General features: G+C 72.1%; 53 protein-coding genes, 3 pseudogenes and 1 riboswitch (1 of these 57 only partly in view). Of the genes and pseudogenes, 35 read left to right on the top strand and 21 right to left on the bottom strand.

Annotated elements, in window-relative coordinates:
• A protein-coding gene (locus KDL01_RS05040; RefSeq protein ID WP_212527137.1) for a nucleotide sugar dehydrogenase crosses the window boundary here: on the top strand, nt 1–455 show its end. It extends 838 nt beyond the left edge of the window; only the last 455 of its 1,293 coding nucleotides appear in the window; its start codon lies off the left edge, out of view; the stop codon is at nt 453–455.
• A 142-nt stretch (nt 456–597) separates the two neighbouring features.
• Nucleotides 598–1,266: a TNT domain-containing protein gene (locus tag KDL01_RS05035; RefSeq protein WP_212527136.1), complete on the top strand. Its 669-nt coding sequence runs from the start codon at nt 598–600 to the stop codon at nt 1,264–1,266.
• Between the two features lie 14 nt (nt 1,267–1,280).
• Here KDL01_RS05035 and KDL01_RS05030 read toward each other — a convergent pair whose 3' ends face one another.
• Together KDL01_RS05030 and KDL01_RS05025 are read right to left on the bottom strand one after the other, a co-directional pair.
• On the bottom strand, nt 1,281–2,558 hold the full coding sequence (locus KDL01_RS05030; protein WP_212527135.1) for a mannosyltransferase family protein: 1,278 nt from the start codon (nt 2,556–2,558) through the stop codon (nt 1,281–1,283).
• Between the two features lie 268 nt (nt 2,559–2,826).
• Entirely contained in the window at nt 2,827–4,140 is a 1,314-nt protein-coding gene (locus KDL01_RS05025) for a polysaccharide deacetylase family protein (protein WP_212527134.1), read from the bottom strand.
• A 427-nt stretch (nt 4,141–4,567) separates the two neighbouring features.
• Here KDL01_RS05025 and KDL01_RS05020 point away from each other — a divergent pair, with 427 nt between their 5' ends.
• Both KDL01_RS05020 and KDL01_RS05015 read left to right on the top strand, forming a co-directional pair.
• Complete coding sequence (locus tag KDL01_RS05020; protein ID WP_212527133.1) at nt 4,568–5,593, top strand: SIS domain-containing protein; 1,026 nt, start codon at nt 4,568–4,570, stop codon at nt 5,591–5,593.
• A 29-nt stretch (nt 5,594–5,622) separates the two neighbouring features.
• Nucleotides 5,623–5,883, top strand: a complete 261-nt coding sequence (locus tag KDL01_RS05015) for a DUF5522 domain-containing protein (protein ID WP_212527132.1) — start codon at nt 5,623–5,625, stop codon at nt 5,881–5,883.
• Nucleotides 5,884–5,900: 17 nt separating this feature from the next.
• Here the strand turns inward: KDL01_RS05015 and KDL01_RS05010 are convergent, their stop codons facing one another.
• Entirely contained in the window at nt 5,901–6,770 is an 870-nt protein-coding gene (locus KDL01_RS05010; RefSeq protein ID WP_212527131.1) for a sterol desaturase family protein, read from the bottom strand.
• Between the two features lie 105 nt (nt 6,771–6,875).
• On the opposite strand from KDL01_RS05010, the gene KDL01_RS05005 reads away from it, so the two are divergent.
• Nucleotides 6,876–7,634 carry a FadR/GntR family transcriptional regulator gene (locus KDL01_RS05005; RefSeq protein ID WP_212527130.1) on the top strand — a complete coding sequence of 253 codons (759 nt, stop codon included), beginning with the start codon at nt 6,876–6,878 and terminating at the stop codon, nt 7,632–7,634.
• 274 nt (nt 7,635–7,908) lie between these two features.
• Here KDL01_RS05005 and xylA read toward each other — a convergent pair whose 3' ends face one another.
• A complete protein-coding gene (xylA, locus tag KDL01_RS05000) occupies nt 7,909–9,081 on the bottom strand; it encodes a xylose isomerase (RefSeq protein WP_307846097.1) in 1,173 nt (390 codons plus the stop codon).
• A gap of 153 nt (nt 9,082–9,234) precedes the next feature.
• Here xylA and xylB point away from each other — a divergent pair, with 153 nt between their 5' ends.
• The 6 genes from xylB (at nt 9,235) to KDL01_RS04970 (ending at nt 17,373) form a co-directional block, all read left to right on the top strand.
• Entirely contained in the window at nt 9,235–10,653 is a 1,419-nt protein-coding gene (xylB, locus tag KDL01_RS04995) for a xylulokinase (RefSeq protein ID WP_212527128.1), read from the top strand.
• A 225-nt stretch (nt 10,654–10,878) separates the two neighbouring features.
• Complete coding sequence (locus tag KDL01_RS04990; protein ID WP_212527127.1) at nt 10,879–12,093, top strand: ROK family transcriptional regulator; 1,215 nt, start codon at nt 10,879–10,881, stop codon at nt 12,091–12,093.
• Nucleotides 12,094–12,631: 538 nt separating this feature from the next.
• Nucleotides 12,632–13,798, top strand: a complete 1,167-nt coding sequence (locus KDL01_RS04985) for a substrate-binding domain-containing protein (protein ID WP_212527126.1) — start codon at nt 12,632–12,634, stop codon at nt 13,796–13,798.
• Entirely contained in the window at nt 13,795–15,435 is a 1,641-nt protein-coding gene (locus tag KDL01_RS04980; RefSeq protein WP_212527125.1) for a sugar ABC transporter ATP-binding protein, read from the top strand. The genes KDL01_RS04985 and KDL01_RS04980 overlap by 4 nt, the downstream gene beginning before the upstream one ends.
• A complete protein-coding gene (locus KDL01_RS04975) occupies nt 15,432–16,448 on the top strand; it encodes an ABC transporter permease (protein WP_212527124.1) in 1,017 nt (338 codons plus the stop codon). The genes KDL01_RS04980 and KDL01_RS04975 overlap by 4 nt, the downstream gene beginning before the upstream one ends.
• 184 nt (nt 16,449–16,632) lie before the next feature.
• Nucleotides 16,633–17,373: a hypothetical protein gene (locus KDL01_RS04970; RefSeq protein WP_212527123.1), complete on the top strand. Its 741-nt coding sequence runs from the start codon at nt 16,633–16,635 to the stop codon at nt 17,371–17,373.
• A gap of 56 nt (nt 17,374–17,429) precedes the next feature.
• Here the strand turns inward: KDL01_RS04970 and KDL01_RS04965 are convergent, their stop codons facing one another.
• The gene (locus KDL01_RS04965) at nt 17,430–17,837 is read right to left on the bottom strand and encodes a cupin domain-containing protein (protein WP_212527122.1); all 408 of its coding nucleotides are present in this window, start codon (nt 17,835–17,837) and stop codon (nt 17,430–17,432) included.
• 271 nt (nt 17,838–18,108) lie between these two features.
• Here KDL01_RS04965 and KDL01_RS04960 point away from each other — a divergent pair, with 271 nt between their 5' ends.
• The 9 genes and pseudogenes from KDL01_RS04960 (at nt 18,109) to KDL01_RS04920 (ending at nt 26,305) form a co-directional block, all read left to right on the top strand.
• Nucleotides 18,109–18,669, top strand: coding sequence for a carboxymuconolactone decarboxylase family protein (locus KDL01_RS04960; protein ID WP_212527121.1), 561 nt, complete (start codon nt 18,109–18,111; stop codon nt 18,667–18,669).
• A gap of 129 nt (nt 18,670–18,798) precedes the next feature.
• A complete protein-coding gene (locus KDL01_RS04955) occupies nt 18,799–19,758 on the top strand; it encodes a LysR family transcriptional regulator (protein ID WP_212527120.1) in 960 nt (319 codons plus the stop codon).
• A gap of 203 nt (nt 19,759–19,961) precedes the next feature.
• Complete coding sequence (locus KDL01_RS45100) at nt 19,962–20,885, top strand: VOC family protein (RefSeq protein WP_212527119.1); 924 nt, start codon at nt 19,962–19,964, stop codon at nt 20,883–20,885.
• Nucleotides 20,869–22,395 carry an NAD-dependent succinate-semialdehyde dehydrogenase gene (locus KDL01_RS04945; protein ID WP_212527118.1) on the top strand — a complete coding sequence of 509 codons (1,527 nt, stop codon included), beginning with the start codon at nt 20,869–20,871 and terminating at the stop codon, nt 22,393–22,395. The genes KDL01_RS45100 and KDL01_RS04945 overlap by 17 nt, the downstream gene beginning before the upstream one ends.
• Nucleotides 22,395–23,282 carry a fumarylacetoacetate hydrolase family protein gene (locus KDL01_RS04940; RefSeq protein WP_246575955.1) on the top strand — a complete coding sequence of 296 codons (888 nt, stop codon included), beginning with the start codon at nt 22,395–22,397 and terminating at the stop codon, nt 23,280–23,282. Before KDL01_RS04945 ends, KDL01_RS04940 begins: the two co-directional genes overlap by 1 nt.
• Nucleotides 23,279–23,644 (top strand): annotated as a pseudogene (locus KDL01_RS45835) (VOC family protein); the annotation flags it as partial. The gene KDL01_RS04940 and the pseudogene KDL01_RS45835, both read left to right, overlap by 4 nt.
• A 204-nt stretch (nt 23,645–23,848) precedes the next feature.
• Entirely contained in the window at nt 23,849–24,661 is an 813-nt protein-coding gene (locus tag KDL01_RS04930) for an alpha/beta fold hydrolase (RefSeq protein WP_212527116.1), read from the top strand.
• Nucleotides 24,658–25,152 carry a GlcG/HbpS family heme-binding protein gene (locus KDL01_RS04925; RefSeq protein ID WP_212527115.1) on the top strand — a complete coding sequence of 165 codons (495 nt, stop codon included), beginning with the start codon at nt 24,658–24,660 and terminating at the stop codon, nt 25,150–25,152. The genes KDL01_RS04930 and KDL01_RS04925 overlap by 4 nt, the downstream gene beginning before the upstream one ends.
• On the top strand, nt 25,145–26,305 hold the full coding sequence (locus KDL01_RS04920; protein WP_212527114.1) for a uroporphyrinogen decarboxylase/cobalamine-independent methonine synthase family protein: 1,161 nt from the start codon (nt 25,145–25,147) through the stop codon (nt 26,303–26,305). Before KDL01_RS04925 ends, KDL01_RS04920 begins: the two co-directional genes overlap by 8 nt.
• A 324-nt stretch (nt 26,306–26,629) precedes the next feature.
• Here KDL01_RS04920 and KDL01_RS04915 read toward each other — a convergent pair whose 3' ends face one another.
• Together KDL01_RS04915 and KDL01_RS04910 are read right to left on the bottom strand one after the other, a co-directional pair.
• Nucleotides 26,630–27,148 carry a GNAT family N-acetyltransferase gene (locus KDL01_RS04915; protein ID WP_212527113.1) on the bottom strand — a complete coding sequence of 173 codons (519 nt, stop codon included), beginning with the start codon at nt 27,146–27,148 and terminating at the stop codon, nt 26,630–26,632.
• Nucleotides 27,149–27,448: 300 nt separating this feature from the next.
• Entirely contained in the window at nt 27,449–28,354 is a 906-nt protein-coding gene (locus KDL01_RS04910) for an SDR family oxidoreductase (protein WP_212527112.1), read from the bottom strand.
• 87 nt (nt 28,355–28,441) lie between these two features.
• Between KDL01_RS04910 and KDL01_RS04905 the strand changes: the two genes are divergently transcribed.
• Entirely contained in the window at nt 28,442–29,005 is a 564-nt protein-coding gene (locus KDL01_RS04905) for a TetR/AcrR family transcriptional regulator (RefSeq protein WP_212527111.1), read from the top strand.
• Nucleotides 29,006–29,065: 60 nt separating this feature from the next.
• Here KDL01_RS04905 and KDL01_RS04900 read toward each other — a convergent pair whose 3' ends face one another.
• A complete protein-coding gene (locus KDL01_RS04900) occupies nt 29,066–29,722 on the bottom strand; it encodes a DUF4232 domain-containing protein (RefSeq protein WP_212527110.1) in 657 nt (218 codons plus the stop codon).
• 133 nt (nt 29,723–29,855) lie between these two features.
• On the bottom strand, nt 29,856–30,794 hold the full coding sequence (locus KDL01_RS04895) for a hypothetical protein (protein WP_212527109.1): 939 nt from the start codon (nt 30,792–30,794) through the stop codon (nt 29,856–29,858).
• A 105-nt stretch (nt 30,795–30,899) separates the two neighbouring features.
• Between KDL01_RS04895 and KDL01_RS04890 the strand changes: the two genes are divergently transcribed.
• Entirely contained in the window at nt 30,900–31,118 is a 219-nt protein-coding gene (locus KDL01_RS04890; RefSeq protein ID WP_212527108.1) for a hypothetical protein, read from the top strand.
• 197 nt (nt 31,119–31,315) lie between these two features.
• Nucleotides 31,316–32,437, top strand: coding sequence for a DUF4037 domain-containing protein (locus KDL01_RS04885; protein ID WP_212527107.1), 1,122 nt, complete (start codon nt 31,316–31,318; stop codon nt 32,435–32,437).
• A 9-nt stretch (nt 32,438–32,446) separates the two neighbouring features.
• Here the strand turns inward: KDL01_RS04885 and KDL01_RS04880 are convergent, their stop codons facing one another.
• The 7 genes from KDL01_RS04880 to KDL01_RS43045 form a co-directional block, all read right to left on the bottom strand.
• Nucleotides 32,447–33,001, bottom strand: a complete 555-nt coding sequence (locus tag KDL01_RS04880; RefSeq protein WP_212527106.1) for a hypothetical protein — start codon at nt 32,999–33,001, stop codon at nt 32,447–32,449.
• A 186-nt stretch (nt 33,002–33,187) separates the two neighbouring features.
• The gene (locus KDL01_RS04875; RefSeq protein WP_212527105.1) at nt 33,188–34,243 is read right to left on the bottom strand and encodes an Ldh family oxidoreductase; all 1,056 of its coding nucleotides are present in this window, start codon (nt 34,241–34,243) and stop codon (nt 33,188–33,190) included.
• A gap of 28 nt (nt 34,244–34,271) precedes the next feature.
• The gene (locus KDL01_RS04870) at nt 34,272–35,969 is read right to left on the bottom strand and encodes a thiamine pyrophosphate-dependent enzyme (RefSeq protein WP_212527104.1); all 1,698 of its coding nucleotides are present in this window, start codon (nt 35,967–35,969) and stop codon (nt 34,272–34,274) included.
• A 34-nt stretch (nt 35,970–36,003) separates the two neighbouring features.
• Nucleotides 36,004–36,873, bottom strand: a complete 870-nt coding sequence (locus tag KDL01_RS04865) for an amidohydrolase family protein (protein ID WP_212527103.1) — start codon at nt 36,871–36,873, stop codon at nt 36,004–36,006.
• A gap of 73 nt (nt 36,874–36,946) precedes the next feature.
• Nucleotides 36,947–38,158 (bottom strand): L-2-hydroxyglutarate dehydrogenase, encoded by a 1,212-nt coding sequence (gene lhgD / locus KDL01_RS04860; protein ID WP_212527102.1) that lies wholly within the window; start codon nt 38,156–38,158, stop codon nt 36,947–36,949.
• A gap of 4 nt (nt 38,159–38,162) precedes the next feature.
• Nucleotides 38,163–39,608 (bottom strand): aldehyde dehydrogenase family protein, encoded by a 1,446-nt coding sequence (locus tag KDL01_RS04855; RefSeq protein WP_212527101.1) that lies wholly within the window; start codon nt 39,606–39,608, stop codon nt 38,163–38,165.
• 190 nt (nt 39,609–39,798) lie between these two features.
• The gene (locus KDL01_RS43045) at nt 39,799–41,034 is read right to left on the bottom strand and encodes an ROK family transcriptional regulator (protein ID WP_212527100.1); all 1,236 of its coding nucleotides are present in this window, start codon (nt 41,032–41,034) and stop codon (nt 39,799–39,801) included.
• Nucleotides 41,035–41,262: 228 nt separating this feature from the next.
• On the opposite strand from KDL01_RS43045, the gene KDL01_RS04845 reads away from it, so the two are divergent.
• The 7 genes from KDL01_RS04845 (at nt 41,263) to KDL01_RS04815 (ending at nt 49,137) form a co-directional block, all read left to right on the top strand.
• Nucleotides 41,263–42,858 (top strand): MFS transporter, encoded by a 1,596-nt coding sequence (locus KDL01_RS04845; protein WP_246575954.1) that lies wholly within the window; start codon nt 41,263–41,265, stop codon nt 42,856–42,858.
• Nucleotides 42,859–42,989: 131 nt separating this feature from the next.
• Nucleotides 42,990–44,777, top strand: a complete 1,788-nt coding sequence (locus KDL01_RS04840; RefSeq protein WP_212527099.1) for a tannase/feruloyl esterase family alpha/beta hydrolase — start codon at nt 42,990–42,992, stop codon at nt 44,775–44,777.
• A 135-nt stretch (nt 44,778–44,912) separates the two neighbouring features.
• Nucleotides 44,913–45,650 (top strand): GntR family transcriptional regulator, encoded by a 738-nt coding sequence (locus tag KDL01_RS04835; protein WP_212527098.1) that lies wholly within the window; start codon nt 44,913–44,915, stop codon nt 45,648–45,650.
• Nucleotides 45,651–45,671: 21 nt separating this feature from the next.
• The gene (locus KDL01_RS04830; RefSeq protein ID WP_212527097.1) at nt 45,672–46,406 is read left to right on the top strand and encodes a PIG-L deacetylase family protein; all 735 of its coding nucleotides are present in this window, start codon (nt 45,672–45,674) and stop codon (nt 46,404–46,406) included.
• A complete protein-coding gene (locus tag KDL01_RS04825; protein WP_212527096.1) occupies nt 46,403–47,113 on the top strand; it encodes a 4-carboxy-4-hydroxy-2-oxoadipate aldolase/oxaloacetate decarboxylase in 711 nt (236 codons plus the stop codon). The genes KDL01_RS04830 and KDL01_RS04825 overlap by 4 nt, the downstream gene beginning before the upstream one ends.
• Nucleotides 47,106–48,155, top strand: coding sequence for a 4-oxalomesaconate tautomerase (locus KDL01_RS04820; protein ID WP_212527095.1), 1,050 nt, complete (start codon nt 47,106–47,108; stop codon nt 48,153–48,155). The genes KDL01_RS04825 and KDL01_RS04820 overlap by 8 nt, the downstream gene beginning before the upstream one ends.
• A gap of 19 nt (nt 48,156–48,174) precedes the next feature.
• The gene (locus tag KDL01_RS04815; RefSeq protein ID WP_212527094.1) at nt 48,175–49,137 is read left to right on the top strand and encodes a VOC family protein; all 963 of its coding nucleotides are present in this window, start codon (nt 48,175–48,177) and stop codon (nt 49,135–49,137) included.
• Nucleotides 49,138–49,233: 96 nt separating this feature from the next.
• On the opposite strand, the gene KDL01_RS04810 is transcribed toward KDL01_RS04815, so the two are convergent.
• Nucleotides 49,234–50,139 carry a transketolase family protein gene (locus tag KDL01_RS04810; RefSeq protein ID WP_212527093.1) on the bottom strand — a complete coding sequence of 302 codons (906 nt, stop codon included), beginning with the start codon at nt 50,137–50,139 and terminating at the stop codon, nt 49,234–49,236.
• A gap of 60 nt (nt 50,140–50,199) precedes the next feature.
• A complete protein-coding gene (locus tag KDL01_RS04805) occupies nt 50,200–50,850 on the bottom strand; it encodes a thiamine pyrophosphate-binding protein (RefSeq protein ID WP_368861514.1) in 651 nt (216 codons plus the stop codon).
• A gap of 206 nt (nt 50,851–51,056) precedes the next feature.
• On the opposite strand from KDL01_RS04805, the gene soxR reads away from it, so the two are divergent.
• The gene (gene soxR, locus KDL01_RS04800; RefSeq protein WP_212527091.1) at nt 51,057–51,536 is read left to right on the top strand and encodes a redox-sensitive transcriptional activator SoxR; all 480 of its coding nucleotides are present in this window, start codon (nt 51,057–51,059) and stop codon (nt 51,534–51,536) included.
• 338 nt (nt 51,537–51,874) lie between these two features.
• Nucleotides 51,875–52,034, top strand: a riboswitch (cyclic di-AMP (ydaO/yuaA leader).
• Nucleotides 52,035–52,044: 10 nt separating this feature from the next.
• Nucleotides 52,045–52,986 (top strand): LysM peptidoglycan-binding domain-containing protein, encoded by a 942-nt coding sequence (locus KDL01_RS04795; protein WP_212527090.1) that lies wholly within the window; start codon nt 52,045–52,047, stop codon nt 52,984–52,986.
• A gap of 131 nt (nt 52,987–53,117) precedes the next feature.
• Here the strand turns inward: KDL01_RS04795 and KDL01_RS45830 are convergent.
• A pseudogene (locus KDL01_RS45830) lies at nt 53,118–53,755 on the bottom strand (GlxA family transcriptional regulator); the annotation flags it as partial.
• On the opposite strand from KDL01_RS45830, the gene KDL01_RS04780 reads away from it, so the two are divergent.
• Entirely contained in the window at nt 53,697–53,978 is a 282-nt protein-coding gene (locus KDL01_RS04780) for a cupin domain-containing protein (RefSeq protein WP_307846095.1), read from the top strand. The pseudogene KDL01_RS45830 and the gene KDL01_RS04780 overlap by 59 nt on opposite strands.
• On the opposite strand, the gene KDL01_RS04775 is transcribed toward KDL01_RS04780, so the two are convergent.
• Nucleotides 53,963–54,628 carry an NADPH-dependent F420 reductase gene (locus tag KDL01_RS04775; RefSeq protein ID WP_212527086.1) on the bottom strand — a complete coding sequence of 222 codons (666 nt, stop codon included), beginning with the start codon at nt 54,626–54,628 and terminating at the stop codon, nt 53,963–53,965. The genes KDL01_RS04780 and KDL01_RS04775 overlap by 16 nt on opposite strands.
• A gap of 93 nt (nt 54,629–54,721) precedes the next feature.
• Here KDL01_RS04775 and KDL01_RS04770 point away from each other — a divergent pair, with 93 nt between their 5' ends.
• On the top strand, nt 54,722–55,078 hold the full coding sequence (locus KDL01_RS04770; protein ID WP_212527085.1) for a winged helix-turn-helix transcriptional regulator: 357 nt from the start codon (nt 54,722–54,724) through the stop codon (nt 55,076–55,078).
• Here KDL01_RS04770 and KDL01_RS04765 read toward each other — a convergent pair.
• Nucleotides 55,075–55,527, bottom strand: a complete 453-nt coding sequence (locus KDL01_RS04765) for a GNAT family N-acetyltransferase (protein WP_212527084.1) — start codon at nt 55,525–55,527, stop codon at nt 55,075–55,077. The two genes, KDL01_RS04770 and KDL01_RS04765, sit on opposite strands and share 4 nt — an antisense overlap.
• A gap of 320 nt (nt 55,528–55,847) precedes the next feature.
• On the opposite strand from KDL01_RS04765, the pseudogene KDL01_RS04760 reads away from it, so the two are divergent.
• A pseudogene (locus tag KDL01_RS04760) lies at nt 55,848–56,058 on the top strand (non-hydrolyzing UDP-N-acetylglucosamine 2-epimerase); the annotation flags it as partial.

Here is a 56,058-nt window from a genome sequence, read left to right as displayed (position 1 = left end):
TGTACCTGTGGAACGACCAGGAGGCCGAGGTGGTGCGGGTGGCCAGGGCGGCCAACGCCGCGATGCCCGGGTACGCGGTGGACCTGCTCGAGGCCGAGCACGGCCCGCTGGCCGGCGCCCGGGTCGTGGTGCTCGGCGCGGCCTACCGCGGCGGGGTGAAGGAGACCGCGTTCTCCGGCGTCTTCCCGACCGTCGAGGCCCTGGGCGCGCGCGGCGCCGAGGTCGTGGTGGCCGACCCGATGTACACCGACGAGGAGCTGCGCGGGCTCGGCTTCACCCCGTACGTCCCCGGCGCGGCCGTGGACGCCGCGATCGTGCAGACCGACCACGAGGCCTACCGCAAGCTCACCCCGGCCGACCTTCCCGGCATCAAGACCCTGATCGACGGCCGCCGCATCACCGACCCCGCCGCCTGGACGGGCGTACGCCGCCGGCTGATCGGCGCCGGCGGCTGAGCCCCGGTTCCCCGCTCGCGATCTGCCGAACGAGTGACGCGGTGTCGGTTTTCTTTGACGCCGCGTCACTCGCGGTGTTTTTCTGAGGCCCCCGAATTCGATCTTGTGCGGCGTCCCGCGCCGCGCGCACCAGGGAGCCTCCGTGACCAGACACCGCCTGCTGTCCTCCCTCGCGGCCGCGGCCGTCCTCGCCCTGTCCGGCGCCTCGGCGGCCCAGGCCGCCGCCACCGCGCCCGCGGTGCCGGCCGCCGCGGACAGCCCGGCGGAGGAGTGCTCCGCGGCGTCTTTCGAGGGCACCGCGCTTCTCGGGCCCGAGCGGCTGCCGTACGTCGGCCCGGTCGGCGTCCAGCTGAGGGGCTATCAGCGCACCGGCGGTGTGGATCCGCAGCAGTTCCTGGCCGAGTACCGCGACGACGCGAACGCCTGGATCTACCCGCCGGACGACGGCTACGTCACCACGCCCGACGGCCGGCCGATCAAGTGGGTGCAGACGCTCTACCCCGGGCGGCAGGTCGACCGCTACGGCAGCGTCTACGGCTCCTACCTCGCGCCCGCCGGCACCTCCTACGCCAAGCGGGCGCTGCCGCCCTCAAGCCTCGACTCGACGCCGGCGGCCGGGTGCAACTACCACGACTACGAGGTCCTCAAGCCGTTCCCGGTCGACGCCGGGCCCATCGCCGCCTGGTTCGCCCAGCCCGGCCACGGCGAGCAGTACCAGCTCGACCCGGCCCTGATTCCCGGCGGCCCGGCCCAGCTCAACGTGCTGTGGCTGCTGGACAACGGGTACCTGCGCGAGGTGCGGCCCGTCTGACCGGCCGTCGGCGGCTACCCGGCCCAGCGCGACTGGAGGAAGAGGTACGCGATGGTGAACGCGCAGGGTGCCGACAGGGTGAGGTAGAGCGGCCGGAACCAGCTGCGCTGCACGCACCAGATGCCCAGCAGCACCCACAGCGGCCACCAGGTGAGCGTCTCGCGGTTGACCGAGAGGTAGACGTGCGAGCACGCCAGGGTGCCGACGGAGCAGCCGACGTAGACGAACTCGGGCCAGCGGCGCTTCGTCGCGAGCCAGACGGCGAGCGCGATGCCGATGAAGGTGACCACGATCTCGAGCTGGTACTCGAAGGCCGTGGCCGCGGGCACCTTGTGGCCGAAGGCGTAGCGCCAGGTGCTGAGGAAGGTGCGCCACGGCACCGAGAAGTGCCGGTTCCAGCCGGTCTCCTCGGCCCGCTCCCAGGCGTTCCACTGGCCGGTGAAGTGCTTGAGGAAGAGCATGAAGCCGGCCACCGGAAGCACCGGGAGCGCCAGCGGCCATCCGCGCAGCCAGGCCCGCAGCCCGCGCGGGCGGGTCTGCAGGAACGCCACGCCCAGCGCCGCCATCACGAAGAGGCCGTTGATGTGGATGGACGCCGCGGCCGCCGTGAGCACCCCGGCGACAAGCCACTTCTCCCGCCGCGCGGCCAGCCACGCCCACAGCACCAGCGCCAGGAACGGCCCCTCGGTGTAGCCCGCGGCCAGGAACACGGCCGCCGGGGCCCAGACGAACAGCGTGAGACCGTCGCGCACCGCCTGCCGCGCCCGCGCCCGGCCCGGCTCCGACTCGCCGAACACGGCGAGCGCCTCGATCTCGATGATCCGGCCCAGTGCCACGCACGCGATCAGGCCGGTGACCAGGGAGATGATCAGTCCGGAGAAGACCCACGAGCGCAGGAACAGGTGCGTCGCCCACAGCAGGGCCGGATAGCCGGGGAAGAACGCGTACGAGGCGCCGTGCTTGGCGTAGTGGGTGTAGCCGACGGCGGCGATCTTCTGGTAGCGCAGCCAGTCCCAGTGCTGCCAGATCGAGGCGAGGCCGTGCGGGGAGTAGCCCTTGCTGCCGAAGCCGGTCCAGGCCACGATCCAGGTCATCGCGAGCATGGCGAGCCGGGAGAGCAGCCAGATCTTGACCGAGTCCCCGTCCCGCGGCCCCAACCGCCGGGCCGCGCGCGCGAGGGCCGGATACCGGCGCAGCCGAGCCGGTGTCAGCGACGCCGTCCCCGCCGCGGGCGTGTCCGCGGATTCGGGTGAGGCGGGTTCGGGGGGCAGCAGTCGCACGTCTGAATCCACGGCCGCGAAGGTATGCCGGGCAGGTGTCCGACTGCTGAAGGGCGGATGGCCAGAACCGGAAGTCATGCGACAGTACGGAACCAACTTCGCCCGTCCGTGGAGTTCCGGGCTTTTCCCGCGGTTTCGGTGGCGCTGTGTGCGGCCCACCGCACACGCCGGAGTCTCGCGGCGCGCCGACGCCTCGTCAGACTCCCGTCCCGGGCCGCCCCGCGACGCACGCCGCAGGGCCACGGCCGTCGCCGACCGAGGCCCTGCGCCGCGCGCCGTGTCAGACCGCGAGGGCCTTCGAGCGCGCCGCCGCCGTGCTCGCCCCGCCGGACGGGGTCGGCGTGGTGTAGTCGGGTGTGGTGTAGTCGCGCCAGTTGTCCGGCGCCACGCCCGGGTCCAGCGTGCGCATCTTGGAGATCACCTTCGGGTCCTGCGCCTCGAGCCAGGCGACGAGCTGGCGGAACGAGACCAGCCGTACGTCCGGGTAATCGGCGATCTGGCGCAGGGCGTCCTCGACGGCGGGCATGTAGATCCCGCCGTTCCAGGTCTCGAAGTGGTTGCCGATGAAGAACGGCGCCCGGTTCGTCGTGTAGGTCCGGTGGAAGCCGGCCATGTACGACTGGGTGGCCTGCTGCTGGAAGAACGGCCGGCGCGCCGCGTCGCCGGTCGGGTCGGGCCCGATCTGGTTGTACATGATGTTGTAGTCCATCGACAGCACCTCGTACTTGGTGCCGACCAGCGGGATGGACTGGAGCGGGAAGTCCCACAGGCCGTGGCGCTTGGTCGGCCAGATCTGCAGGCCGCCGGGCGAACTCGCGTCGTACGTCCAGCCGAGGTCGCGGGCCGTGGGCAGCAGCTGGTCCTGACCGATCAGGCACGGGGTGCGCCCGCCGGTCAGCTCCTTCGAGTAGTCGAAGGGCAGCGCCGGCAGGTCGGCGAAGCCGGTATTCGTCTTCCACGCGTGCACGAAGCCGACGGCCTGGTCGATCTCGTCGCGCCACTGGTCCGGACCCCACGTGCCGACGCCGCGCGAGTCGCAGAAGTGCCCGTTGAAGTGCGTCCCGATCTCGTGGCCCTCGAGCCACGCGTCGCCCACCTGGCCGATGGTGGCGCGCACGTGGTTGTTGTTGAGGTACCCGATCGCGGAGGCGCCCACGGGCTTGCCCGGCGGAGCGTAGAGCATCTTCTCGCTCTGCGGCAGCGTGTAGATGCCGGACAGGAAGAAGGTCATGGTCGCCTTCGTCTCCTGGGCGACCTGGCGGAAGTGCGAGAACAGGTGGTTGTCGTCCTCGCCGGCTCCGTCCCAGGAGAACACGACGAACTGCGGGGGCCGTTCCCCGGCCTCGAGCTGTTCGGGTATCGGCTGGTTGGGCTGCGGACCGGTGTCGGAGGTGGAGCCGTCGCCGATCAGCCGGGCCGGTCGGGCCTGCGCCTTGCGCGACTGGACGGAGGCGCCGGAGTGGGCGTCGGCGGAGGGGGCCGCGGCGGGTGAGGAGTCGCCGCCGAGCAGGCGGTCCCCCTCGGTGCCGACCACGGTCGACGCGAGCGCGACGGCGCCCCCGGCGAGAACATTTCTTCGGGATAAGACGTTCACGGGCGATTCCAGGCGCGATCGAGACGAGTCGAGTCGGCGGAGTGTCGCCTTCCGGCCCATCGTATGGTGGTATGGCTGGACATCAAGCCAATTACCCGATCCTCGCCGGTGCAGCCCCCGAACGTCGCTCATTTGACGCAGCGTCAGCGTTGATTCGCACGTTCGGATCAACGCCGGCTGGGGCGTATGGACCCCGGACCACCCCCGTTCGGCGTAACCTCGCCCCTCGGGTCCCCCGGACGGGGGACCTCCCACCATCCGATCGGGTCGTCCTATGATCATCCCGGTGCTGCCGGGGCAACCATCTCCATCGTCGCCGCGACCGCGGCGGTGCCCGGAAGACGACAGGAGTACGAAGATGACGCCGGCAGTGATGGCCGCCCCTGGATCGCGTAGCGTTCTCGCCGGACGGCACATACGCGGTGAGATGGCCGAGCAGCCGGACGTGCTCGGCAACCTCGCCCGTCACGTCGCCCACTTCGCCGGGCAGAGCGCCGCCCTGGCCGCCCAGGCCGGCGCCTTCGACGAGGTCGTCTTCCTGGCCGGGGGCAGCTCCGAACACGCCGCCCTGCTCGGCCGGCACGCCGTCGAGGCCCGCTGCGGCATCCCGGCCCGGGTGCTCACCCCGGTCGATCCGCAGCAGGCCGAGCGCCTGACCCGCGAGCCCGGCCGGCGCCGGCTGGCCGTGGTGCTCTCGCCGTCCGGCTCGGACCCCGGCGTGCTCGCCCTCACCGACCGCTACGCCGCGTCCGGCGCCGCCCTGATCGCCGTGACGAACGACGCGCGCTGCCTGCTGGCCCGCTCGGCCGCGCTGTGCGTGGACCTCGCGGCCGGGCTCGAACTCGCCGCCTCGCCGACCAAGTCGACGACGAGCCAGATGCTGGCCGTGCTCGCGATCGCCGAGGGCCTGCCGGCCGGCGAGGGCGTGCGCACCGGCCTGGGCGACGCCCCGTCGGCCAAGGCGCTCGCCCCGCTGGTGGCCGAGCTGCTCGCCGACACGGCCGGCGCCGACGCGGTCGCGGCCCGTCTCGTCGGCGCGCGCCGCGTCGCCGTCGTGGGCTGTGACCACCACTTCCCGGCCGCGCTGGAGACGGCCCGGATGCTGCGCGACACGGCCGGCCTGACGGTGGAGGGCTTCTCCGCCGACGGGCTGCGCACCGGCCCGGTCGGCGGCTTCGACGCCGAGACCACCGCCGTGCTGCTGGCCGGCGAGGCCGACGGGCAGGTCCGTGAGCTGCGGGCACACCTGCGCTCGCGCGGCGTGCCGCTGGTGGGCATCGGCACCGCGGGCGGCACGGACGCACCGGACCTCGCGGTCCCCGCGCTCGGCACGATGGCCGAGTGCATCCTGGCCACCGTCCGCGGCCAGCAGCTCGCGGTCGCCGCCGCCGTGGCGCGCGGACTCGATCCGGATCGGCCGGTGCGCGGGAACAGCTCTGGCAACGGCTGTTAGCGCGGGTGCGAGCCGCTACCCTGATACGCATGTGGAGTGGTGATCTCGAGACCGACGACGCGCCGGTCGACGTGTTGGAAGCGCCGCATCCGGCCCGGCTCGCCCCGGACCATCCCTCCTACGCGCGGATCATGGCCGCGCACCGGGCCGCGCTGCTGAGCGGACGGCCCGGTTACGCGGACCCCGACACCGGGCTGTTCGTCTTCACCTCGGCCCTGCTGGCCTCGAACGGGACCTGCTGCCACCGGGAGTGCCGGCACTGTCCGTTCGTGCGCCGGCCGGGCGGCTAGGCCGGTTCGACGCGCCGTCAGGCAGCGGTGGCGGCCGTGGCGGCCGCCGCCGTGCGGGCGCGCTTGACCGTGGTGTACGCCTTGCCCGGACTGCGGAAGAGCACCGTGTAGCGGTCCTTGAGCGTGTGTACCGCGCGAAGGTCGCGGCCGATCGCGGCGTACTCGTGGAAGGCGACGCGCAGCGGGTTGTTGGTCTCGATGTTCGCCGTCAGCCCGTAGACGACCTGCTCGGTCTCCGGTGTGAAGGTGCCGAACAGCCGGTCCCACACGATGAACACGCCGGCGAAGTTGCGGTCCAGGTAACCCCGGTTGGAGCCGTGGTGGACGCGGTGGTGGCTCGGGGTGTTCATCACCAGCTCGATCGGCCGCCACATCCGGTCGATCCGCTCGGTGTGGATCCAGAACTGGTAGAGCAGGTTCAGGCTCTGCGCCGTGAAGATCATCGCTGGGGAGAAGCCGAGCAGCACCAACGGCAGCCCGAACGGCAGGTTGCCGATGCCGGTCCAGGGCTGGCGCAGCGCGGTGGAGAGGTTGAAGCGCCGGCTGGAGTGGTGGTTGATGTGCGAGGCCCACAGGATCCTGACGCGGTGGTCGGCCCGGTGCTCCCAGTAGTAGCACAGGTCCCAGCCCACGAACACGGCGATCGCGCTGAGCCAGGTGGCGTGCAGGTGCAGCGGCGTCAGGTGCGTGGCGCCCTGGTACGCGGCGAGGTAGATCGCCGACCAGCCCAGGTTGAGCACGACGTAGCCGAGTCCCATGGACAGGCTGGTGGTCGTGTCCCGCACGGTGTAGCCCTGCTCGCGCTCGTCGGGGACGAACCGGTAGGAGACCAGCTCGACGAGGATGAGCAGCACGTACGCGGGTATCGCGTAGGTCGTCAGGTTCACGGGATGGAGGCTAGGACCGCGCGGACCGGCTTGGCAAGAGCTGGTCCAAACAGTTGACCAGTTCGTGTTGACCCGCCCGCGCGCGGCCGGGCATGCTCTATCGGTGTGACCAGCTCCCGCGCCGCCGAGGCGGGCGCCCTGCGCCGTGAACCCTTGTCCGACCAGGTATTCACGCGTCTGCGGGACCTGATCCTCACCGGCGCGATCCCGCCCGGCGGCGCGCTGCCGGCCGAGCGCGAGCTGGCCGCGGACTACGGGGTGAACCGGCACGCGGTGCGCGAGGCGGTCAAGCGGCTCCAGCAGTCCCGGCTGATCGAGGTCTTCCAGGGCGGGCGCACCCGGGCCCTGGACTGGCGGCGCACCGCGGGCCTTGACCTGGTGGTGGACGTGCCGGGGACGCTGGACGCGGTGACGGTGCCCGGTGTGGTGCACGACGCACTGGAGATGCGCGCCTGCATCGGCGCGGACGCCGCCCGGCTGTGCGCGCTGCGGGCCGGGGACGAGGCCAGGGCCGAGATCGTCGCGCAGGCCGAGGCCTTTGCGCGCAGCGGGCCGGACCTGACGGACCTCGGCGTGGCGGACGTCGCGTGGTGGCGGCTGATCGTGGAGGGCAGCGGCAATCTGGCGTACCTGCTGGCCTTCAACAGCCTGGTGCACGGTGCGATCGCGATGGAGCAGGTCCCGGTGGACCTGCGTTCGGCGGAGCTGCTCGACGTGGAGGCGCACCGCGCGCTGGCGGAGCGGATCGAGCGGCGCGACGCGGCACAGGCCGAACGCCTCGCGCGCGAGCTGCTCGGGCGCAGCGTGCCGGGGACGGCGGATCAGGCCACGACGAATGATCAGGCGGCGGTCGCGCCGATCTGAGCGCTGACGGCTGAATACTGACGGCCGAGCACTGACGGCCGAGAGCAGAACGCTGAGGGCGCGCGGGAAAAGCGAGTGCAGGCCCGACGGCCCCCGCCCCGACGAGTCCAGAGGAACTCGCCGGGGCGGGCGTCGGGCGGCGGGTGACGGCCCGTCAGGCGCGTCCGCCCTCAATCGGACGGCGACTGGCGGGCCACCCGCCGCTCACGGTCCGCGTCCCCGGGTGCGGCCGGGGAGGTGCGGGCCGCAGTCGGTGGAGCGGCTCGACGGACGCTCAGATGCCCAGCAGGTGGTCCATCGCGAGCTGGTCGAGCTGCTCGAAGGCCATCCCGCGCTGGGCGGCGGCCTCGACGTCGAAGTCCTCGAACGCGGAGCGGTCGGCCAGCAGGTCGGCCAGCTTCTCGCCCTCGCCCAGGGTGGACTGGGCCAGCTCGTGCAGACGCGAGGCGCGCAGCGCCTCCTGCACGGCCGGGTCCTCGCGGAAGGCCTTCGCCTTCTCCTTCAGCGCCAGGTAGTTGCGCATGCAGCCGGCGGCCGAGGCCCACACACCGGAGTAGTCCTCGGTGCGCGGCGGCTTGAAGTCGAAGTGGCGCGGGCCCTGGTAGTCGGAGTTCTCCAGCAGGTCCACCAGCCAGAACGCCGAGCGCAGGTCGCCGGCGCCGAAGCGCAGGTCCTGGTCGTACTTGATGCCGGTCTGGCCGTTGAGGTCGATGTGGAAGAGCTTGCCGTGCCACAGCGCCTGGGCGATGCCGTGCGGGAAGTTCAGGCCCGCCATCTGCTCGTGGCCGACCTCGGGGTTCAGGCCCACCATGTCGGGACGCTCGAGGCTGTTGATGAACGCCAGGGCGTGGCCGACCGTGGGCAGCAGGATGTCGCCGCGCGGCTCGTTCGGCTTCGGCTCGATGGCGAAGCGCAGGTTGTAGCCCTTCTCCACGACGTACTCGCCGAGGACGTCGAAGGCCTCCTTGAACCGGTCGAGCGCGATCCGCACGTCCTTGGCGCCACCGGACTCCGCGCCCTCACGCCCGCCCCAGGCCACGTAGGTCTCGGCGCCGAGCTCGGCGGCCAGGTCGATGTTGCGCATCGTCTTGCGCAGCGCGTAACGGCGCACGTCCCGGTCGTTGGAGGTGAACCCGCCGTCCTTGAACACCGGGTGGGTGAACAGGTTGGTGGTGGCCATCGGCACCACGAGGCCGGTCTCGGCCAGCGCGGCCTTGAAGCGCTCGATCGTGGCGGTGCGGTCGGCGTCGTTCGAGCCGAACGGGATCAGGTCGTCGTCGTGGAAGGTCACGCCGTACGCGCCGAGCTCGGCCAGCTTGTGCACCGTCTCGACCGGGTCGAGGGCCTGGCGGGTGGCGTCGCCGAAGGGGTCGCGGCCCTGCCAGCCGACGGTCCACAGGCCGAAGGTGAACTTGTCCGCCGGACTAGGGGTCAAAGTGCTGCTCACGAGGGGGCTCCCAAGGGTCATTACCGCGCGTGTAGGCGTCGTCGCCGGTCACGCGCTATTGATAAACGCAGAAAACAAATTAGTATGCCGGTGCGGCTGTTGGGAAGCCCCGCGTGTCGGACGCGGGCCACGGACCGCTCAGAGGGAGGCGAAATGGCCGCGGCGGACGTGGTGATCGGCGTCGACAGCTCGACCCAGGCGACCAAGGCGCTCGCGCTGGACGTGGCGACCGGGCGTGTGCTCGGCCAGGGCCGGGCGGCCCACACGGTCAGTGGCGGGGCGAAGCGGGAGAGCGACCCGGAGCAGTGGTGGGCCGCGCTCACCGAGGCCCTGGGCCAGACCGGCTATGCGGACTCGGCTGCGGCGATCGCGATCGGCGGCCAGCAGCACGGCCTGGTCGCGCTGGATGGGGACGGCCACGCCGTGCACCCGGCGCTGCTGTGGAACGACGTGCGCAGCGCCCCGAACGCCGAGGCGCTGACCGAGCGGCTGGGCGAGCGCGCCTGGGCCGAGCGGGTCGGCTCCGTGCCCGGCGCGTCGTTCACGGTGGCCAAGTGGGACTGGCTGGCCCGCAACGAGCCCGAGGCCGCGGCCCGCGTGCGCCGGGTCATGCTGCCGCACGACTACCTGACCTGGCGGCTGACCGGCGAGCACGTGACCGACCGGGGCGACGTCTCCGGCACCGGCTGGTGGGGCCCGGACGGCTACGACACCGGGATCCTCGACCTGGTGGGCCTTGACCCGGCGTACCTGCCGCGGGTGGCGCAGCCCGGCGAGAGCGTCGGCACCGTCCGCAAGGGCGTCGCGCTGCGCGAGGGCGCCCGCGTGGGCACCGGCACCGGCGACAACATGGCCGCCGCGCTCGGCCTGGGCCTGGAGCCCGGCGTCCCGGTGGTCAGCCTCGGCACCTCCGGCACCGCCTACGCCGTCACCCGCGGCCGCCCGACCGACCCGAGCGGCACCGTGGCCGGCTTCGCCGACTCGCTCGGCGGCTGGCTGCCGCTGGCCTGCACGCTCAACTGCACCCTCGCGGTGGACCGGATCGCCGGCTGGTTCGGCCTCGACCGGGCCGCGGTCGAGCCCGGCGGCGAGGCCGTGGTGCTGCCGTTCCTGGACGGCGAGCGCACCCCCAACCTGCCGTACGCTTCAGGGCTCTTCTACGGCCTGCGGCACGACACGACGCCGGGTCAGATCCTGCAGGCCGCCTACGACGGCGCCGCCTACAGCCTGCTGAGCGCGGTCGACGAGGTGCTCAAGGCGGGCGGCGAGACCTCGGCCGACGGCCCGCTGCTGCTGATCGGCGGCGGGGCCAAGGGCGAGGCCTGGCGCGCCACCGTGCGCCGGCTCTCCGGCCGCCCGGTCCTGGTGCCCGGCGCCGAGGAGGTCGTCGCCCTCGGCGCCGCCGCCCAGGCCGCCGGGCTGCTGACCGGCGAGAGCGCGGACGCGGTCGCCCGCCGCTGGGACACCCGCGGCGGCACGCTCTATGATCCGATCCCGGTCGACCAGGCCGCGCTGGACCGGATCGGCGCGGTGCGCGCCCGTTCCGGCGCGCTGGTGGGCGGTTCGATCTAGGCCGTGTCTTCAAACCATCGTCGGGGCCGCGACGCCTGCCACGCACGCTCGCGGCGTTGCCGGACCGTTTACAGACGACCGAGTATGCGCGCGGCCCGGCGCCTTGCGAGCGCACGCGTCAGACGCCGCGGCCTGACCCGACGCCGGTTTGAAGACACGGCCTAGGCTCCGCGCCCTCGAACCCGTGCCGAAAGCAAGTCAGTCGCCGGAAGGACCGCACCGCTCATGAGCACCACCTCGGCCGAGGGCCCGGCCTCCCAGCAGGGCATGCGCCGGGCCAACCTGGCGTTGGTGCTCGGCGCGGTCTCCCGGCTCGGCTCGACCTCGCGGGCCCAGGTGGCCGAGGCGACCGGGCTGACCCGGGCCTCGGCCGGCAGCCTGGTCAACGAGCTGCTCGAGGCCGGTCTCGTGCGCGAACACGGCGCGAGCCTGGAGGGCCGGGTCGGGCGGCCGAGCACGGTGGTCTCGCTCAACGACCGCGGCCCGGCCGGGCTCGGCCTCGACGTCGGGGTCGAGCACGCCGGGGCGTGCGTGGTGGACCTGCGCGGCGAGGTCAGGATCCACATCCGCCGCCCGGCCAGGCACCGGGGCCAGGACCCGCGGACGGTGGCGGCCAACCTGGCCGAGGTGGCCAAGACCGCGCTGGCCCGAGCCGACGAGCTCGGGCTGACCCTGGTCGGCGCGGGCGTGGCGGTGCCCGGCCTGATCGGCACCAGCGACACCGTGGTGCACGCGCCGAACCTGGGCTGGCACGACGTCGACCTGATCGGCCGGCTCAGGGATCTGCTGCCGGACCGGCTGCGCGCGCTGCCGGTGGAGGTGGAGAACGAGGCCAACCTCGGCGCGCTCGCGGAGCTGTGGCGCGGCTCCGGCGCCCGCGACTTCGTGCACGTCTCGGCCGAGGCCGGTATCGGTGCCGCGGTGGTGGTCGACGGCCAGCTGCTGCGCGGCACCCGCGGATTCGCGGGTGAGCTCGGTCACATGCCGGTCTACCCGGACGGCCGCCCGTGCGCCTGCGGGTCGCACGGCTGCCTCGAGCAGTACGCGGGGGAGCAGGCCGTGCTGCGCGAATGCGGCCTGACCGGCGAGGTCGAGGAGGGCGAGCGGGACCGGATAGAGCTGCTGGCCGACGGCGCCCGCGCGGGCCGCGAGCCGGTGCTGCGCGCGCTGGACCAGGCCGGGCGGGCACTCGGCATCGCGCTGGCCGGCGCGGTGAACCTGGTCGACCCGGAGACGGTCGTGCTCGCCGGCGCCTACGCCGAACTCGCCGACTGGCTGCTGCCGGGGATGCAGACCGAACTCGGCGCCCGGGTGCGGATCCGGCCCTGGCAGCCGGACGGCCTGGTCGTCTCGGCGCTGCGCCGCGAGGGCCCGATGATCGGCGCCGCCTCCGCCGTGGTGCAGCGCGTGATCGCCGATCCCTCGGTGCTGCGCGGATGACGCCGCGCGCCTTCCGCTGATCTCCGCGCGCCCGGCCTGGTGCGGGCCGGGGCGTCGTCGAGGCCTGAAGCGGAGTCGAACCGCGCGCCAGACGTTTTGCAGACGTCCTCCCGATCCGTCGGGATGAGGCTTCAGGCCGTGCTGTCGGGAGACGCGAAAAAGCCGCCCCGCCCGGGCTGCGTACCCGGTGGGCGGCTTGCGGCCGTCGCGACGACGGTCAGGCCTGAGCGAACCCCGGGAGCCCGAGCGGGCACCGACAGCGCAGACCGCGTGCATATGCGGAAATGCGGTTCATGCGCGTGCCTCCTCGCTGCGGTTCCGGCCGTGGACGGGTTCTGATCACAGTGTCCTGGTTCTCCGTCCGGCGCGCAACTCGTTTGTCCGCGAGCGGATCGGACCAGGCCGCAACCTTAGCCTTCGCGTTCGACGCGGCGGCGCCGCGCAACCTTAGTTGTACGTGAAGACCCTTTCGCTCGCTTCACGCTCTGTTCAGACTTTCGGCCAAGTGATGGGGCTTTCGGCCATGGAGGTATGAGCAATGACGCTTATCAGGAAACGATGGATCGCAATCGGCGCCGCGGCGCTCGCCGCGTCCACCGCGCTCGCCGGATGCAGCTCCGCCAAGTCCGGCGGCGGTTCCACAGCGGGCTCGAGTACCGCCTCGTCCCCGGGGCTGGCCAAGGCTGAGCAAATGGTCCAGACGCTCGAGGCCACCACCGCGAGCTATCCGGTGCCCACGGCCAAGATCTCCGGTGTCTCGAAGCTCGCCGGTCGCACCGTCTACTACATCCCGCTGGTCCAGGCGATCCCCGGATTCGTGGTCACCGCCGCGTCGATGAAGACCGCGCTGGCCGCGGCCGGGCTCAACGAGCACGTCTGCGACGGCCAGGGCAACCCGAGCGCGGTCGCCGCGTGCGTGCAGCAGGCCGTGGCCGCCGGCGCTGCGGGCATCGTGCTCGACGCGGTGCCCTACGGCATGGCGCAGAACGCCCTGGACGCGGCCAAGGCCAAGAACGTGCCGATCATCATCGCGGATCAGTACGCCCCCGCCGGGAACACCAACGACGACCACGTCACCTACGTGCAGGGCGTGGTGGATCAGCCCTCGGACATCGCCTGGTGGGCGATCGCCGACTCCAAGGGCTCGGCCAAGATCATCCTGGCCGAGGAGTCCGACTCCACCTCCTCCGAGCAGTACGTCCAGAACTCGCTCGCCATCTACAAGCAGTACTGTCCCGGCTGTGATGTCAAGGTCAAGATGATCTCGGCGACCACCGACTCCCAGCTGGCCACGGACACGAGCTCGAACATCCTCACCGACTCGGGCGTGGACTACTACTACACCGAGTTCGAGGACAGCCTGCAGCCCACCATCCAGGGCGTGCAGCAGTCGGGCAAGTCCTCCTCGATCTCGCTCTCGGTGGCCGGCGGCTCGGTCTTCGGGCTCGGCCTGCTCAAGTCCGGCTCGGACAGCATCAAGGCCGTGGTCGCGGTGGACCAGGCCTACGCCGGATACGCGCTGACCGACGAGATCCTGCGCATGGCCACCGGCACCGCCCCGGCCGACGAGCCCTTCCCGACCCGCCTGTTCACCACCGCCAACATCGGCACCATCCAGGTGACCACCGCCGCGCAGTCCTCCGGCGCGTGGTTCGGCGACTCCTCCTTCGCCGCGAGCTACACCGCGCTGTGGGGCGTCGGGTGAGCAACCGACGCCTCGAGGTGTCCGGCTTGTCCAAGACCTTCGGCCCGGCCCGCGTCCTGCGCGGTGTCGGGCTGGGGGTCGAGCGCGGCGAACTGCACGGCCTGGTCGGCCAGAACGGCTGCGGCAAGTCCACCCTCGTCAAGATCCTGACCGGCGTCTACCGGCCCGACCCCGGCGGCTCCATCACCGTGGACGGACGTCCGCTCGGCCTGCCGGTGCGCCCGGCGGCACAACGCGAGGCCGGGGTCTCGGTGGTGCACCAGAACCTGGGCCTGGTGGACGACCGGACGGTGTGGGAGAACGTGCGCCTGGGCCGCTACCGGGCCGGGCGGGTGACCCGCCGCATCGACCGGGCGCACGAGCGGGCCGAGGCGGCCCGGGTGCTCGCCCGGCTCGGCCACCCGCTGGACGTGGACGCCCCGGTCGGGCGGCTGTCCGCGCAGGACCGGGCGGTGGCCGCGATCGCCCGGGCGGTGCAGGACCACCAGCCCGGCTCGGGCCTGGTGATCTTCGACGAGTCCACCCGGGCGCTCGGCCGCGAGGCCAGGGCCCGGTTCTACGAGCTCGTCAAGTCCCTGATCGCCGAGGGCACCTCGGTGCTGCTGATCTCGCATCAGCTCGAGGAGGTGGTCGAGGTCACCGACCGGGTCACCGTGCTGCGCGACGGCGAGGTGGTGGCCGCGGGCGTGCGCACCGCGGAGGTGGACGAGGCCGAGATCACCCGGCTGATGCTGGGCCGGCACCTGGTCACGCACGGGCGGGTGGCCGGCCACGTCAGGGACGAACTCGTCGCCGACGTGCGCGGCCTGGCCGCCGGGCCGGTGTCGGGGTTCGACCTCGCGGTGCGCCGGGGCGAGATCGTCGGGCTGACCGGCCTGGTCGGCTCCGGCTTCGCCGAGGCGGCCGAGGCGATCGCCGGGGCCAGGCCGGCCGCGAGCGGCACCATGCGGGTGCTCGGGCGCGAGCTGGACCTGACCCGCCGCCGCGGCAGCACGCAGGACTTCGTGGCCGCGGGCGTCGCCTTCGTGCCGGAACGCCGGCTCGAGGAGGGCCTGGCCGGGGAGATGTCGGTGGCGGAGAACCTGACGCTGCCCCGGGTGCGCGGGCGTGGCAGTGCCCTGCGTACCGGCACGGCCTGGCAGCGCGAGGAGAGCGCGGCCATGATCGCCAAACTGGACATCCGCCCGCCGAACCCGCAGGCGCCGATCTCCACCCTCAGCGGCGGCAACCAGCAGAAGGTGCTGCTGGGCAAGTGGCTGGCCGGATCCCCCGACCTGCTGGTGCTGCACGAACCCACGCAGGCCGTGGACGTCGGCGCCCGCCACGACATCATCGACGCGGTCCGCCGGGCCGCGCAGGACGGCTGCGGGGTGCTGCTCGCCTCGATCGACCCGTCCGACCTCGCCGTGCTGTGCGACCGCGTGCTGGTCGTGCGCGACGGCCGGGTGGCCGCGCGGCTCGAGGGCGAACTCGAGCCCGACGCCATCTCCCGCGCCGTCTTCGGCGACGGCGACGGCGGGGACGGCGGCGACGGCGACGCACCCGGGGCGCCCGACGTATCCGGCGCGCCCGGCGCGAATAAGACCAGTGACACGAGCGAGGCCGGCGAACGGTCCGGAGAGACGGTGGAGCGGTGACGGACACGGAACTCGTCCAGGAGGGGATCGCCCCGCCCGCCGCGGCGCGCCCCGGCGGCGTGATCGGCGCGCTGGCCAAGCAGATCGGCTCCCGCTACGCCGTGGTGGCGGTGTGGATCGCGATGATCGCGGCCTACTCGGCCGCGGAGCCCGGCACCTTCTTCACCACCGGCACCTTCCAGGCCATCTTCGACTCGCAGCAGACCCTGGTGTTCCTGGCCATGGCGCTGCTGTGCACGATCACCGTGGGCGAGTTCGTGGACCTGTCGGTGCCCTCGGTCTACGGCTTCGCCGCGACCGTGCTGCCGGTGCTCGCGGTCGAGCACGGCTGGCCGGTCTGGGCCGCCTCGGTGGCCGCGGTGCTCGGCGCGACGCTGGTGGGCGCGATCAACGGCTTCCTGGTGGTGAAGGTGGGGGTCAACACGATCGTGGTGACCCTGGGCATGAGCACCTTCATGCTCGGTATCAGTTTGTGGATATCGAACATGAACACCATCAGCGGCCTGCCCGCCGGCTTCGACAAGATCGCGGTCACCGACGTGGGCGGGCTGCAGATCTCGTTCTACTACGGCCTGCTGCTCGCCGCCGCGTTCGCCTACGTGCTCTGGTGCACCCCGCTGGGCCGGCACATGCGCTTCGTCGGGGCCAACCGCGAGGTCAGCCGGCTGTCCGGGGTCCGGGTGGACCGGATCAGGTTCGGCGCGTTCGTCGCGGCGGGCGCGCTGGCCGGCCTCGGCGCCGTGGTCGGCGACGCCTACTTCGGCGGCTTCAACGCCTCGTCCACCTCCAGCCTGCTGCTGCCGGTGTTCGCCTCGGTCTTCCTCGGCACGGCCGTGGTGGAGCCGGGCCGGTTCAACCCGGTCGGCACCTTCATCGGGATCTACTTCCTGTCCACCGGCATCCTCGGCCTGCAGCTGCTCGGTCTCCAGGAGTGGATCTCCAATGTCTTCTACGGAGGCGTGCTGGTGACCGCGGTGACCATCTCCACCCTGCTGCGCAAGCGCGTGGTCTGACCCGGTCGAACCCGGCGCGTTCGATTCCCGGCGCGGGCGGCGGAAATCCCCGCCGCCCGCGCCGTGCCGGGCCGTGCGGGCCTGTGCGGGCGCCCGTGCGAACAGACGCATGCGTATGGCGGCGCTCTGCCACGCCCCGTAGAGTGGTGGCGTCGAGACGTCGCCGATGTGGTAGAGAGGGAGCATGGTCCAGCAGTCCGCTCAGGCCGCCCCCGTGCGCCCGGCCGAGCGGGTCGTCCCCTCGGTGGCGCAGCTCGTCCTCGTCGTCCTCGCCGCCGTGCTGACCATCGCCACCGCGGCGTTCTACATCCCGCGCCAGATCACCTCGGACGACTTCGCCGGCGCGCCCGCCTGTATCAGCGGCGCCCGGTCCGACTGCATCACCCACACCCCGGTGACGATGTCGCTGCGCGGCCAGTCCGGCACCGGCGGCAGCGCCGTGCAGTGGGTCGACGTCCAGGGCATCGGGACCGGCATCACCCAGGTCAACCTGCACGACGCGGCCGCGGCCTGGGCCCAGCTGCAGCCCGGAGAACGCGGCACCGCGCTGGTCTGGCGCGGCCTGGTGGTCGCGCTCGCCTTCAACTCCTCCGCGTTGGAGACCCCTGACTGGCCGGACTATCGCACCATGCGTGTGTTCTGGTGTTTCGTTCCGGCGGTGAGTCTGACCGTCGCGGGCGTGCTGCTGTGGATCGTGCCACGCCGCCCCCGCCACCGCGGCCTGGTCGACCTCTCCGCCGTCTGCGTGCTGTTCGCCGGACTGATCTACGCCCTGATCGCGATGCTCGTCGGCCGCCCCGCCCCGCTGCTGCTCGCGCCGGTGTGCGCCGGCGTGGCCGCGGTGGGCCTCGGCGGCCGCCACCTCACCCGGCTGCTGTGGCTGCGCAGGATGCGGCGGCAGACCGAGGCCCTGATCGCCCGGTGAGCCCGGCCCCGCCGTTTCGCGGCCTCGTGGCTCAGCCCTCGTGGTCCCCTCGGGACTCAGTCCTCGACCATCCGGTCGTCCGCCGAGAGGTGCTCCACCGTGCGGCCGGTCTGGGTGAAGGTGCGCGTGACGTAGTCGGTGTCGTAGATCCACAGGATCCGCATCGGCTCGTCCCCGGTGTTGCGGAACAGGTGCGGGATCCCGGCCTCCACGTACGTGGTGTCGAACTGCTCCAGCGGCGTCACCACGCCGTCGATCACGCACTCGCCGACCCCGCTCAGCAGCGTGACGTGCTCGACGCAGTTGTGCGAGTGCATCGGCGCGCCCGTGCCCACCGGATAGGTGCTGATGCCGGAGGTGATGGTGATCTTCTCCGCGGCGGTGTGCCGGGTGATGAGCGGGATCGTCTCCACGCCGCCGCCCCGGCCGAGCCGGGTGACGGACGCTGCCTTGATGATGGTCATGCTCCGAGCCTAAAGGCCCAGGTGCGCCGCCGGTCGCGCCGCACGCGAACACTAAGCCTGCACGCCGGGGCGGCCCAATCGGCGCCGAAGCGTAGACAAGATCCCCCGTCCGCGGCGAAGGTGGCAATGGCTCACTAACCGCCGTCGTCGGGCGCCGCACCTCGCTTCGGGTCGCGCGCCGTTCCACTCCGGAACGCCTCCTTCGCCTCCCGCGGCGCCCGACGGCGGTCAGTGACCGATCCGCTACCGAAACCGACGAAGGAGTCCGCCCATGCGTCTGGGGCCCCTGACCGAACTGAGCCCCGAGCAGGCCGAGCTCAGCGCCCGCATCACCGCCCGCCGCGGCGGCACCCGCGGCCCGTTCCTGGTCTGGCTGCGCAGCCCGCAGCTGTGCGAGAAGGTCGAGGCGCTCGGCGCCTACTGCCGGTTCGAGTCCGCGCTGCCGCTGCACCTGCGCGAGCTGAGCCTGCTCATAGCCGCCCGCCACTTCGATGCCCAGTACTCCTGGAACGCGCACATCGACAAGGCCGTCGAGGCCGGCGTGGACCGCGACGCGCTCGAGCGCCTCGCCCGCGGCGAGGACCCGGCCTTCCCCGACCCGGATGCCGAGCTGCTGCACCGCTTCGCCACCGAGGTCCTCACCGAGCACCTGGTGGCCGACGAGACCTTCGCGGCCGGCCTCGAGCGCTTCGGCGAGCAGGGCCTGGTCGACCTGATCGGCTCCCTGGGCAACTACTCGATGCTCGCCATGCTGCTCAACACCTTCCAAGTCGATCTTCAGCCGGATCGCCAGCCTCCCTTCCCCGACCTGCGCGGATACGCTCGGACCTAGCCCGTGGGCCGGCCGGGATCGCAGAACACCGCTTTACTTGCCCGGCCGGCCGCGAGACAGTCCCTCCTACCCGGATGATCACTCACCATCACCCGGGCTCGCATTCCAGGTATGCAAAGGAGCACGACCATGGACCGGATCACGGTGATGCGCAGTTTCGTCGGCGTCGGACGGCACGGCAGCTTCAGCCAGGCCGCCCGCCACCTGGGCATCTCCGGGTCGCTGGTCTCCCGGCACGTCGCCGAGCTGGAGAACCAGCTCGGCCTGCGGCTGGTGAACCGCACCGCCCGCACCGTCACGCTCACCTCGGTGGGCCGGCGGTACTTCGACTTCTCCCAGCGCATCATCGAGGAGATCGAGTCCGAGGACGAGGCGCTGCGCGGCATCCACGACCGGCCGGAGGGTCCGCTCGCGGTGATATGTCCGAAATGGATCGGGAATCTGGACCTCGGCGAGGCGATCGCCGACTTCGCCGTGGACCATCCCAAGATCCACGTCAGGTTCGAGGTGGGCGGCATGTCCGACCGCACCTTCGACTTCCTGGACAAGGGCTACGACATCGCCTTCCACACCAGGGAGCTGCGCGACAGCACGCTCCTGGTGCGCCGGATCACCGGGATCGACTACGTACTGTGCGCGGCCCCGTCCTACCTGGAGGGCCGCCCGCCGCTGACCGACCCGGTGGTGATGGCCGAGCAGGACTGCCTGGTCCACATCAACGACCCGATCTGGACGCTGCAGCACGGGGACGAGCAGACCCGGCTGAAGGTGGTCTCCGCGGTCTACTCCTCCAACAGCTACCTCACCCTGCGCAAGGCGGCGCTGCGCGGCCGGGGCGTGGCCCTGATGCCGATGCGCACCGTCATGGCCGACCTGGCCGAGGGGGCGCTGGTCCGGGTGCTGCCGGAGTACCAGGGCCCGGCCCGCTCGCTCTACGCGGTGCACTCGCCCGGCTCGCACACGATGCGCAAGGTGCGCGTGTTCCTGGACTACGTCTCCGCGTGGTTCCGCAAGTACCCGCTCACCCCCGCGCCCCTCGCGCTCCCGCCGCAAGCTAAGAATGCAGCTCAGGGCGCATCCGGCTCTTGATCACGATCAACGCGGCGACCTAGCCTGTGGGACACCGCGCCGCGCGCGGCGCACCGCGGGCAAGCGCACCACGACACACCGCGGGCAAGCGCACCACGACACACCGCGGGCAAGCGCACCACGACACACCGCGAGCAAACGCACCACGCACACCGCGAGCAAACGCACCACGACGAAGACGACGGCCCAGGGAGCGTGCCGAGGTGACCATCATCCGTATCGAGCGAGTCGTCTACGCGGTCGACGACATACCGCACTGCACTCGTTTCTTCGAGGACTTCGGCCTCGAACTCGCCCACGCCGACGACTCCGGGGCGACCCTCACCACCGCCACCGGCCAGCAGATCCAGCTGCGCGCGGTCTCCGACCCGGACCTGCCCGCCCCGCTCGAGCCCGGCAACACGCTGCGCGAGGTGGTCTGGGGCGTGGACGACGCCGAGCACCTCGAGCAGCTGCGCACGCGGCTGGCCGAGGACCGCGACGTGCGCGTGGACGAGGAGGGCGTACTGCACACCACGGACGAGACCGGCTACGGCCTGGGCCTCGCCCTCGCCCGCGTCGCCGAACCGCAGATCGACCGCCCCGGCGTCAACGCCCTCGGCGCGGTCACCCGCGTGAACCGTCCGCTGGACCCGCCCGGGCGCGTCAGACCCCTGCGGCTGTGCCACGTCGCGCTGAACATTCCGAAGCAGGGCCAGGAGCAGGCCGTCGAGTTCTACCTCGACCGCCTCGGCTTCCAGGCCACCGACGTCGTCAAGCCCATGGGCGTGTTCATGCGCGCCCCCGGCGACCCGGACCAGCACAGCATGCTGCTGTGCCACCGCCCGGACCGCGCCGGGATCAACCACACCGCCTACGAGGTCGCCTCCTTCGACGAGGTGATCACCGGCGCCAACCACATGATCGACTCCGGCTGGCGGGAAGCGCGCAAGCTGGGCCGGCACACCATCGGCTCCAACGTCTTCCGCTTCCTGCACGCCCCCTGCGGCGGGCGGGTCGAGTACGCCGCCGACATGGACCGGGTGGACGACACCTACGTCACCCGCGTACACGGGCAGACCCCGCCGCATCACCTCTGGACCCTCCAGACCAACCGGGACGGCGAAAACCATGACGCAGACCACTGAGACCCACGGCGCTCCCGCGGCCGGTTCGGGCGGGGCGCAGAGCGCTGAGGCCGCCGGTGCCGCGGCCGGGTCGAGAAACTACCCCGAACTGCGGCTCCTGATCGACGGGGCCTGGAGCGCGGGCGCGGGCGGGCGGACCGAGCCGGTGCTCGACCCGGCCACCGGCGCGGTGCTCGGCCACGTCCCGCTGGCCGAGGCCGCCGACCTGGACCGGGCCCTGGCCGCGGCCGACCGCGGCTGGCGGGTCTGGCGCGACCTGCCGATCGAGCAGCGCACCGGTGTGCTGCGTAAGGCCGCCGGGCTGATCCACGCCCGGGCCGAGGAGATCGGCCGCGCGATGACCCTCGAGGAGGGCAAGCCGCTCACCGAGTCGGTCGGCGAGGCCCACCGCGCCGCCGGCCAGCTCGAGTGGTACGCCGAGGAGGCCCGGCGGGCCTACGGGCGGATCATCCCGTCCGGTCCGGGCGAGGAACTCAGCGTCGTGCGGGTCTCCTGCGGCCCGGTCGCCGCCTTCGTACCGTGGAACTTCCCGGCCGGCGGCCCCATGCGCAAGATCGCCGCCGCGCTCGCGGCCGGCTGCTCCATCATCATCAAGCCCTCCGAGGAGACCCCGGCCAGCAGCGTCCTGATGGCAGAGTGCTTCCAGCAGGCCGGCCTGCCCGCGGGCGTGCTGAACCTCGTCTTCGGCGTGCCCGCGGAGGTCTCCGCGCACCTGATCCCCTCTCCGGTGATCCAGCACGTCGCCTTCACCGGCTCCATCCCGGTCGGCAAGCTCCTCGCGGGCCTGGCCGCCGCCGTGATGAAGCCCACCACGATGGAGCTCGGCGGCCACGCCCCGGTCGTGGTCTGCGAGGACACCGACCCGGTCGCCGCCGCCAAGGCCTGTGCCCGCGGCAAGTACGCCAACTCCGGCCAGGTCTGCACCTCGCCCAGCCGCTTCTACGTGCACGAGAGCCACTACGACGCGTTCGTCGAGGCCTTCGTCGCGGCCAGCGAGGCGGTGCGGGTCGGCAACGGGCTCGACGAGGGCGTCGCGATGGGCCCGATGGCCAACGCCCGCCGCCGCGAGGCAGTGCACGAACTCGTCGAGGACGCCCGCAAGCGCGGCGCCCGCGTGCTCATCGGCGGCGAGCTGCCGGACGGCCCCGGCTTCTACTACCCGCCGACCGTGCTGGTCGACGTGCCCGAGGACGCCCGGATCCTGCACGAGGAGCCCTTCGGCCCGGTCGCCCCGATCCTGCGCTTCACCGACCTCGACGACGCGCTCGAGCGTGCCAACGCCCTGCCCTACGGCCTGGCCGCCTACGGATTCACCGACCGCGCCGCCGTCGCCGACAAGCTCGTGCGCGGCTTCGAGGCCGGAATCCTGTCGATCAACCACTGCGGCGGCTCGGTGCCGCAGGCGCCCTCCGGCGGGTTCAAGGAGTCCGGCCACGGCCGCGAGGGCGGCGCCGAGGGCCTCGACGGCTACCTGGTGACCAAGCGCGTCTCGCACAAGCTGGCCGTCTGATGCGTTGGAGCAGGATCCTGCATCAGGGACGGCCCGTGACCGCGATCGTCGAGGACGAGCACCTCGCGCTCGTCGAGGGCGACCCGTTCACCGGCCACCGGCGCACCGGCGAGCGCATCCCGCTCGCCGCCGCCGTCTTCCTGCCGCCGGTGATCCCCCCGACGTTCTACGCCGTCGGCTACAACTACGCCGCGCACAACGCCCAAGCCGCCGCCCGCACGTCCACGGCCGCCATGGCGACGATCGGAACGTCGGCAGCCGATGCGGCTGCGGCCGGAGCGTCGGCGGCCGGTGCGGCTGCGGCACACGTGCCCGTGAACGGCGCGCCGGCGAAGGCTGCGGCCGAGCGGCCCGAGGTCGGTTATCGCGCTCAGAGTGCGTTGATCGGGCACGGCGCCGCGGTGATCAAGCCGGCCGACTGCACCGGGCCGTTCGAGTGCGAGGCCGAGCTCGTCGCCGTGATCGGCCGCGACCTGCGCCGCGCTTCCCGCGACGAGGCCGCCGACGCGGTGTTCGGCTGGACCGTGGGCAACGACGTCAGTGCCCGTACCTGGCAGCGCGCCGACCGGACCCTGTGGCGGGCGAAGAACAGCGACACCTTCAAGCCGATGGGCCCGTGGATCGAGACCGACCTCGACCCGCTGGCCGACGGTGTGGCCACCACGGTCAGCATCGACGGCGTGCCGGTGGCCGCGTTCCCCACCGGCACCATGATCTTCGACCCCTACGCCTACATCCAGGAGATCTCCCGCTACATCACCCTGCGCGCGGGAGACGTGCTGTGGATGGGCACCGACGCCATGGTGGAGATGCCCGTGGGCAGCACGCTCGCCATCGACATCACCGGCCTCGGTACCCTCGCCAATCCCGTGACGGAGGAATCATGAGTAATCGACCTGCGTATATCCACCACGTGAATTTCCCGACCACCGATCCCGAGCGTACCAAGAAGTGGTACACCGAGGTCTTCGGCCTCAAGGCCATCACGCCCAAGAGCAACACCAAGGTCGTGTTGATGACCCGGGGCAACTTCGACCTGCACTTCACCCCGGTCGAGGAGATGGACCGGATGTCGCCCTACCACTTCGCCATCGAGGTGGAGGACTGGGACGGGTTCCTCGCGCATCTCAAGGAGCTGGGTATCCGGCACACCCGCCCGATCGAGCGGCCGGAGAACTTCTCCAAGTTCTGCTACATCCACGACCCCGACCACACCATGATCGAGATCGTCTACCACGCCAAGCGGCCCGGTGGCCCGGGCGGTCCGGGCGGTCCGGGTGGACCCGGCGGTGCGCCCGGAGGTCCTGGTGGCCCCGGCGGTGCGTCCGCCGCGCCGGGTGCCCCGGCCGCCGCTGACGCCCCGACCGCTTCCGGTGCCGAAGCGCCCGCCGCCAACTCGGCCGACGCCGCCCGCGCCGCCCTCGCTGCTCCCGCTGAAGGGAACTGACCCACCATGCCCTTCGCCACGTCCTCCGACGGCACCCGGATCTACTTCGAGCAGCACGGCGCCGGACCGGCCGTCCTGTTCGTGCACGGCTCCGGCGGCCACCACGCCGCCTGGTGGCAGCAGGTCCCGGCGCTCGCCGACCGCTACACCGTGATCACCCTCGACCTGCGCGGATTCGGCAGTTCCGACTCCGGCATGGACGAGTTCGACAGCCGGGTCTTCCCGGACGACATCCTCGCCGTGCTCGAGGCCTCCGGCGTGGACCGGGCCGTGCTGGTGGGCCAGTCCATCGGCGCCGCCGCCGCGCTCAAGGCCGCGCTGCGCGCCCCCGAGAAGGCCGCGGGCGTCGTGCTCGGCCACTCCCTCGGCGGCATCGCGGACGACGAGCTCGCCGCCCTGGTGCGCGCCGACCGGGCCGAGGCGGAGAAGCTGCCCGTGCTCGACCGGCTGCTCACCCCCGCGTTCCGCGCCGCCGACCCGGCCAAGACCTTCCTGTTCCGGCAGATGGGCACGTTCAACACGGCGAAGATGGCCGACCTGCGCAACCTCAACGTGGACGGCCCCAGCGTCGAGCGGGTGGTCGAGTCCGGCCTGCCGATCTGCTTTTTGGCCGGCGAGCTCGACGCCGTGCTGCGCGCCGACACCGTGCGCGCCGCGGCCAAGCGGGTGGCCGGATCAGTGCTCGAACTGGTCCCGGACGCCCCGCACTCCATGTACTGGGAGGCGCCGGAGCTGTTCAACGCGGCGCTCGAGCGCTTCCTGCGGCACGTCTACCCCCACAGCGATGTGGACTCCACGAGCGGATCGGTGAACCGATGAGCAGCCCCAGCCTCGACGAAGCCATGGCGATGATCGAGAACGCGCAGGCGCGCGCCCTCGCGCTCGGCAAGGCCTTCAGCGTCGCCGTGGTCGACTACGGCGGCTACACCGTGGCCGTGCAGCGGATGGACGGCGCCCGCCCGATGACCCCGAGCATCGCGCTGGCCAAGGCCTACTCGGCCGCGGTGATGCAGCGTCCCACGATCATGCTCAAGGGCTGGTCCAACAGCGACCCGGTGTTCTTCGGCCAGGTCGGGCGAATGGGCCACCAGCCCATCGTGGCCACCGGCGGCGGCTACACCCTCAAGCGCGACGGCGCGATCCTCGGCGGCCTCGGCATCTCCGGCGGCAGCCCGGAGGAGGACGAGGAGATCGCCCGCGCCGTGGTGGCCGAGGCGGGCTTCGACATGGACTTCCCCGCCTGGGCCGGTGCCAAGAACGCGGCGGCCGCCGCGGACGGACAGAAGCCTGAGGAGGCTCACCGTGGCTGACGACTTCAAGTACCACATCGACCACCACGCCGGCCTGCTCACCCCGCCCGCCCTGGCCGAGGCCCGCGCGGCCCACGCCGCCGGCACGCTCGGCGATGCCGAGTTCGAGGTCGCCGAGGACCAGGCGATCCGCGAGGTCCTGCGCGCCCAGCGCAGACTCGGCCTGTCCTCCCTCGGCGACGGCCAGCTGCGCCGCCGCAACAGCCTCGCCCCGGTCTACGACCACGTCGACGGCTTCGCCGCGCAGCCCTCCGCCCCGGGCCCGATCGCCGGCCTGGTCGGCCCGGCGCTGGCCCCGGAGATCAGGGCACTGACGGGCACGCCGAAGCCGAACGGCAGGCTGGTCGAGAACGAGGCCGCGTTCCTCGCCGGCGCGATCGACCGCTCCCTGCTGCTCGCCCTTCCGTCCCCCGGCTACGTCCTGGCCCTGAGCCGCGACGCCGCCGCGCCACCCGACGGCGCGTCGGAAGCAGGAGCCGACGCGAAGACGAACGCGGCGGAGGCGTCGACGGAAGCGGCGGCAGCCCTTGCCGCCGTCATCCGCGAGGAGATCGTGGCCGTGGCGCAGCAGGGCATCGCCTACGTACTGCTGCAGAACCCGCTCGCCGGCGTGCTGCTGACGACGGACGGCCGCGAGCGCGCCCAGGCCGCGGGCGTGGACCCCGACGAGCTGCTCGACGCCATGCTCACCGCCGACGCGGCAGTGCTCGAAGGCCTCGAAGCGCGCACCCCGGAGGACTTCCGGGTCGGCCTCGACCTGACCACCGCGGGCGCGGCGCCAGGCGCGCAGGACGCGGCGGGCGCGGGCTACGACGCGTCGGCGGTCACCGCGTTCCTCAACCGTCAGCCCTACATCCGCCTGTGCGTCGAGTACCCGAAGGACGAAGCCGCGCGCTTCCCCCTCGAGCTGCTCAAGCCCGGCACGGTCGTCTCGCTCGGCGTCGTGGACGTGTCGAACGAGGAAGTCGAGGACGTGGACGACGTCGTCGCCCGCATCGACGTGGCCGCCGAAGTCGTCGACATCGACGACATCGCCATCTCCACCAACGGCACCTTTGCCGCCGCCCCCGCCGCGGTCACCGAAGTGGTGCAGCACGCCAAGCTCCAGGTCGTGGAGATGACCGCCCGCTACTTCTGGGGCAACGAGCTCTGACGGCCCGCGCTGCGCGGGCGCGGGCAGGGGAGCAGGGTCGGCGACTGGGGGAGGTCGCCGGCCCTGCGCGTTCGTTACAGGGTTCTGTGGTCCTGGCGCGGACGTTTCGCGGGCGCGTGGCGCGATCATCGGTGTCTCCGATCGGTGAGGTGCGGATTCGGTGCGCGGATGGGGCATGGGGACGTTGAGACGCTGATTGCCTGCCGTGGTGCGTCGGTTTTGGGCGCATGCTCTATGTATGAGTGTGAATTCGGGGCTTATGTGTGACATGGGGCGTCGCAGGCCCGCCTTCTCCTGCCGGCGGGCGAGGGTCTGGACCTGCCTTCAGCTCAGGTCGATCCAGTAGCGGCGCTGGGGGCCGAGTTCGGTGGCGACGATGCCTTCGAGGATGCCGCCGCAGCGTTCGATGGTGCGGGCGGAGGGGATGTTGTCCGCGGCGCAGGGCATCAGGACTCGGTCGAGCCCCAGTACTTCGCGGGCCTCGGCGAGAGTCTGGGTGAGCGCCCAGGTGGCGACGCCGCGGCGGCGCGCGGAGGGGCGGATGCCGTAGCCGATGCGGCCGAAGAGGTCGTCGGCCTGATGGCGCAGGGCGATGGCGCCGAGGATCTCTCCGTCCTCGACGATCCAGTGGGGCGTCCAGTGCGGCCTGTCGGGGCACGGCTGCGTGCGGGGGTGCAACTGGCTGCGCATGCGGCGTACCCAGGTCGCGAAACCCTCGGGCGAGTCGACGTCGTCGCGTTCGTCGATGCCGAAGCCGTCTTCGTGCTCGCCGGGGCCCCAGTCGGCGCGGCAGGCGCGGAAGGCGTTGTAGAGGTCTGTGTCAGGTTCGATGAGCTCGATCATGGTGCGCAACCGTAGTCACGCTCGGCATTCCCGGCCATGCGGCATTTAGAGCGCGGAGGGGCCGGTGGTGGGGGTGGAGTGTGGTCCCGCGTGGGTCCCTATGTGACTGCGTCTTCGGTTCTGCGGGTGTGGCGGTGGCGGCGCGGACGGGGCAGCTGTGGCGTACGCCTCGGCGGCCGCCCGAGTGGGGCGGCCGCCGAGGCGTGTGATGTGCGCCACTCTTTCCATGCTGTGCGGCAAGGGCAAGGGCAAGAGCGAGCGCCGAGCGCGAGTGGCGTGCGGTCGGCGCAGTGCGGGCTTTCAGGCGAAGTAGTGGCCCGAGCGGACGTCCTCGATCCAGAGCGGGTGGGTCGGCTCCCAGCCCAGCACGGCGCGGGTCTTGGCGTTCTCCACCGGCGCGTCGAGGCCTGCGAAGGCTGCCAGGAAGCTGAGGTACTTCGGCGCCTCGTCGGCGGTCACGCTGCGGGCCTCGACGCCGAGTTCGGCGGCGATGGTCTCGGCGATCGTCTTGAACGGGATGCCGGTGTCGGTCACGCCGTGCAGGCGGGAGCCGGCCGGGGCCTTCTCCAGGGCCAGGCGGTAGAGCGTGGCGGCGTCGCGGGTGTGCGCGGCCGGCCAGCGGTTGGCGCCCTCGCCGATGTAGGCGGCGAAGCCGTTCTCGCGGGCGCAGCCGATCAGCACCGAGGTGAAGCCGTGCTTGTCGAGGTCCGAGTGGACCATCGGGGCCAGGCGCACGACCGAGGAGCGCACCCCTCGCTCGGCCAGGCCGGCCGCGAAGTTCTCGCTGTCGATGCGGAAGCCGCCCGGCAGCGTGTCGTCCTCGGTGCCGGGCTGCTCGCGGATTTCGGTCGAGGCGAGGATCAGCACGCCGGACGTGCTGACGAGGGGCTTTCCGGTCCCGGTGAGCCCCTCGGCGAGGGCCTTGACCGCCTTCAGGTCGGCTTCTGCGGCCTCCTGCCTCTGTCCGGTGATCATCAGGCCGTGGTTGAAGGCCAGGTGGATGACGCCGTCGGCCTCCCGTGCCGCGGCGGTGAGTCCCTCGAGATCGTCCAGATCGCCGCGGCGTACCTCGGCGCCGTACCCCGCGACCTTCGCGGCGGAGGCGTCCGAGCGGGCGAGGCCGACGACCTGGTGACCGTGGGCGAGCAGTTCGGGGATGACGGCGGAGGCGATGTGGCCCGAGGCGCCGGTGACGAACACGCGCATGATGAGTACTCCCGTGAGGTGATGTCACTTGGTGTCATGCACCAGCCTAGCTCACGACACCAGGTGACATCAACTATGCTGAGGGGGATGTCACGCTGGGAGCCCGACGCCGCCAGCCGCCTCATGAAGGCGGCGACCGAACTGTTCGACGAGCAGGGATACGACGCCACGACCGTGGCCGAGATCGCCGAGCGCGCCGGACTGACCAAACGCACCTTCTTCCGCCACTACGCGGACAAGCGCGAGGTGCTCTTCAACGGCTCGGGGCAGCTCGAGCGCTGCTGGCTCGAGGGCATCGAAGCGGCTCCGGCCGACGCGGAGCCGCTCGCCGCGGTGGCGGCCGGCTTCGACCCGGTCGCCGAGATGTTCGCCGAGCGCCACGCCTTCGCCCGGGTGCGCTCGCGGATCGTCCAGGCCAACCCGGAGCTGCAGGAGCGCGAGCTGATCAAGCTGCACAAGCTCGCCGGGGTGGTCAAGGGCGCCCTGCTGCGGCGCGGCGTCCCCGAGCACGCCGCGACCCTCGCCGCCCACGTCGGTCTGGCCGTCTTCAGCGTCGCCTTCGGCCACTGGGTCGAGCAAAACGACCCGGCGCGGCTGCGGGCGCTGTTCGACGAGTCGCTGGCGCAGATGCGGTCGGTGACCTCGGCGTAGGTCTCGGGGGCGGCGAGGGTCTCGGCGGCGATAACAGCGCCGACCCGGCGGTCAGCGCCGTCAGCGGCCGCTGGTACCGGCGACGACCGGGTTGACCTCGAAGCCCCAGCACACCGGGGAACCGCTGTCGGGCGGGGCCAGGTGCGTCGAGGTGGTCTGATTCGGCGCGGTCACCAGCAGGGTCGTGGCGCCGTAGCCCGCGCAGTCGGCGGCCGAGACGTCGGCGCTGCCGTTCTGCGGGAAGTGCTCCCACGCGAGGAACGTGGAGGCCGACTTGCCCGGCTCGATGGTGACGGGCGACGCGGAGCCCCCGCCCACGCGCTCGGCGTCGAGCTTGCCGCCGCCGGGCAGAGTGAGTTCGGCGCCGGGGTAGCCCTGGAGGGAACAGGCGCTCGTGCCGGAGTCGGTGAAGATCAGCGTCAGGTAGGAGTGGCCCGAAGCCGCCTGGTTCACCCCGGTCTGGATCGTGAGCTGGGCGGCGGAGCACGCCGGGACGGCCGTTCCGGCGGGCGCGGCCGACGTCGCAGGGGCCTGTGTAGTGACTTCGACACTGCTGGGCGACGCCGCGGGTGCGGTGGTGGTGGGCGCGCCCGCGGCCGACGTGCTGGTCGGCGTGCCGCTCGACGTGCAGCCCGCCGCGGCCGCCGCCAGGGTGGCGAGCGTCGCGGCGGCGAGAAGCACGCGGCGGCCTCGGGCATCGTGTGCGTGAACTGACATGGGTGTCCCCCGGGCTTCGTGTCATGGCTCTGACTTTGTATCTGCTTCGCTCTTCGTCCACTGAGACGATCGGGCGGCGCGATGGTTGAGTCGGAGATCTCGGCGCCGAGCGGCGTGGGGCGGGGTGACGGGGCTAGAACTCCCAGGCGAAGCCGGCCACGGCGTTCTCCAGCACCTCGAGGTGCTGGACCACGGAGTGCTCGCGGTTGAGCGCGGCCGACTGGGAGTGGGTGACGACGTCGTCGGGCTCGCGGTAGTCCCGCCACTCCGTCCAGTGGACCGAGCGGGGCAGGCACCGCGGGTGGAACTCGACCCGGAACATCAGGTCGGTCAGGCGCTGGTGGGTGGCGTAGCGGAAGCAGGGCTCGAGGGGGGCGTCGTTGCGGAAGATCGTGGAGAACTCCATCGGCACGGCCTGGCCGATGGACAGGGTCTCCGGGAGCTGTACGTCCACGGCCCAGTGCGTGCCCTGGAGCTGGTACGGCTCGGACGGGGCGCCGCCGAGGACGAATTCGAGCTCTACTTCGCTCAGGTCGAAGGTGTACGGGTGCACGCTGTAGCCGTCGACCAGGGCCCTGATGGTCTGGATGGTGCGGTGGCGCACCGGCTGGCCGTCGGCGCCGAGGTAGTGGAACTCGTGGCGCTGCACGGTCTCGTAACGCCGCTTGGTGCGGGCGGCCGGGTTGGGGCGGGCGATCGGGGGCATGTCGCCGATCAGGACGCGGGGGGCCGCGGTGCCGTCCCAGAGCCGGGCCAGGGTCTCGCAGTGCGCCTCGCTCATGGCGAACGCGTCCATGAACAGCTCGAGCGTCTCGCGGGTCAGGATCCGGCCGACCAGGGCGCGGTAGACGGTGTCCTTGATCCGCTTGGCGTCCTCCTGGTACTCCACCTCGACGGCCGTGTCGCCCAGGCGGTGGACGGCCAGGACGTAGGCGACGGCCATGGTGTTGACCTTGTTGCTGCGATTGCGGTCCCCGCGGTAGTACCACTGCCGCCGGTATTCGGTGAGAAGCAGTTCATTGAGATAGTGGCCGGCCAGTCTGACGCCGCGCGAAGTCGCCGTTCCCGCCATCACGCCCCTCCCCGGAAACGCGTGCGAAATAGCTGCTAAATAGGCATCCTACGCTGGTTTCACGCTTCGGATGTGGGAATGCCGGAGCCGATCAAGGAGATCGCCATGACCGGAAACGTCCCCCCGCAGTACTCCAACTCCGCCTACCACCAGCAGGCCGACGCCGAGCGGATCCGCCAGGCGCAGGAATACCAGCGCCAGCAGCAGGAAGCCGCCAACGCGGCGCGGGAGGCGGCCGAGATCGCCGAGCGGCAGCGGCGCGCCGCGGAGAAGGCGGCCGCGGACCAGGCGGCGCGGATGCGCCAGACGCACCAGCGCCACTAGGGTTCGTCGGTCACAGCCATCGCATAAGACTCCTTCATAACTTTCGAACCACGGATGAACAACTCGAAAATAAGGGTACGAGCAGTCCAGCGCCACACCGCCGCCCGGCCGGGCACTCCGGCCGGGCGGCGGTGCTCTGTCTCCGGTCCTCGAAAACCGTTCGCGGGCAGGCCGCAGGCCGTGCCACAGTGGCGCGCATGTCGCCGTCGCCGCCGCAGCCGTCCCACTCGCCCCGGCCGCCGGCCGCGTCCCCGCCGGTGTTCATCCCCGGGCTCGAACTCTCCCGCCTGTTCTTCGCCGAGGTCCTCGCGCCCCTGCTCGACTCGGAGATGCCCGGCCTTGCGTACTCCGCGGCGCTGCTCGGCTGGGGCTCCGACGTGCAGGGATTCGACACGCAGCGTTCGACGGACCACGCCTGGGGGCCGCGCCTGCAGATCTTCCTGAGCGGCGAGGACCACCGGGCGCACGCCGTGACGCTCGACGCGCTCTTCGCCCGCGAGCTGCCGGCCGAGTTCCGCGGCCACCCCGTGCGCTTCGCGTTCCCGCACGGCACGGCCGAGCGGCACTGGGTGCACATCCACGACCTCCACGCCTACTTCAGCGGCCACCTCCTTGCCGATCCGGACGAGGGACTCAGCGCGACCGAGTGGCTGATGGTGCCGACCCAGGTGCTGCGGGAGCTGATCGGCGGCGAGGTCTTCCGCGACGACAGCGGCCTGCTCGGCTCCTATCGGCGGGCTCTGGCCTGGTACCCGGACGAGGTCTGGCGGTACATCCTGGCCTGCCAGTGGACGCGGCTGTCGGACGAGGAGGCGTTCGTCGGCCGCTGCGGCGAGGTCGGGGACGAACTCGGCTCCGCGGTCGTCGCCGCCCGGCAGGTTCGTGACCTGATGCGGCTGTGCCTGCTGATGAGCCGCGTCTACCCGCCGTACGGCAAGTGGCTCGGCACGGTCTTCGCCTCCCTGCCGTGCTCGCGGACGCTCGGCCCGATCCTGGCCGACGCCCTGGGCGCACGCGAGTGGAAGGAACGGGAGCGGCACCTGTCCGCGGCGTACGAGTTCGTCGGCGCGCTGCACAACGAGCTCGGCCTCACCGAGCCGGTCGACGCGCACGTCCGCGACTATCACAACCGGCCGTTCGAGGTGCTGCACGCGGAGCGGTTCGCCCAGGCGCTGCTTGCGACGATCCCGGACCCGGCGGTGCGGGGGCTGCCCCTGGTGGGAGCGATCGATCAGTACGTCGACAGCACCGCGATGACGGATCACAACCACGTCGCGGTGCGTTCGGGCTATATCGCGGGTCCGGGAAGCCCGGCCTAAGGCCCACGCTCAGGGCGCGGCGAGGTCGGCGTCCACGATCGTGGGCAGCGCGTTCCCGGCGTAGGTGGCCAGCTGCTCGGGGCCGTCGAGGTAGGGACACCCGAGCGCCAGGTCGAGCCCGACCACGCCGTTCGCGTCGCCTGCCAGGATCATCACCCGTCCGGTGCGGACGCACGCGGCGGTGTGGGACGTGGTCGTCACCGTGTTCAGCGCGGCGGCCAGCGGCGCGATCGAGGCGCTGGTGGTGAGCAGGGCCGACCCGTCGAGCTTCGAGTCCGTGTCGGAGAAGCGGCACAGCAGCACGCGGTTCAGCCCGGCCGGAGCGAGCGTCAGGATCCTGCCGTCGGGTACGGGACCGGCCTGCTCTGGCAGGCCCTGGTCGAATGTTTCCCAGAGCGCGCCGGATTCCGGGCACGTGCCGGACTTCCACGAGGCGATCATCGCCTGGACCTGCGAGGTGTCGTTCAGGCCGGGGCCGCGGCCGGTCGAGGGTGAACACGCCGCCGTCCCGCACCCCAATACCGCCGCGAGGATCAGGCCACGAAGTATCCGTCCGGACCGCATGTGCCCAACACCCCGAATCCCCGCGCCCCACAACGCTTTCCGCCGAACGCCGAACACTGACGGCCATCGTCGCAGAGCCCGAATGCCCGGTCAACGCGAAGAGGCCCGTGGCCCCCCGCACGGGGCCACGGACCTCGGCTCAGTCGCCGCTGCCGGCACGGGCGTGCACGCGCGAGCGTCCGGTGGCTACGCCATCTCCTGCGGCACGGTGACGCCCTTGTCCGCGGCGAGGCGGGCGAGTTCGTCCACGAGCTTGCGCGGGAGCGGGACGCCGGAGGCGGAGCGCTCGTCCAGGGTGTGCGCGCCGCGCTCGCCGGGGACCAGGATCTCGGCGTCCGGATCGGCCTTCGGCAGCGCCTTGATGGCGTCGACGGTGTCGTCCACGATGCCGCGGAACTCCTCCACCGGCGCGAACGCGGCGATGTCGATCGCCATGAGCAGCGCGTTCTGGCGGTGCCTGCGGCCCTCGGGCTCGCCGGAGTGGTAACCGGTGACGATCGGGTTGCCGGTCAGGCCGCCGGCCAGCATCTCGAACAGCAGCGACATGCCCGCGCCCTTGGCCCCGCCCACGGGCAGCGGGATCGCGGCCTCGGCCGGGTCGGTGGTCACCCGCCCGTCCCTGGTGATCGCCGCCCCCTCGGGCAGCTGCTTGCCCTGCGCCTTGAGCTGGGCGATGCGGCCGAGCGCGATCACGGCCGTGGCCATGTCCAGCAGGACGGTGGGGTGCCGGCCGGCCGGGACCGCCACCGACAGCGGGCTGGTGGCCACCGCGGCGCTGTCGCTGCCGGGGTAGGCCATGTTCGGCACGCCCGCCACGATGCCCATACCGGCCATGCCGTACTGCGCGGCGCGCTCGGTGTAGTAGCCGATGGCGCCGGTGTGCACGGTGCCGCGCACCGCCACCCAGGCGGCGCCGGCCGAGCGGGCCATGCTCACGGCCTCGTCCATGGCCCGGGTCAGCGCGACCGGGCCGGGGGCGGCGTCCGCGTCCAGGATGGCCACGGCCGGACGCAGCACGTCGACGACGATGTTGGGGCGCGGGTTGGCCTGTCCGTTCTCGAACAGCTCCAGGTAGCGCGGGATGCGGGAGACGCCGTGCGAGTCGACGCCGCGCAGGTTCGCCCAGACCAGGACGTCGGCCACCGTCTCGGCGTGCTCGCGGGAGACGCCGTGGGCGGTGAACAGGTCGCTGACGAGGGTGCGCAGGGCCTTGTCCGGCACGGCGACACGGGCTTGGGGCATATCAGTCTCCGAGGTCAGTGGGTGGTCGTCAGCGGGTGACGCGGACGTCGACGATCGCCGTGACGCCCGAGCGCACGGCCTCCAAGGCCTTCTCCAGGCCCGCGCGCAGCTCGTCCGGGTCGCTCAGGGTCAACCCGAGCATCCCGAAGGGTCCGGCGAGCGCGGCGAGGTCGGGCTGGTCCGACAGGTCGACCCCGTGGAAGTCCGCTTCGTTCACGGACGCGCCGTCGGGATAGAACCGCAGGTGGTTGAGTTTCATGGACAGGTACTGCCGGTTGTTGAACACCAGGATCAGCAGCGGCAGGCCCAGGGACTTGGACGCGCTGAGCGACTGCACGATCGGGTTGTACAGGAACGAGCCGTCGCCCACGGTCAGCGCGACCTCCCGGTCCGGGTCGGCCAGCTTCACGCCGAGCGCCACGCCGATGCCCTGGCCGAGCCCGCCCTGCACGTAGCTGTAGCGTCCCGGCCGGTCGGCCTTGAGCCGCTGCTGCACGACCCGCGCGTGGGTGATGGTCTCGTCGACCACCGCCGCGTCCGGGTCGAGCAGCTCGCGCAGCACGTCGACCACCTCGGCCGGGTCGATGCCCGGGGCGGCGGGCGCGGAGTGCGCCAGGGCCGGCGCCTTCCGAGACGCATGCGCGTCGGCCGCCTCGGCCTCGCGCTCGGCCACCAGCCGCGCGTCCACGTCGGCCTGGCGCATGGCCTGCGTCAGCGCCCTGAGCGTGGGGCCGACATCGCCCTCCAGGTACTGGTCGGCGCCGAGGACCTGGTAGTCGACGTACGGACGGTGCGGTACGTCGTCGATCACCAGGACCCGCGAGTCGGCCGGGCGGTTGCTCGGCGGGTAGTACGGCGCCCGGCAGCACACCAGCACGATCAGGTCGGCCTCGGCGAACAGCGCCGTGGCGTCCCCGCCGCGGTGCAGCCGGTGCGTGCGCGGGAAGTTCGCGCACACCGCGGACTGCGGCTCGACCACCGGGATGGCGAGGGACTCGGCGAACTCGACGAGGGCCTCGAAGCCGTCCGGGTGCCGGCCCGCCGACTCGGTCACGATGACCGGCCGCCGGGCCCCGGCCAGCAGCGCGGCGGCCCGCTCGAGCTCGGCCGGGGTGCTCACCCGGGCGCCGGGCTCCGGCACCGGGCGCGCCGCGGCCGGGCGGCTCCACGGCTGCAGCAGCACCTCCATCGGGATGTTGAGGTACACCGGTCCGGCCGGGGCGCGCCGGGCCAGTTCGGCCGCCCGCACCACGTGCCCGTACGCCGTGGAGGCGTCCCCGACCTGCGTCGCCCACTTGGTGAACGGCGCCGCGACGGCCTGCGGGCCGCCCACGATCGAGAGGTTGCGGTACCACTGCGAGCCCGGGTCGGTGCCGGTCTCGCCGTACCCGGTCGACTCCGCCGACGCGACCACCATCGGCACGCCGGTCAGCAGCGCGCCGTGGATCCCGTTCGCGCCCTGCAGCAGACCGGGCACGGCGTGCAGCAGCACGAGCTGGGGCCGCCCGGTCGCCAGGGTATAGCCGGTGGACATGGCGACCGCGAGGGTCTCGTGCATCAGGTCGATGTAGCGCGGACCCGCGACACCGTCGCGCCGCTGCCTGGCCAGCGCCTCCCACACCGGGGCCCACTCGGAGCCCGAGGAGCAGAACACGACGTCGACGCCGATGTCCCGGCAGGCGGCGAGGACCGCCTCGCCGCCGTCCAGCTGTGCTGTTTCGGTCATGGCTTGTACTCTTCCCGTCCTTCTCGGCCTCGTCCTACTTGGCGTCGTCCGGCACCGGCCAGCCGAGCACGTCGCAGATCCCGCGACCCATGATCCACTCGAGCTGCTCCTCGGTGAAGCCGAAGTGCTTGGTGAACTGCTCGATCGTGTCGGTCCAGGTGATGCCGTGGCCCATCAGGCGGGTGATGTCGGTGCCCCAGAAGGCGCGCTCCGGGCCCATCTTGTCCACGACCTCGTGCACGTACTTGGCGATGTTGAGGTTCGGGAACGGCTGCGTGCTGTAGCCGGGGATCGCCGACACCTTCACGTAGATGTTCGGGTGCTTGCACAGGTCGGCGGTCTCCTGCACCCAGTAGCCGATCGCGTCGTCCACGCAGCGGGCCATGATGCCCATGTGGTCGATGATCAGCTTCAGGTCGGGGTGGCGCTCGGCGATCTGGCCAAGCTCCGTCTTCCATATCGGCGCGTGCACCATGGTGACCAGGCCGAGCTCCTCGGCCAGCGGCCAGTACCAGTCGTTGGTGCCGTCGATCATCCAGTTGCGGTCGATCGGCCGGTGGAAGGTGAGCCGGGTGCCCTTGACGTGCGGGTTCGCGGCCAGCTCGCGCATGAGCTCGGCGCCCTCCTCGGGCTTGTTCTGCGGCACCCGGGCCATCACGCCGAAGCGGTCGGGGTGGGCTTCGCAGGCCTCGAGCGCGTAGTCGATCCGGTCGCCCTCCCAGGACGGGGGCAGGATCAGGGCGCGGTCCACGCCGGCTTCGTCCATGAGGCTCAGCGCCTCCTCGTAGCTGAACGCCTCCTCGCGGTGCCCGTTGAGCCGGATCCGCTCGCGCGCGCCGGGGACCCAGGGGCGGTCGGGGGTCTCTTCCTTCCACACGTGGATCTGGGTGTCGACGATGAACATGCGGTCCTCGCTATCTGTGTTCTGGGTGTTTCGTGCGATCTTCGGGGTGGGACGGTGTGGCTGTTCTGGCCGCTCAGTCGGGCTGACGGGCCAACAGCCGGTCCACCACGTACTCGGCGATGGACAGACTGGAGGTGGCGGCGGGGGAGGGGGCGTTGCGCACGGCCGTGATCGGGCCGAGCGTGGTGATCCGGAAGTCGTCCACCAGCGAGCCGTCCCGGTCCACCGCCTGGGCCCGGATGCCCGCGGGGGCGCGGACCAGGTCGCTCGGCTCGAGTTCGGGCACGTACGCGCGGGCGGCGGCGGTGAACGCGCGCTTGGAGAGCGAGCCGCGCATCTCGCCGATGCCCATCTTCCAGTGCTGCCGGAACAGCCGGAGCGTGCCCGGCCAGGTCAGCGTCTGGAACAGGTCCCGGGGACTGACGTTGCGGCGCAGGTAGCCCTCGCGGGCCAGCGCGAACACGGCGTTCGGGCCGACGTCGACCAGGCCGTCCATCCGCGGCGTCAGGTGCACGCCGAGGAACGGGTAGGCCGGGTCCGGCACCGGGTACACCAGGGCCCTGACGAGGTGGGTGCGCTCCGGGCGCAGCCGGTAGTACTCGCCGCGGAACGGGATGATCGCAGGTCCCGGATCGTCGCCGGCCAGCTTGGCCACGGAGTCGGACTGCAGGCCCGCGCACAGGATCAGCCGGTCGAAGACGTGGCGCCCGCCGTGGGCGTCGTGCACCGCGACCTGCTCGCCGACGCGCTCGATCCGGGTCACCGGGTGCGAGAGCAGCACCGTGCCGCCGAGCTTGGCCACGTCCTCGGCCAGCGCCCGGGCGACCAGCTTGTAGTCGATGATGGCCGTGGTGGGGGAGTGCAGCGCCGCCTTGCCGCGCACGTGCGGCTCGAGCTCGCGCAGCCCGGCCGCGTCGAGCCAGGTCACACCGGGCACGCCGTTGGCGGCGGCCCGCTGCCGCAGGTCGCGCAGCCGGGTCACCTCGACCTCGTCCCGCGCCACGATGACCTTGCCGATCTCGCGGTATTCGATCCCGTGCTCGGCGCTGAACTCGTGCAGCAGCTCCACGCCGCGCCGGCACAGCGTCGCCTTGAGCGAGCCCGGGGTGTAGTAGATCCCTGAGTGGATCACGCCGGAGTTGTGGCCGGACTGGTGCGCGGCGACGTGCGCCTCCTTCTCGAAGACGGTCACCTCCGCGCCGGTCAGCTCGGCGATCCGGCGGGCGACGGCCAGGCCGACCAGGCCCGCGCCGACCACTCCGACCTTGTTCGTGTGTGTGGTCACGGCGTCAGGCCCCGAATCGGATCGCGACGGTCTTGACCCGGGAGTAGAAGCGCAGCGCCTCGGCTCCCTGCTCCTTGAACGGCGACCCGGAGGCGCCGAAACCGCCGAACGGCAGGTGGACGTCCCAGCCGGGGGTGGGCAGGTTGACCGAGACCTGGCCGGCGTTCACCCGGCGGGCGAACTCGTGCGCGCGGCCGAGGTCTTGCGTGAAGACGCCCGCGGCCAGTCCGTAGACCGAGTCGTTGACCGCCTCGACCGCTTCGTCGAACCCGTCCACCACGCGCACCGCGACGACCGGGCCGAACACCTCCTCGCGCCAGATCGCCATGTGCGGCGCCACGTCCCGCAGCACGGTCGGCAGCACGTAGCATCCGTGCGCGAACTCCGGCTCGGCCGGGGCCGAGCCGCCGACCGCGAGCACCGCGCCGTCGGCCTCGGCCCGGGCGATGTGGCCGAGCACCTCGTCCCGGTGCCTGCTGCTGACCAGCGGACCCATGGTGGTGCCTGGCTCGCCGCCGGGGCCCGGGCGCAGCGCCTTGGCCGCCTCGACCAGGCCGGCGATGACCTTCTCGGCCACGGCCCGGTCCACCACGATCCGGCTGGTGGCGGTGCAGCGCTGGCCGGCCTGGCCGAACACCGCCGCGGCCACGGTCGGGATCGCGAGGGCGAGGTCCGCGTCGTCGAGGATCGCGGTGGCGTTCTTGCCGCCCATCTCGGTCTGCAGCCGCACGTCGCGCCCGGCCAGCTGCCGCTGCAGCGAGCGGCCGACCTCGGTGCTGCCGGTGAACGAGACCGCGGCCAGGCGCGGGTCGTCGAGCAGCGCGGCCGAGATCCGGCTCGCCCGGCCGAGCGCCACGCCGAGCACGCCCGCGGGCAGGCCAGCGTCGTCCAGCGCGCGGGCCAGGTGCAGCGCGACCAGCGGGGTCTCGCCGGCCGGCTTGAGCACCACCGCGTTGCCCGAGATCAGCGCCGGCGCGGCCTTGCGCGCCGGGGTGAGCAGCGGGTCGTTCCACGGGGTGATCAGGCACACCACGCCCAGCGGCTCGGTGCGCGTGCTGGTCTCGGTGCCCGGGCGGGCGTCGTGCAGCAGCTGCCCGTAGGGCTGGCGCGCCCAGGAGGCGTAGTAGTCGAAGAAGTCGGCCGCCTTGCCGACCTCGCCGTCCGCCTCGGCCCGGGTCTTGCCCATCTCGGCCACGAGGTCGGCGGCGATCTCGGCGGCGCGCTCACGCAGCAGCGCGGCCGTGCGCACCATGACCGCGGCGCGCTCGAGCGGCGAGGTCGCCGCCCACACCGCCGCGCCGGCCTCGGCCAGCTCGTAGAGTTCCGCGACCTCGGCCGGATCCATCTCCGGCACCCGTGCGACCACGCGCCGGGTGTCGGCCGGATCGACCACGTCGATCGCGTGCCCTTCGCGCGGCTCGCGCCATGCGCCGCCGACCAACCGCGGCATCGTTCTGACTGAAATCAACGCTCTGCTCTCCCGCTTTCTCGCTCGGCAGGGTTCCCTGAGCGTAAGAGCGCGGGTGGGTGCGTCGAAATGGGTGAACGCGCAATCTTAGCTGTACCCGGCGGCCCGGCGAGCGGGGGAAGCCGAGCTCAGCGCCTTGATCAGCGGCGATCGATCTTGGTCGGGGCGGTACTCAGGCGGGTGTGAGCAGCGGCACGCCGGCCGGGTCGTCGAGCACCGTGGCGCAGGCGTAACGCAGCGCGCCGTGCAAGGTGGCGTCCGCGCCGAGCAGATCGGTGCTGATCACCGGCTCGTCGGTGGGGGTGACCGCGCGGCGCCCGGCCAGATGCCGCAGCACGCTCGGCACCAGCCAGTCCGACCAGCCGGCCAGGTGGCCGCCGAGCACCACCTGCTCCGGGTCGGCCACCCGGGAGACCGCGGTCAGCGCGGTGGCCAGGGCGCGCGCGCCGGATTCGAGCGCGCGCACGGCCCGGGGGTCGCCGCCGCGCAGCCGCCGGTCGAACTCGGCCGGGCCGGTCTCCAGGTCCGGGTCGTACGCGGCCGGATCCAGGCCGGCCGCCTGCATCAGCGCCCGCAGCCCCAGATAGGTGACCAGGCAGCCGTGGTCCCCGCACTTGCAGGCCGGACCGTCGAAGGAGACCGGGATGTGGCCGAACTCGCCCGCCATGCCGTGCCCGCCGGTGTGCACCGCGCCGTCCACGACCAGGCCGCCGCCGATGCCGTTGCCGGAGCCGCGCAGGTAGGCGAACACCCGCGGGGCCGCGCCGGTGCGCTCCATCAGGGCCCGGTACTCGGCGAACGCGGCCATGTTGGCCTCGTTGACCACGCTCAGCGGGACGGTGCCGACCGCGGGGTCGGCCCGCACCAGCGTGCGCAGGTCCACCCGGCGCCAGCCCAGCAGGATCGAGTCGGCCACGATCTCGTCCTCGATCACCGCGCCGGGCACGGCCAGCACCACCCGGGCCAGGTGCATCCGGGCCCGGCCCTCGCCGCGCACCGCCGCGATCCCGTCGCGCACCACCCGCCCGATCTCCCGGGTCACCGGCCGCGGGTCGCCGTAGGTGGCGGCGTGCGGCCGGTCGTCGCGCCACAGCTCGGTGCCGTCCAGGTCGGTCGCGGCCGAGATCAGCCGGCCCGCGGTGACCTGGATCGCCATCGCGGCCACCCGTCCCGGCGCGAGCTCGAGCAGCCGGCGCGGGCGGCCGCGGTTGCCGGAGGAGGCCAGGCCCACCTCGTGCACGAGCCCGTTGGCGATCAGCTCCGCGGTCAGCGCCGAGATCGAGGCGTGCACCAGCCCGGTGGCCTCGGCCAGTTCCGTGCGCGCGCACGGGCCGTGCGCGGCGATGTGCCGCAGCACCAGCGAGAGGTTGCGGCGTCGGACGTCGGCGGTGTCGACCGGGCTGTTCACGGCTCCGATTGTGACCGATCCCGGCGAGAACAGGGGTGGGAGTGGCACGGTCACAATATTTCTCACCCTGAAGAATATAGTCCGCCATCCCGCCTGGTCCGACGTCCAGGGGTGGAGGGTCTCTGCCTAAGGCCCAGGCATCCACGCCCGGCTGTCACGCAATCGTAATATCTCGACTGTTGAAAAAATTGTTGCCACGCGGACATACTCCATGGCACCGGCGGCGTCATGCCCCCGGATCACAAGGACGTGAAGGACGCCATGACGAACCTAACTCGTGCCTCCGGCACCGACCGCGGCCCGCTGCGCGCGGGTACGGTTGCCGCCGCCCTGTTCGCGGTTTGCCTCGCGCAGATCGGCCTGGCCATGCCGGCCACCCTCAACGGAACCTTCCAGGAGGTGTTCAACCCCACCAACTCCCAGCTGACCTGGATATCGGACTGCTCACTGCTGCCGATCACCGTGCTCGAGCTCACCTGCGGTGTGCTCGGCGACCTGTTCGGACGCAAGAGACTGCTCATGGGCGGCGCGCTGATGCTGGCCGTCGGCGAGGCGGTCTCGGCCTCCGCGCACGGGGTGAGCCTGATGTGGATCGGCCAGATCCTGGCCGGCGTCGGCTGCGCCGCGCTGTTCCCGACCACCCTGGCCATGCTGGTCGCGGGTGACCGCACCCCGGCCCAGCGGGCCAAGATGATCGCCCTGTGGGCCGCCATCCTGTCCACCGGAAACTTCATCGCCCCGCTGCTCGGCGGCATCACCGCCACCTACTTCAACTGGCGCTGGGCCTTCATCGTGGTGGTCGTGCTGGCCGTGGTGGACGCCGCGATCACCTACTTCACCGCGCAGGACTCGCGTTCCCCGGAGGGACGCTCGCTCGACCCGGCCGGCCAGGCCAGCATCGGCCTCGGCCTGTGCGCGCTGCTGTGGGGCGTCATCCAGGGCGCCGGCGACGGCTGGGGCACCCCGACCGTGGTGGGCGCGTTCGTGCTCTCCGCCGTGTGCATCGCCGCGTTCATCGTGATCGAGCTGCGCGTGCAGAACCCGCTGCTGCGCCTTGACCTGTTCAAGAACCGCAACTTCGCGCTCGCCGCCCTGGTGACCGTGGTCGGCATGTTCGCCTTCCTCGGCACCGCCTACGCCATCAGCATCCGGATGGGTCCGATCCAGGGCCAGTCCTCGATGCGCACCGCCTTCGCGTTCCTGCTGCTGAGCGGTCTGACCATCTTCCTGCTGCCGCTCACCCACCGGCTCATGGGCACCCTCGCCCCGCGCTGGGTGCTCGCCCTCGGCTTCGTGCTGATGGGCGTCGGCGACATCTGGGCCGGCCAGCTGCCGATCTCGGACAGCACGCTGCCCGCGCTGATCGTGCCGATGGGCCTGGTGGGCATCGGCTTCAGCTTCGCCGTCTCCGCGGTCACCGCGACCGTGGTGGAGACCGCGCCGCACAGCCTCGCCGGGATGGCCTCGGCCACCACCAGCATGCTGCGCGACTTCGGCTTCACCCTCGGCCCGGCCGTGATCGGCGCCATCGCCACCGCGAAGGCCGTCAGCGGTCTGAGCAGCTCGCTGCACTCGGCGAACCTCGCCGCCGCGGACCTCGGCAAGGCCCAGGGCATCTTGTCCGGCGGCGGCCCGCTGGCCGTCGAGCACGCCGACCCGACCGTCTCCGGTCTGGCCGTGCACGCCCTCGGCGACGCCTACAGCCTCGGCTTCACCGTCTGCGGTGTCGCGGCGCTGGCCTGCTGCCTGGTCACCGTGCTGCTGCTGCGCAGCCAGGCGGCCGAGTCGGCCGCGGAGCCCGCGCTCGCCGCCGCCGCGGCATGACGCACCGCCCCTAGACGGCCCGATCCCGGCCGCCTTCAAGACGGCCGGGATCGGGCGGTTCCCAAGTCCCCGGGGCAACGGGGACAAGGGATGGATCCTCCTGCTCAACGTCGTGCAAACAGGGAGAACCCTTGCGTTTCAGCATAGCAACCGACGAACACCCGACGGACGGGTCGGCGCCCCGGCGCTCCCGCCGCCGACCGCTCATCGCGGCCGTCGCGGCCGCGGTGACCCTCGCCGCGGGCCTGTGGGCCGGCGCGTCCGCGGCCGCGACCGGTTCGGCCACCGCGGCCGACGCCGTGGCGCCGGTCCAGTCCTGCGCCCAGGCCCAGGGAATCAATCTGCTGACCCTCTCCGGGGCCAACACCTCGATCACCTCGGCCACCTCGGTGGCCGCGGCGGACAACCCGGCCGGCTCCTGGGCCGCCTGTGAGGTCCAGGGCATCATCGCACCGGAGACCCACTTCACCATCTACCTGCCCACCAGTACCTACGCGGGCGAGTACCTGCAGGAGGGCTGCGGCGGCGGCTGCGGCAATGTCGGCGTGAACCAGCCGACCGCGGCCACCGGCTGCGCCCAGGCCACCGACGGGAACTTCGCCGTGGCCGCGGACGACGAGGGCCACGAGGGCGGCGGCTTCAGCGTCCCGGCGTTCCAGGACCCTGAACTGCGGGCCGAGTTCGGCTACGCCTCCGAGCACCAGCTCGCGCTGGTGTCCAAGGCGATCCTCAAGGCCTTCTACGGCAGCGCCCCGGCCGACTCGTACTACGACGGCTGCTCGGACGGCGGCCGCGAGGCCCTGATCGAGGCCCAGCGCTACCCGACCGACTTCAACGGCATCATCGCCGGGTCGCCTGCCTCGATCCAGACCGAGCTCAACGCCTTCGAAGAGGCCTGGAACGCCCAGGCGAACACGGCCGCGGACGGCTCGCCGATCCTCACCTCCGCCGACCTCGCGCCGCTGCACACCGCGGTGCTCCAGGCCTGCGGCGGCGCCACCGCGGTCAGCCTCGGCTACCTCGCCGATCCGCTGGCCTGCACCTGGAAGCCGGCGAGCATCGAGTGCGCGACGGGCCAGACCTCAAGCGCGAGCGACTTCTGCCTGACAGCCGCTCAGGTCGAGACCGTGGACAAGCTCTACTCCGGCCCCACCGACCCGCAGGGCCAGCTGCTCTACCCCGGCTACGAGGTCCGCGGCTCCGAGCTCAACTGGGCCGGCTGGATCGTGCCGAACGGCAACCAGGAGACCCAGGCCATCGACGCCAACATCGGCACCACGGCGTGGCAGAGCTGGATCACTCCCACCGGCACCTTCGACGGCGCGGCCAGCTACATGGACGTGCAGTTCACCAAGGCGAACTTCGAGAAGGTCACCAAGGCCAACGACGGTGAGCTCGACGCGACCGACCCGAACCTGTCCGCGTTCGAGAAGGCCGGCGGCAAGCTCATCCTGTGGGCCGGCTACGCCGACCCGGCGATCAACCCGGTGGGCACGATCTCCTACTACCAGGCCGTGACCAAGACCATGGGCGGTCTGGCCGCGACCGAGCGGTTCGCCAAGCTCTACCTGCTGCCCGGCGTCGCGCACTGCGGCGGCGGCCAGGGGCCGAGCAACTTCGACGCGCTGAGCGCGATCACCGCGTGGGTCACCCAGGGGCAGGCGCCCACCAGCCTGCTCTCCACGCTGACCGACAACACCGGCAAGGTGCTGGCCACCCGGCCCGTCTACGCCTACCCGTACATCGCGGTGGACACCACCGGCGGCTCGGCCACCGACGCGTCCAGCTACACCCCGCAGGTGTCCAAGGCGGAGCAGAACCTGAACGTGCAGTGGCTCGGCTCGTTCCGCTCGGGCTACGAGACGGTCAGCGGCTGGGTGAACGGCCAGTGGGTCACCCGGCCCGCGGACCTGCGATAACCGCGGGACCGAGACCGACACCACGCACTGACGCAACACGCTGATCCGGACGGTACGACCTCGAAGGAGGGATTGTCGATGAGAACGTATACAGGATTGTTGACAATCTCTTCGACGGGGTCGTACCGTCCGATCATGGAGATTTCGGCCGCGGACGGGGAGTCGGGCGACACGGACACGGACATGAGCCCCGATGCGGGCACGAAGACGAGCCGGAGCAAGGGCTCGGACACCGGCGTCGCGGGCGGCCGTGAGGCGGCCCGGGCGGCGGGGCGGATCCTGCGCGAGGAGATCCGCGACGGCGTGCTGACCCCCGGTCAGCGGCTGATCGAACTCGAACTCGCCGCCCGGCTCGGGGTCAACCGGGCCGCGGTGCGCGCCGCGCTGCTCGACCTGACCGGCGAGGGACTCGTCGAGCGGGTGGAGAACCGCGGCGCCCGGGTCCGGCTGATCCCGACCGAGGAGGCCGTGGAGATCGTCGAGTGCCGGATGGTGCTCGAGGGCCTGTGCGCCGCCGCCGCGGCCGAACGCGTGGACGAACGCGGCCGGGCCGCGCTGCGCGAGCTCGGCGAGCGGATGCGCACCGCGGTCGAGGAGGCGGACATCGCCGGGTACGCGGAGCTCAACCGGCGGCTGCACGCGCTGGTGCTTGCCCTGTCCGGCCGGCGCGTCGCGGCCCAGATGCTGGAGCGGCTGCACGCCCAGAGCGTGCGCCACCAGTTCCGGCTGAGCCTGCGCCCGGGCCGCCCGCGCCAGTCCCTGCCCGAGCACCTGGCGTTGATCGACGCGATCTGCGCCGGCGACCCCGCGGCCGCGGAGCGGGCCGCCCGAGCCCACCTCGCCGGCGTCGCCGAGGCATTGCGCGCTAGTTGAGAACAATGAGGAGAGAAGAACATGGCTGAGATAACCGAGGCGCTGCTGGTCGTGAGCGCGCACGCGGGCGACTTCGTCTGGCGCTCCGGCGGCGCGATCGCGCTGGCGGCCGAGCGCGGGCAGCGGGCCAAGGTGGTCTGCCTGTCCTACGGCGAGCGCGGCGAGTCCGCCAAGGCGTGGCTGGCCGGGAAGAAGCTCGAGGAGATCAAGGCCCTGCGCCGGCAGGAGGCCGAGGCCGCGGCCGCGGCGCTGGGCGCGGAGATCGAGTTCTTCGACGCCGGCGACTACCCGCTGCTGGAGAGCCCCGAGCTGGTGGACCGGCTCGTGCACGTCTACCGCGAGGTGCAGCCCACCGTGGTGCTCACCCACACCCTGGCCGACCCGTACAACGGCGACCACCCGGCCGCCGCCCGGATGGCGATCCAGGCGCGCATCCTGGCCCAGGCCATCGGCTACGAGGCGGCCGGCGACCCGCTCGGCGCCCCGCCGCTGTTCTCCTTCGAGCCGCACCAGTCCGAGCAGTGCGACTTCAAGCCGGACGTGCTGCTCGACATCACCCCGGTGTTCACGCGCAAGGAGGCGGCCATGCGCTGCCTGCCCGCGCAGCAGCACATGTGGGACTACTACACCGACCTGGCCAAGCGCCGCGGCGTGCAGCTCGAGCGCAACGCCGGCCCGAACCTGGGCCTGGGCAAGGACACCCGCGCCGAGGCCTTCCAGCGGCACTACCCGCAGACCACCAAGGAGCTCTCGTGAGCGCCGCGCCGTCCCGCGGCGTGGTCGTCACCGGCGTCCCGCGCCCGCCGCTCGAGCAGCTCGACGCGCTCGCCGGGTACGGGGTCGCGACCGTGCACGAGGCCCTCGGCCGTACCGGCTATCTGGGCCCTGACCTGCGGCCGATCCAGCAGGACGTGCGGGTGGCCGGGTCCGTGGTCACCGCGCTGTGCTGGCCCGGCGACAACCTGATGATCCACGCCGCGGCCGAGCAGTGCGCCGAGGGCGACGTGCTGGTGGTGGCCACCACCTCGCCGTGTTCGGACGGGCTGTTCGGCGAACTGCTGGCCACCTCGCTCGCCTCCCGCGGTGTACGAGGCCTGATCATCGACACCGGCGTGCGCGACACCGCCGAACTGCGCGCGATGGGCTTCCCGGTCTGGTCCCGGCACGTCAGCGCCCAGGGCACGGTCAAGGCCACCGCCGGCGCGGTCAACGTCCCGGTCACGGTCGGGCGCCAGACGCTGTTCCCGGGCGCCGCGATCCTCGCCGACGACGACGGCGTGATGACCTTCCCGGCCGCCGAGCTGCCCCACGCCCTTGAGGCCTCGGCCGCCCGTGAGGCCAAGGAGCAGGCCACCCGCGAGGCGCTGGCCGCCGGACAGCTCGGCCTCGACCGCTACGACCTGCGGCCGCTGCTGGCCGGACTCGGTGTCGAGTACATGACATACGAGGAATACCATGAGTGAGGGCGCGGGCATACCCTGCATCCTGATGCGCGGCGGCACGTCGAAGGGCCCGTACTTCCTCGCCCGGGACCTGCCCGCGGACCGGGAGGCGCGCGACGAACTGGTCCTGCGCGTCATGGGCAGCCCCGACCCTCGGCAGATCGACGGCATCGGCGGCGCGCACCCGCTCACCAGCAAGGTCGCCGTGGTCAGCTGCTCGGCGCGCGAAGACGCCGACGTCGACTACCTGTTCCTGCAGGTCGGAGTCGGCGAGGCCTTCGTCACCGACAAGCAGAACTGCGGAAACCTGCTCGCCGGGGTCGGGCCCTTCGCCGTGGAGCGGGGCCTGGTCGCGGCCGCCGAGGAGCGCACGTCCGTGCGCATCCACCTCGTCAACACCGGCGAATCGGCCACCGCGACCTTCGCCACCCCCGGCGGCTGCGTCGACTACGCCGAGCCCGTGCTGCTCGCCTTCGCCTCACCCGAGGGCAAGCCGCTGCTGCCGACCGGCCGGGTCCGCGACGAGATCGACGGACTGCCCGTCACGTGCATCGACAACGGCATGCCGACCGTCGTGGTGCGCGCGGGCGACCTCGGCGTCACCGGCTACGAGACCCCCGCCGAGCTCGAGGCGGACGAGCGGCTGACCGAGCGGATCAGCCGCATCCGGACCGCCGCGCTCGAGCTGATGGGCCTGGGCGACGCGCCGTCCCTGCCGAAGATCTCCCTGCTCGCCCCGCCCCGCGACGGCGGCACCGTCAGCACGCGCACCTTCATCCCGGTGCGCTGCCACGAGGCGATCGGCGTGCTCGGCGCCGTCAGCGTGGCCACCGCGCTGCTGCTGCCCGGAGCCGTCGGGGCCGAACTCGCCGCACCGCGTACCGCACCGGGCGCGCCGCTGCGGCTGGAACACCCCACCGGCGCGGTGGACGTCTCGGTCGAACTCGACCCCGACGCTCCCGCCGACCGGCCCCGCACCCGCCGGGCCGGCCTGGTGCGCACGGCACGCAAGCTGTTCGAGGGCACCGTATTTCCCCGGCCGTCGCACACCGCCAGCAACTGAAGGAAGCAAGAGACTCGCCATGACCACCCCCTCGCCCTTCCACGAGGTCGCGCACCTCGGACACGTCGAACTGCTCACCCCCGAACCCGAGGCGAGCCTGCGTTTCTTCACCGAGATCATGGGCCTGCGCGAATGCGGCCGCGACGGTGACTCGGTCTTCCTGCGCACCTTCGACGACTACGAACACCACAGCCTGATCCTCACCGGCCACGCGTCCTCCGGCATCCGCCGCACCGCGCTGCGCACCTGGAGCGCCGAGGCCCTCGAGCGCCGCGCGGCCGCGATCGAGCAGGCCGGGTTCGGCATCGGCTGGCGCGAGGGCGGCTTCGGCATCGGCCGCACCTACGCCTTCCGCGACCCCGACGGCCACGAGTTCGAGCTCTACTGGGAGTCCGAGCACTACCGGGCCCCCGAGGCCTCCCGGCCCGCGCTCAAGAACCAGGCCGAGGCCAAGCCCGCGTACGGGGTGGGCGTGCGGCGCCTGGACCACGTCAACTACCTCGCCGCCGACGTCGAGGCCAACGGCGCCTTCCAGCGCGACCTGCTCGGCGCCCGCACCAGCGAGCAGATCCGGCTCGACACCGGCCGGATCGCGGCGCAGTGGCACCACTTCGGCAACAAGTCCTACGACCTGGTCTACACCGAGGACTGGACCGGCAGCGAGGGGCGGCTGCACCACATCGCCTTCGCCACCGACACCCGCGAGGAGATCCTGCGCGCCGCCGACGTCTTCCTGGACGCCGGGGTCTTCATCGAGACCGGCCCGCACAAGCACGCCATCCAGCAGACCTTCTTCCTGTACGTCTACGAGCCCGGCGGCAACCGGATCGAGCTGTGCAACCCGGTCTCCCGGCTGCTGCTCGCCCCCGACTGGGAGACCGTGACCTGGACCGAGTCCGAGCGGGCCAAGGGCCAGGCCTGGGGACTGAAGACGATCGAGTCCTTCCACACCCACGGCACCCCGCCGGTGCAGGCGGGCTGAGGACCGGCCCCGACCCGGCAGAGCACTGACGCCGACGACCCCCCTCGCGGGCCGCCGGCTTCAGTGCTCTGCCGTTCCTCGCGGTGTCCACGGCGCTCAGCCGAGGAACCCGCCGATCCGCGCCCGCAGCGAGGCCGCGTCCAGGCCGTGCGCCGCCGCGTGCTCGGCGGGCGTCCCGTAGCGGCGCAGCTCCTGGCGCGCGACGCCCAGCCCGAGCACCCGGTGCGGGGTGTCCAGCAGCGCCTCGCCCACCTCCCGGTTCGAGGTGCCGGCCAGGTACGGCTCGACCACCACCACGTCGGCTGCGGCGGTGCGCGCGACGGCCGAGCGCAGGCCCGCCACGTCGAACGGGCGCACGGTGGCGGCGTAGAGCACGGTCACGTCCAGGTCGGCGACGGCCTCGAGCACCGGGTCCAGCAGCGGCCCCACGGCCACCACCACCCCGGCCGCCCGGTCGGAACCCTGCTTCAGCACCGCCATCCGGCCGCCCTCGACCGGGTGCGCCGCGTGGTTGGTCTCGCCCGAAAGCCGCAGGTAGACCCGTCCGGAACCGGCGGCGGCCGCCCGCAGCAGCGCCTCGGCCTCCTCCGGGTGGCCGGGGACCTGCACGGTCCAGCCCTCCAGCGTGTCGAACAGCGCGACGTCGCCCGGCGCCTGGTGGGTGCGCCCCAGGGAGGCCATGTCGTAGGAGGCCCCCGTGCTGACCAGCACCGCGCCCACGTCCTGGTGCCCGAGGTCCAGCTTGATCTGCTCGAACGGCCGCTCGACCAGGAACGAGGGAAAGGTGTGCGCGATCGGGCGCAGCCCGGCCAGGGCCAGCCCGCCCGCCACCCCGATCAGCAGCTGCTCGCGGATCCCGACGTTCAGCACCCGCTCCGGGTGGCGGGCGGCGGCCGGGGCGAACGCCGCGGCCGTGATGTCGGCGAGCACGACGGCCAGCCGCGGGTCCTGGTCGAGCAGGTCGGAGGTGGTGCTGGTGAAGCGCTCTCGCATGGTGTCCATGGTCTTTGCTCTCCTCTGGGTATAGGTGTGGCTTGGTGTCTGCTTCTGGGCCGTGCGAGCTCAGCTGTACTTCGGTTCGACCACCGCGACCACCGCGTGCGGGCGGCCCGGGTGCGGCGCGGTGAACGCGGCCTCGAGCGCGTCGTGGTCCCGGCCGTCCACCGTCACGGTGGACCAGCCCTCGCGCTCGAACCGGGTGGCGATGCCACCGGACCAGCCGTGCGTGGCCGACTGGTTGTCCACGACCACCGCGGTCAGGCTCGCCAAGCCCACCGCCCCCGCGTACGCGATGGCCTCGTGGTTCGAGCCCTCGTCCAGCTCCGCGTCGCCGAGCAGCGTGACCACGCGCTGCGTGTTCAGCCCGCGGGCCCGCAGCCCCAGCGCGGTGCCCACGGCCAGCCCGAGCCCGTGCCCGAGCGAGCCGCTGCCGATCTCGGCCCCCGGCACCAGCAGGCGGTCCGGGTGGTGGCCGAGCGGGGAGTCGAAGGACCCGAAGTCGCCCAGCCACGACTCCGGGATGAAGCCGCGGGCGGCCAGCACGGCGTAGTACGCCATCGGGCCGTGCCCCTTCGAGAGCAGGAAGCGGTCGCGCAGCGGGTCCTCCGGGGCGTGCGGGTCGACCCGCAGCACGCGGGTGTAGAGCACCCACAGCGCGTCCAGCGTGGAGGTGGCGGCCGGCCCGTGCTTCTCGTCGCCGGTCATCTGCGCCATCAGGCCGCCCAGCGCCTCGAACGACGCGCGCTCGGTGCCCGCGTCCTCGCGGATCTCCCGGCTCGTGTCCCCGGTCCGGTCCAGCACCGCCGTGTTCGTGTTCATCATCGCCTCCGTGTTCGTGTTCGTGTTCTCCATGTCCCCTAGGTTGCAACTTCAAGTCGACTTGAAGTCAAGCGGCAGGACAGGCCCTAGGATCCGGGGCCATGCCCGTACTCGAATCCCGCCTGAGCGTCGGCGAACTCGCCCGCCGGGCCGGCGTGGCCACCTCGGCGCTGCGCTACTACGAACAGCTCGGACTGATCGCCGCCGAGCGCACCGCCGGCGGCCAGCGCCGCTACGCCCGGGCCATGCTGCGCCGGGTCGCCTTCGTCCGCGCGGCCCAGCAGGTGGGCCTGAGCCTGGACGAGGTCGGCGCGGTGCTCGCCCGGCTTCCGATGGACCGGGCACCGAACAAGGCGGACTGGCAGGCGGTCTCGCCGCTGTGGGTGGCACGCGTGGACGCCCGGATCGCCGAGCTCGAGCGGCTGCGCGAGAGCCTGACCGGCTGCATCGGCTGCGGCTGCCTGTCCCTGCGCACCTGCCGCCTCTACAACGCGGGCGACACCGCGGCCACCCGCGGCCCCGGCGCCCGCTGGCTGCTGGGCGACACCCCGCCGAAGCCGGGCGAGTCCACCGGAATGTGACGGCTCCGGCACTTTACGCGGTTAATCGAAATGGGTGGCTGATTCAGTCACTTTCCGCGATGAATGCGTGACGCATTGCCGATACTCACGGTGCTGAATCAGTCACGTATGGTGAATGGCGCCCGCACCGAGCGCGACGATCAGGTCGCTCTCAGCATTGCCGCGGGCGCTTTTCGCCTGTTTGCGAATGCTCTGACCTGCGATGTCTCGCTAGGCGTAGCGATTTCCTCGCTTTTCGAGTTTCTTCGTGTATCTCGCTCGAAGTGGTTATTTGTCCGGTTTTCATGTGCCTATAGTTGTCCCCAGGCGTTGCTGAACAGCCACTGAAATTCATGGCGGCAACGCCTCCGCCGAGTCCAGAGCGGAGTGGAAAGACACTCCCAGGGAGCCGGGGACCCACAGATCCCCCGGGGTGAATCCGTGCCCACACGGCACGGTAGGGCGACCTCTTACGCCCGAACCCGTCAGCTAACCCGGTAGGCGGCCTGAAGAGGAAGAGACCGAAGTCTTGACGTTCAACCGTCTGTCCCTGTCCGTCCCCACGCGCAAGCACGTTCGCGCCGTCACCCTCAGCGCCGCCGCGATCGCGGGCGTCGCGATGCCGACGCTGGCCTCGGCCGCGACCGTCGGTTCGACCCACACGCCGAGCCACTCCGTGCAGGCGTCCTCCGCGAGCTCCAACGGCTCCAACGGCTCGTCCGTGAACGCCACCAACGTCTCCTCGAGCACGTCGACCTCGAGCGACGGCACCTACACCGTCGTCGCCGGCGACACCCTGTTCGGCATAGCCCAGAGCAAGCTCGGCGACGGCAACAAGTACCACGAGCTGTTCGACCTGAACAAGAACCGCACCGAGGCGAACGGCGCCACGTTCACCGACGCCAACCTGATCGACGTCGGCTGGACCATCCTGCTGCCGGGCAGCGGCAGCGCGTCCTCGTCCACGAGCGACAACTCCGCCACCACCGGCACCACCTCGAGCACCACCTCGGGCACCTCCAGCGACTCGTCCTCGAGCTCCGCCTCGAACTCGAGCTCGAACTCGACCAGCGGCACCACCGCGTCGAGCAGCACCGACTCCTCGACCTCGAGCACCGGCTACGCGGACGACCTGGACGGCTGGATCAACCAGGCCATCGCGATCATGAACGCGAACGGCATCTCGGCCCCGTCGTACAACGCGATCTACCAGACCGCGATGAACGAGTCCTCGGGCAACCCGACCGCCGAGAACGGCTGGGACTCCAACGCCGCGGCGGGCACCCCGTCCATCGGTCTGATGCAGATGATTCAGCCGACGTTCGACGCCTACGCGCTGTCCGGCTACAACGACATCACCAACCCGGTCGACAACATCATCGCCGCCTCCCAGTACGCCAACGCGACCTACGGCGGCCTGGACAACGTCGTGGCCGCTCGCTGCGGCGGCTCCTGCTGGTACGGCTACTAAGCCGAACCACGCGACAAGCTGACCCGGCATCAGCCGGCCCAGGCCACAGCCTGACCAGGACCGCACCCGCGGCGCTCACGAAGCGCCGCGGGTGCGGTCTTTCGCGCGTGCCTGCCGTGGGCGCGGCCGGCTCACGGGCTGCGCGACGCCCGCCGGTAGGCGCCGGGCGTGGTGCCCACCTGGTCGCGGAAGCGGCGGCGGAGGTTGACCGGAGAGGCGAGGCCGACGCGTGCGGCGATCGCCTCGACCGGCAGGTCCGTGTCCTCGAGCAGCGCGCGTGCCGCGGTAACCCGGCGCGAGAGCAGCCAGGCGCCGGGGCCGATCCCCAGGCGTTCGGTGAAGCGCCGAGACAGCGTGCGCGGCGAGACGCCGAGCTGCGCGGCCAGGTCGTCGACCGACAGCGGGGTGCCGAGGCGCGTCTCGGCCCAGGTGAGCAAGTCCTCGAACGCGGCTGTGTCGGTTCCCGCGTACGGGTGAGGCTGACGAGGCGTCTGATCGTCCGTGCGGAGCGGCGGCATCACCATGTGCTGCGCGAGGCGCGCGGCGTGTGCCGCCCCGTGATCCTGGCGAACCAGGTGCAGACACAGGTCGATACCCGCACCCGCCCGGCGCTGGTCGCGACGTCGCCGTGGTCGACGTAGAGCCGGTCCGGCTCCACCCGCACCCGCGGAAACTCCCGCCGCAACTGCTCGGCGCGCTCCGGGTGCGTGGTGGCCGAGCGTCCGTCCAACAACCCCGTCCGGGCGAGCGCGAACACCCCGGAGCAGATCGGCGCACACGCGCACGTGCTCGAGATGGACGCCGGAGCCCGCTGGCCCCGCCCCGACGTCCACGAGCCCGGCCCGGAGGAGGTCTACGTGGTGTCAGGCGTCTTCCACGACGGCGCCCGCGACCACCCGGCCGGCACCTTCCTGCACGCACCCGCGGGCACCTGGCACCTGCCGGGAACCGAGACCGGCTGCACGCTGTTTCTGTTCTACCCGGCCGGCTGAGGCTCCTGCGCGCGGGCAAGGAGCGCGGGATCCACGTCGGGCACGGCGAGTTTCGGGTTGAAGCCCGCCGCCACCACGCGCATGACGAAGCCGGCGGTCTCCTCCGCCTGGCGGGCGCTCGCGAGTCCTCCGACCACGGCGCTGTGCGCGCCGAGGTCCGCGATGAGTCGGGCGGCCGTCTCGAGGCTGGACTGCTCGTCTCCGCAGATCGCCACGACCGGAGCCTCCCGCGGTATCGCGGTGGAGGGCCAGGAGGCGCCGGCGAACAGGTGAAGGGCCTTGACCACATGGGCTCCGGGAGCCACCCGAGCGACCGTCTCGGCCGCGGAGCCGGACTCCGTCTTGTGCGCGCCGGTGGTGAAGTCGACCGGGTTGGTGCAGTCGATCACGGTCTTGCCGACGAGAGACGGGCCGGCGATGAGCTCGACGGCGGCTTCAAGGCCTTCCCAAGCCACCGCGATCACCACGACATCGGCGCGGCGCGCGAGTTCTGCGGCGGCCACCGCTTCAGCCGCGGAGCCGATCCGTCGTGCGGCTTCGCGTGCGTGTTCCGCGTCGCGCCCGGTCACCAGGATCCTGTGCCCGGCCGCGGCCCAGGCCCGGCCGAGCGCCGTTGCCAGGTTCCCGGTCCCCAATATGCCTACGTTCACGGTGTTCTCCGCTCCCTGGGAAAAGGTGTCACCGGAGACGCTACGAGCCCGCTTCCTACCACTTGGTAGGACGATGTGTGCCAGGCTCGGGTCATGCCCGACGAGCAGTGCCCGATCTTCGTGAGCGACTGCCATGTACGCGCGGCGGTCGAGCTCATCAACCACGCCTGGGACCCGGTGGTTCTCTCTGCTCTGCGGCTCGGGCCGACGCGCCGCAACGAGCTGTTGGCGCACGTCTCCGGAGCCAGCGACAAGGTGCTCACCCAGTCCCTCCGGCGCCTGCAGGAGCGCGGACTGGTCGTCAGATCGCGGCCCGTCGAACCCTCGGTCGGCACCACCGGCGCGATTTACCGGCTCACTTCGCTCGGCGAGTCCTTCGCCCACGGCCCCTTGGCCGAACTCGCCCGGTGGGCTGCCGAAAATCACGCCGAGCTGGTCGAGGAAGCCTAGTCCGGAGGCCGCTGAAGCAGCCGCCGAGACGCCTCAAATCCCAGCCGCTCGTATACCGGCACCGCCCTGCGGCCGGAATGCACCGTCACGCGGATGGACCCGACCCGCTCCGCATGCGCCGCGGCGGCCTCCACCAGCGCCGACCCGATCCCGTGACCGCGCTGCTCTGGCAGCACGAAGACGCTCTGGACGTCGGCAGACAGCCGGCTCGTCGCCCCGGGCCGAGGCACGCGCGGCACCAGCGCGACCCACGCCATGCCGACGATCTCCGGGCCGCCGACCCGCGCCACGAACGCCAGGTGCGAGTCCTGATGGGCGGCCCACCACGCCCCGAGCTGCGCCGCGAACGCAGCGATGTCCGGTTGCCCCGGCTCCTCGCCGCGCGTGTCGAGCCACAACAGCCCGGCCAAGGCCGCGACGTCCCCTGCCCCCGCCTGGCTGATCTTCACGCGGCGAGTCTAGCCGGTATGGAAATCATGTGATTGAGGTGAGGATGATGAGGCCGGGCCCCGTCGGCTCAATAGTCGGATGGTTCAGTGATCCGAATTCGGTTCGCCGGACGGGCGGCTGCGGCCCGGTTGGCCCGTTCGCAGCTGCGCGCGTGCGAGTATTCGCGCCATGACCAGTTCCGTCGCGGCGGGCGGGGTGCCCCGGGGGATGGTCGAGCGCGCGGGCGTCGCGTCCGCGCGTACGCCGCTGTCGCCACCGCCACTGCCGCCGCTCGAGCGCGCCCTTCCCGCCACACTTCCTCGCGTCTGACGGAGAGCCCATGTACGATCCCTGCGCTTCCATCATCACCGGCTCGGTCGCCTTCGTACTCGGCACCCGGCCGGAGATCGTCAAACTCGCGCCGCTGGCGGGGCTGTTCGCCGACGCGGCGCGGGTGATCCACACCGGGCAGCACTACGACGCGCGGATGTCCGAGGTCTTCTTCACCGACTGCGGGATGCGGCGGCCCGATGTCACGCTCGGGGTGGGCG

The organism is Actinospica durhamensis (genome assembly GCF_018139695.1).
In the GTDB taxonomy this organism is placed as follows: domain Bacteria; phylum Actinomycetota; class Actinomycetes; order Streptomycetales; family Catenulisporaceae; genus Actinospica; species Actinospica durhamensis.
This window is presented reverse-complemented; position numbering and strand designations above follow the sequence as displayed.

Excerpts from the sequence above, each read along its gene's own strand:
- KDL01_RS04915 (WP_212527113.1), bottom strand. The coding sequence starts at position 27,148 with ATGATCGAGCTCATCGAACCTGACACAGACCTCTACAACGCCTTCCGC.
- soxR (WP_212527091.1), top strand. The coding sequence starts at position 51,057 with ATGCCCGTACTCGAATCCCGCCTGAGCGTCGGCGAACTCGCCCGCCGG.
- KDL01_RS05015 (WP_212527132.1), top strand. The coding sequence starts at position 5,623 with ATGTGGAGTGGTGATCTCGAGACCGACGACGCGCCGGTCGACGTGTTG.
- KDL01_RS04835 (WP_212527098.1), top strand. The coding sequence starts at position 44,913 with ATGGAGATTTCGGCCGCGGACGGGGAGTCGGGCGACACGGACACGGAC.
- KDL01_RS04960 (WP_212527121.1), top strand. The coding sequence starts at position 18,109 with ATGCGTCTGGGGCCCCTGACCGAACTGAGCCCCGAGCAGGCCGAGCTC.
- KDL01_RS04880 (WP_212527106.1), bottom strand. The coding sequence starts at position 33,001 with ATGCGGTCCGGACGGATACTTCGTGGCCTGATCCTCGCGGCGGTATTG.
- KDL01_RS04970 (WP_212527123.1), top strand. The coding sequence starts at position 16,633 with ATGGTCCAGCAGTCCGCTCAGGCCGCCCCCGTGCGCCCGGCCGAGCGG.
- xylB (WP_212527128.1), top strand. The coding sequence starts at position 9,235 with ATGGCCGCGGCGGACGTGGTGATCGGCGTCGACAGCTCGACCCAGGCG.
- KDL01_RS04805 (WP_368861514.1), bottom strand. The coding sequence starts at position 50,850 with ATGGCGCAGATGACCGGCGACGAGAAGCACGGGCCGGCCGCCACCTCC.
- KDL01_RS04810 (WP_212527093.1), bottom strand. The coding sequence starts at position 50,139 with ATGGACACCATGCGAGAGCGCTTCACCAGCACCACCTCCGACCTGCTC.
- KDL01_RS04885 (WP_212527107.1), top strand. The coding sequence starts at position 31,316 with ATGTCGCCGTCGCCGCCGCAGCCGTCCCACTCGCCCCGGCCGCCGGCC.
- KDL01_RS04865 (WP_212527103.1), bottom strand. The coding sequence starts at position 36,873 with ATGTTCATCGTCGACACCCAGATCCACGTGTGGAAGGAAGAGACCCCC.
- KDL01_RS04815 (WP_212527094.1), top strand. The coding sequence starts at position 48,175 with ATGACCACCCCCTCGCCCTTCCACGAGGTCGCGCACCTCGGACACGTC.
- KDL01_RS04830 (WP_212527097.1), top strand. The coding sequence starts at position 45,672 with ATGGCTGAGATAACCGAGGCGCTGCTGGTCGTGAGCGCGCACGCGGGC.
- KDL01_RS04890 (WP_212527108.1), top strand. The coding sequence starts at position 30,900 with ATGACCGGAAACGTCCCCCCGCAGTACTCCAACTCCGCCTACCACCAG.
- KDL01_RS04965 (WP_212527122.1), bottom strand. The coding sequence starts at position 17,837 with ATGACCATCATCAAGGCAGCGTCCGTCACCCGGCTCGGCCGGGGCGGC.
- KDL01_RS04875 (WP_212527105.1), bottom strand. The coding sequence starts at position 34,243 with ATGCCCCAAGCCCGTGTCGCCGTGCCGGACAAGGCCCTGCGCACCCTC.
- KDL01_RS04990 (WP_212527127.1), top strand. The coding sequence starts at position 10,879 with ATGAGCACCACCTCGGCCGAGGGCCCGGCCTCCCAGCAGGGCATGCGC.
- KDL01_RS04945 (WP_212527118.1), top strand. The coding sequence starts at position 20,869 with ATGACGCAGACCACTGAGACCCACGGCGCTCCCGCGGCCGGTTCGGGC.
- KDL01_RS04855 (WP_212527101.1), bottom strand. The coding sequence starts at position 39,608 with ATGCCGCGGTTGGTCGGCGGCGCATGGCGCGAGCCGCGCGAAGGGCAC.
- KDL01_RS04985 (WP_212527126.1), top strand. The coding sequence starts at position 12,632 with ATGACGCTTATCAGGAAACGATGGATCGCAATCGGCGCCGCGGCGCTC.
- KDL01_RS04925 (WP_212527115.1), top strand. The coding sequence starts at position 24,658 with ATGAGCAGCCCCAGCCTCGACGAAGCCATGGCGATGATCGAGAACGCG.
- KDL01_RS04900 (WP_212527110.1), bottom strand. The coding sequence starts at position 29,722 with ATGTCAGTTCACGCACACGATGCCCGAGGCCGCCGCGTGCTTCTCGCC.
- KDL01_RS04845 (WP_246575954.1), top strand. The coding sequence starts at position 41,263 with ATGCCCCCGGATCACAAGGACGTGAAGGACGCCATGACGAACCTAACT.
- KDL01_RS04870 (WP_212527104.1), bottom strand. The coding sequence starts at position 35,969 with ATGACCGAAACAGCACAGCTGGACGGCGGCGAGGCGGTCCTCGCCGCC.
- KDL01_RS04820 (WP_212527095.1), top strand. The coding sequence starts at position 47,106 with ATGAGTGAGGGCGCGGGCATACCCTGCATCCTGATGCGCGGCGGCACG.
- KDL01_RS05020 (WP_212527133.1), top strand. The coding sequence starts at position 4,568 with ATGGCCGAGCAGCCGGACGTGCTCGGCAACCTCGCCCGTCACGTCGCC.
- KDL01_RS04940 (WP_246575955.1), top strand. The coding sequence starts at position 22,395 with ATGCGTTGGAGCAGGATCCTGCATCAGGGACGGCCCGTGACCGCGATC.
- KDL01_RS04895 (WP_212527109.1), bottom strand. The coding sequence starts at position 30,794 with ATGGCGGGAACGGCGACTTCGCGCGGCGTCAGACTGGCCGGCCACTAT.
- KDL01_RS04905 (WP_212527111.1), top strand. The coding sequence starts at position 28,442 with ATGTCACGCTGGGAGCCCGACGCCGCCAGCCGCCTCATGAAGGCGGCG.
- KDL01_RS04910 (WP_212527112.1), bottom strand. The coding sequence starts at position 28,354 with ATGCGCGTGTTCGTCACCGGCGCCTCGGGCCACATCGCCTCCGCCGTC.
- KDL01_RS04930 (WP_212527116.1), top strand. The coding sequence starts at position 23,849 with ATGCCCTTCGCCACGTCCTCCGACGGCACCCGGATCTACTTCGAGCAG.
- KDL01_RS04770 (WP_212527085.1), top strand. The coding sequence starts at position 54,722 with ATGCCCGACGAGCAGTGCCCGATCTTCGTGAGCGACTGCCATGTACGC.
- KDL01_RS04955 (WP_212527120.1), top strand. The coding sequence starts at position 18,799 with ATGGACCGGATCACGGTGATGCGCAGTTTCGTCGGCGTCGGACGGCAC.